The sequence below is a fragment of the Streptomyces sp. NPDC052079 genome (genome assembly GCF_040680275.1).
Taxonomy (GTDB): Bacteria; Actinomycetota; Actinomycetes; order Streptomycetales; family Streptomycetaceae; genus Streptomyces.
Genome location: NZ_JBFAWL010000009.1, coordinates 1 through 57,671, shown reverse-complemented (window position 1 = coordinate 57,671; position 57,671 = coordinate 1). Strand labels below are relative to the sequence as shown.

Below are 57,671 nucleotides of genomic sequence, written 5' to 3'. Positions count from 1 at the left end.
GGCAGGCGGACGGGATCAGGTAGTCCTCGCGGGTGCCGTAGGTGCGTACGCAGGAGCCGGGGTCGGCGAGGACCGCGATCTCCGGGTCGAAGCCGGTGACCCCCTGGGTCTTCTCGAACTCCTGGATCGCCTGGGCGAGTTCGCGGGTGATGGCGCCCTTGCCGGTCCAGCCGTCGACGAACACGACATCCCGGGGGTCGTGGTGGGCGGCCAGCCAGCGCAACGCGTTGGCGTCGATGCCCCGGCCGCGGACGATGGAGACGGCGTAGTGCGGCAGGTCGAGCCGGTGACGGTACTGGGCCCAGCGGCGCATCAGGATGCCGACGGGGGTGCCCGCGCGGGCCAGGGAGACCAGTACCGGGCGGGGGGACCGTTCGGCGAGGACGGTCTCGGTGACCACGCCCACCGCGTGGGCCAGCCGGTCCGCCGACTCCTTGAGGGCCGCGTGGAAGAGCTCCTGGTACTGCTCGCTGGGCTGGTACTCCACGGGCAGCGACTCGGCGTAGTGGGCGCCGCCGCTCTGGATGGCCTCCTCGCGCTCCTCGGTCGGCGCCTCCAGCGTCACGTCCGAGAGGTCCTGGAGCAGCCAGCCGACCTCCTCGGGAGCGTACGAGGAGAAGGCGGGGCCTCTGAGGGGCTCGGGCAGCATGGTGGCGGGCCTTTCGGGGGCGTCCTGGGCCGCGGGTATGTAGGACGGTACGACCGCGAGGAGGACCTGGGGGGTGTGCGCGGCCAGCCGTGCGAGCAGGCCGTCGGGTGCGTGCAGTGCGGGGGTGTCGGCGGCCGAGTCGACGACGGCGACGACGGCGTCGAAACCGCCGCCCGCGACGTTGTAGGCGTAGCGCTCGCCGGGGCCGTCGGCGGGGTCGTCGTGGGCGGGGAAGACCAGGCGGGTGCGTATCGCGTAGCCGGGGTCGTCGACGGCGAGGACGGGTGAGCGGGTGGTGGTGGAGAAGCGCACGTCGGTGCCGGTGGTCCGCTCCAGCTCGGTGGCGAGGCGGAGCGGGGCGTACATCAGCTCCTCGAAGCCGAGGACGAGGACGCGGTGGGCCGTGGCGGGGAGTGCGCGTGCGAGGCGGGCCGCCATGGCGGGGAGTGCGTGTTCGAGGCGGGCTCGGTGGGCGGGGGTGAAGCCGTGGCGTCCGCCGTCGGGGAGGCCGGTGGGCCAGCGCAGGTCCACGCGGGTGACGTGCGTCGGCCTGTCGTCCGGGTGCGGGCCGTCGGTGGCTGGTCGCGCAGTTCCCCGCGCCCCTGAAGGATGCCGATGCTCCCCGGCACTTCCAGGCCGACGCTCGGACGACCCACCCAGGGGCGCGGGGAACTGCGCGACCGCCCCCGACGCACCCGCAGTCGCCCCGCCACCGTCCGTGGCACCCCCATCCGCGGCACCGGCCTCCCCCTCCAGGGGCGCGGGGAACTGCGCGACCGCCCCATCCCCGGCGCTTCCAGGCCGACGCACGTCACCCGCGGGGAACTGCGCGACCAACCCCGACACACCCGCAGCCGCCTCGCCACCGTCCGTGGCACTCTCGTAGCGCGCCACCAGCTCCATGCCCTTCTCCAGGACCCCGTCCGGCAGCCGCACCGTGCCCGACGCCGTCGTCACCAGGTCGATGCGCGCCCCGATCTCACGGGCGAACGCCTCCAGCCGCCCCGCGTCCGCGGGCGAGCGCATGTCGACGAGGGCGACCACGACATACCAGGTCCGCGGATACCGCGTATGAAGATCGCGCACGGTGTTCAGCACCGTGTTGCCCGTGGAGAACTCGTCGTCGACCAGGACCAGCGGCCCGTCCCCGGCAAGCAGGAGCGGGTCCTGAGGGAGCAGGAGGTGCGAGGTGGCGTGGGAGTGGGACTCCTCGAAGCCCCCGGCCATGGCCGTCCCCGCGACCGGGCGGCGCGTGGAGTGCAGGTACGGCGCCGCGCCCAGACCGTCGGCGACACAGTGCCCCAGCCCGGTGGCGGTCTCGGCGTAGCCGAGGACGACCGCGTCGGCCGCCGCGTCGCCCAGCAGCTCCCGCACCCTGCGGCCGAGCGCGACACCGTGGCCGTACACGACGGACGGCGACTGGGGTACGTGCTTGCCGAGGACGTTGGACACCAGCAGGTGCGCCCGCTTGGGGTTGCGGCGCAGCGCCAGTCCCAGCAGGTCGGGCAGGCTCTCGTCGCCGGTCAGCTCGACCCCGAGCCGCCGCGTGACCCAGCTGCCGGACCATGTGTTCACTGCCTTCTCCATCCCGGTCAGTCACCCAGCCCCGCCGCGAGCAGCTCCACGAAGCCCGTGTCCTCGTTGGCCACTCCGAAGACCTCGGCCCGCAGCAGGGTCCGCTCGGCCCAGGCGCGGTGCGGCTTCACCTCGTTCATCTTGTTCGTGTACGCCGATCTGAGTACACCCCCGCCGTCGCGTTCCGGACGCAGAATGTCCTGGGCGTCGCTGTACTCCTCGTGGCTGACCACGGACAGCGCGTGCACCGGCAGCACGTGGGAGGGGTGGATGACGGTCTTGCCGAGCAGGCCGTTGGCCCGGTCGAGGGAGATCTCGCGGAGGAGGCCGTCCATGGCGTGCTCGATCAGCTTCTCGCGCAGCGCGACGGCCTGGACCCCGTGAAAGGGGCTCTGCCGCAGCAGCGGCTTGAACATGCGCTCCTGGACCCGGAAGTACTCCCAGACCGGCCCGGTCACGGTGAACCCGGTGCCGTCGGCCCGGCCCAGCATGTTCACCACGTCGGAGATGACGGAGGCGACGACCTGTATGTCGTACGCCGTGATGTCCGGGCCCCTGCGCAGCCCGTAGGAGGAGCAGAAGTCGGTGACGCCGAGGCGCAGGGCGAGGACGCGGTCGCGGTACTTGTCGACGGCGCGGAAGATGCCCTCCAGCGTCTCCACGCGGGACTCGCGGTAGAGCAGCTCGGGGGACTCCAGGACCGGCATGGCGAACAGCCGGTGGCCGGTTTCGGCCTCGGCGGTGGTGAGCGCCTCGAGGAAGGGCAGGCCGCTTTCGGCGGTGAACTTCGGCAGTACGAATCCGGACAGCAGCCGGACGGCGGGGCCGAGCCGCCGGGCGAGGTCGGGGATCTGCTCCGGGACCCGGACGCGGACGAACAGCAGCGGCAGGTCGGCCCCGGGCCCGGCGGCGAGCTCGGCGAACTGGCGTACGAGGTTCTCCTCGCCGGCGATGACGTCGGCGTCGCTGATGGAGTCCTCCAGGCACAGCACCATCGAGACCACTCCGCGTCCGCCCTGCTTGACGACGTCCTCGGCGAGCCGGGGCCTGGTCGCGGGGCTGTAGAGCGTGGCACCGAGGGCGGCGGAGAGCAGCCGGGCCGGGGAGTCCTGCGTGAACTCCCCAGGCTCCCGATAGAAGAGACGTTTCCGCACAACAGAGGCGATGTGCCCGAAATGACGCATTGAACTCCCCCGTGGCCTCAGTGGAATGTGTCGGAAGGTGGCCGGTAATAGTACGTAGAGATCCATGTCGGCGGTTCCCCGCCGGGGATGAACTTCAGGTAACCGGCTGTGTCGGCTCCAACCCCCGCATTGTCGTGACCAGGACGGAGAAGGCAGGATGACCACATGACGCACGCGATGCTGAAGGGGTCGAACGTCCCTCTCGAGGCCACCACCGTACGTGCCGTGCTGCGCTGGTCGCCCGGGCAGGGGGTGCCCGACGTCGACGCCTCCGCCCTGCTCCTCGGCCTCGACGACCGTGTGCGCTCCGACGAGGACTTCGTCTTCTACAACCAGCCCCGGCACCCCTCCGGGAAGGTGTGGCGGCTGGGCAAGAAGCGGGTCGCCGACGGCCTGACCGACACGATCCAGACGGACCTCGCCGGGGTCGAGTCCGGTGTCGGCCGGATTCTGCTGGTGGCGTCGGCGGACGGCGTCGCCTTCGACCGCGTACGCGGTCTCTGCATCCTGCTGTACGACGCGCAGGCGGCCGACGGGGAGGCGCTGGCCTCCTTCGACATCAAGCCGGAGACCGGCCAGGAGACGGCGCTGATCTGCGGTGAGCTGTACCGGCGCGGGGACGGCTGGAAGTTCCGCGCGCTCGGTGAGGGCTATTCGAACGGACTGGTGGGCCTGGCGACCGACTTCGGCATCTCGGTGGAGGAGGCGCAGGAGCCCGACGCGGCCGACGCCACCCAGCAGGCGCCCGCCACGACGGGGACCCAGGAGCAGGCCGACGCGTCCTCCCCCGAGGCCCTGACCCAGCCGCAGGCCCCGCTGGTGCCGCCGGCCCCCGAGGTGTCCCGGCCGCTGCCGCCCGAGCAGCCGGCGGGGGTGCCGGCCCAGCCCGCGTACGGCTATCCGACGCAGCAGCCCCCAGCCACTCAGCCGGCCTACGGCTATCCGCAGCCGACGAGCCGGCCCGCCTACGGCTACCCGCCCGTGCCCGCCACGGCCGCCGCCGCGGGGGACCCGTCGGGCTACGGTTTCCCGCCGCCGGCGCCCGCGTCCCCCGACCCGGACTTCCGGCTTCCGCCGCAGGGGCCGCAGTTCATCGGGCGTTGACGGACACCGGCACCCTGAACCAAGGCCCGCTCAGCGCTCGGCCTTGCTCTTGAAGCCCCTGCCCCACTGCAGTCCCCACCCGTACAGCCGGTCCAGCTCCGCCTGGAAGCCGTACACGAACTTCACCTCGCGGCGGACGACGATCTCGTTCTTGACGTTCTCGATCATCACCACCGCGCAGGAGCGGGCCTGTGGATGGCGCTCGTCGAGGCCGATCACGATCCGCGGGCCGTTGCTCGGGAACAGCGTGACAACGGCGTGCGTCCGGTCGAACGCGGGCGTCTGGTCGTAGATGTACGCGAAGACCAGCAGGCGTTTGATCTGTTCGCGGTGGTCGAGATTGACGTAGATCGTCTCTCCGGAGGCCGAGCCGAACCGGTCGTCGCCGCTGAGCTTGACGTACGGCGGCGCGTTGACGTCGCCGAGGAAGCCGCCGAGGGGCTGGACCACGCCCTTGGTGCCGTCCTGGAGCTCGTAGAGACAGCCGAGGTCGAGGTCGACGTTGACCATGGACTGGCTGTGCCCGACGACCTCCGGGGGCTTGAGCGCCTTCAGGGGGTGGCGCAGCAGGCTCTCCCGCTGGGGGCCGCCGAAGTCGGAGGTGCGCATCCGCCAGCTCAGATTGATCCGCAGATGGCCGGTGGCCGCCCCTTGCTTGGTCAGTGACACCTGAGCGTGCCGTTTGGTCAGCTCGATCGCGTTGGTGGACGCGTTGCCCGAGTCGAAGGCGCTCTCGCTGCCGCGCCGCAGTCCGTCCAGGAAACCCATTCCCGCCCCAAGTCCGCTTGTCGGCCCCCGCCCCGGCCGCCGGGCACTGCCTGTGCCGCGCACGGCCGACGGGGCGGCCCCGAGGAGTGGTCCTCGGTGGCCGCCCCGTCGAGAGCGTTCCTCACCCGGAGGGCTGTCACACCCCGGAGGAGACCTCAGTCTTCTCGTCCGCTTTTCCCTCCGCCGCCGCGAGCGCCCGGTTGCGGCGCACGGAGGACCAGAAGGAGGCGCCGATCAGGACGACGCCGACCAGGCCGGTGATGATCTCGTTGATCTCGTACTGGATCGTGACGAGCAGGATGATCGCCAGGGCGCCGATCGCGTAGTGCGCGCCGTGCTCCAGGTACACGTAGTCGTCCAGGGTGCCCTGGCGGACCAGGTAGACCGTGAGCGAACGGACGTACATGGCGCCGATGCCGAGGCCGAGCGCCATCAGGACGATGTCGTTGGTGATGGCGAAGGCACCGATCACACCGTCGAAGGAGAAGGACGCGTCCAGGACCTCCAGGTAGAGGAACATGAAGAACGCGGCTTTGCCGGCGAGGGCGACCGCCGAGCGTGGCTTGCCTTCGCGCTCGGCCTTCTCCTCCTCCTCGTGTTCGCGTTCCTCCTCCTCTTCGAGCTTGTCCTCGAAGTATCCGGAGAGGCCGCCCACGATCATGTAGGTGATCAGACCGGCGATACCGGAGAGCAGGACCGTGCTCGACTTGTCCACGTGCGCGCCGCCGTGCTGGTGGGCCTCGGTGGCGAAGGTGATGGCCGAGATCAGCAGGATGATGAGCGCGATGCAGACCGACAGCATGTCGATCCTGCCGAGCTTGGCCAGCGGGCGCTCCAGCCAGCCGAGCCACTTGATCTCCCGGTCCTCGAAGATGAAGTCCAGGAAGATCATGAGCAGGAACATGCCACCGAACGCGGCGATCGCCGGGTGGGCGTCGGTGACGAGCTCCTGGTAACGGTCCTTGTCGCTGAGCGCGAGGTCGACCGCCTCGATCGGACCGAGCTGTGCGCTGACGGCGACGATGACGACGGGGAAGACCAGCCGCATACCGAAGACGGCGATCAGAATGCCGATGGTGAGGAAGATCTTCTGCCAGAAGGCATTCATCTTCTTCAGGATGCCGGCGTTGACGACCGCGTTGTCGAAGGACAGCGAGATCTCGAGGATCGAGAGGATCGCCACGATTCCGAAGGCGGTCCACCCCCCGAAGAGGATCGCTGCGACCAGGCCGAGCGCGGTGACCGCGAACGACCAGCCGAAGGTTTTCAGAACCACTGGCTACCCCAGGTGTGTTAACGGGTCTCCCCCGCTGCCGTGATCGGCTTTACGAAACGTTGACTCCGAAGTCTAGAGCGATGCCCCGTAGCCCCGACGCGTACCCCTGTCCCACTGCACGGAACTTCCACTCCCCCTGATAGCGATAGAGCTCGCCGAAGATCATCGCGGTCTCGGTGGAGGCGTCCTCGCTCAGGTCGTAGCGGGCGAGTTCCTGGCCGTCCGCCTGGTTCACCACGCGGATGAAGGCGTTGCTGACCTGGCCGAACGTCTGGCCCCGCTCGTCGGCCAGGTGGATGGAGACCGGGAAGACGATCTTGTCGCACTGCTGCGGCACCTTGGGCAGGTCGACCAGCAGGGACTCGTCGTCGCCCTCGCCCTCACCGGTGAGGTTGTCCCCGGTGTGCTCCACCGAGCCGTCGGGGCTCTTGAGCTGGTTGTAGAAGATGAACCACTCGTCGCCCATGACCCGGCCGCCGGTGCACATCAGCGCGCTGGCGTCGAGGTCGAAGTCCGCTCCGGTGGTGGAGCGCGCGTCCCAGCCCAGACCGATCATCACCTGTGTGAGGTTGGGTGCGGCCTTGGACAGGGAGACGTTTCCCCCCTTGGCAAGCGTGACGCCCATGATGCTGGTCCCCCTCCGGTTGGTGTTCTTCAGGTGGTCCTGCACTCCCCCAGAGGGGGCGCCCCCGGACGCCGCACGTCAACCGTGCGGCGCCGGGCGGTGTGGCCGCGGTGGGCGGCCCGGGTCGGGCGTCGCCGCCCGCGTGGCCGTCTCAGACGTTCACGCCGAAGTCCTGCGCGATGCCGCGCAGGCCCGACGCGTAGCCCTGGCCGATGGCGCGGAACTTCCACTCCGCACCGTGCCGGTACAGCTCGCCGAAGACCATGGCCGTCTCGGTGGAGGCGTCCTCCGAGAGGTCGTAACGGGCGATCTCGGCGCCACCGGCCTGGTTGACGACGCGGATGAAGGCGTTGCGCACCTGGCCGAAGGACTGCTGGCGGTTCTCGGCGTCATAGATGGAGACCGGGAAGACGATCTTCTCTACGTCCGCCGGGACACCGGCCAGGTTGACCTTGATCTGCTCGTCGTCGCCCTCGCCCTCACCGGTGAGGTTGTCGCCGGTGTGTTCGACGGAGCCGTCCGGGCTCTTGAGGTTGTTGAAGAAGACGAAGTTGGCATCGCTGCCGACCTTGCCCGAGTTGTTCAGCAGCATGGCGCTGGCGTCCAGGTCGAAGTCGGTGCCGGTCGTCGTACGGACGTCCCACCCCAGTCCGATGATGACCGCGGTCAGGCCCGGCGCCTCCTTGCTCAGCGATACGTTGCCGCCCTTGCTGAGGCTGACTCCCACGAGTCCTCCATTGTGTTCAGGGGCGGGGTGCCCCGTAGTGCGTTGGATGTCGGATCAACGAGTAGATCCTAGTGAGGGGTTCCCGGAGCTCGCAGGCCCTGGAAACGAACAATCACAGGGCGTCGAGCGCCTTGACGTACTCGTTGAGGTCACGGGCGTCCGGCAGACCGTTGACGACGGTCCAGCGCACGACGCCCTCCTTGTCGATGACGAAGGTCCCGCGCACGGCACATCCCTTGTCCTCGTCGAAGACGCCGTAGGCGCGGGAGACGTTGCCGTGCGGCCAGAAGTCGCTGAGCAGCGGGTACTCCAGACGCTCCTGCTCACCGAAGACGCGCAGGGTGTGGATGGAGTCGTTGGACACCGCCAGCACCTCGGTGTCGCGGTCGGAGAACCGCGGCAGCTGGTCGCGGACCTCGCACAGCTCGCCCGTGCACACGCCGGTGAAGGCGAACGGGTAGAAGAGCAGCACCACGTTCTTGCGGCCGCGGTAGTCGGAGAGCCGCACGGTGGCGCCGTGGTTGTCCATGAGTTCGAAGTCCGGGGCCTTGTCGCCTGCCTGGATCGCCATCGTCGTGTTCATCCCTTCGGGTTGGTTCGCTCCGACCACCCTATGCAGGGAGCACGACAGGCCGACGAACGGGCCGACGCCTGGGGGCTGCCGACCCGTCCGGGGTGATTCACCGCTTGGACTTGGCCGCCTTCGGGGTCGCCAGCCGGCTGCCGCTCCAGTCCTTGCCGACGCTGACGCTCTTGGACGCCGTCAGACCCGCCGTGGTGGCGGCCTCCGAGATGTCGCTCGGCTCGACGTAGCCCGAACGGCCGGTCTTCGGCGTGAGGAGCAGGATCGCGCCACCCTCTTCGATGTACGTGCCGGCATCCACCAGCGCATCCGTCAGGTCGCCGTCGTCGTCGCGGAACCACAGCACAACGGCGTCAGCCACGTCGTCGTAGTCCTCGTCGACCAGGTCACTCTCGATGACGCCCTCGATGGCCTCGCGGAGCTCCTGGTCGACGTCGTCGTCGTAGCCGATCTCCTGGACCACCTGCCCGGGCTGGAACCCCAGCCTGGCGGCAGGGTTCGTCCGCTCCTCCGCGTGGTCCGCGGTCGCGCTCACGGGTTGCCTCCTGATCATGTCTTGGGAAATAACTCAGCCACGCGCGTGCGCGAAGCATTGGCCGTAGTCCACACGGGCGGGACCGATCGCGCAAGTACCCGGCCGTGCTGACCGCCGAAACGGTGACGATCCTGGCCGGGTCACCGCAACTCCAGGCACACCATCATGGCCCGCAGTGACGCACACCACACCTTTGTGCCCCGTTTGACCCTTTGAGAACCGTCCATGTGTACGAAGACTCGAATGGTCGAGCCCTGTGCACACCGTACTGGTCGCGCCCGCGGATTACCTCCCGGTAGAGATGACGTCGGCGGCCCCGAGGTGGACCATGGGGAGCGGCGCAAACCGGGCCGTAGCAGCGACACGGCGGCCCTTTCACGGCCCTCTGACAGGTAAGGAACAGCGTGGCTTCCGCATCCGATCGCAACCCGATCATCATTGGCGGCCTTCCGAGTCAGGTTCCTGACTTCGATCCCGAGGAAACGCAGGAGTGGCTCGAGTCCCTCGACGCCGTGGTCGACGAGCGCGGCCGGGAGCGGGCCCGCTATCTGATGCTGCGACTGATCGAACGGGCCCGCGCCAAGCGCGTGGCCGTCCCCGAGATGCGCAGCACGGACTACGTCAACACGATCCCGACCCGGGCCGAGCCGTTCTTCCCGGGCAACGAGGAGATCGAACGCAAGATCCTCAACGCGACCCGCTGGAACGCCGCCGTGATGGTCTCGCGCGCGCAGCGGCCGGGCATCGGGGTCGGCGGCCACATCGCCACCTTCGCGTCGTCCGCGTCGCTGTACGACGTGGGGTTCAACCACTTCTTCCGCGGCAAGGACGAGGGCGACGGCGGCGACCAGGTCTTCTTCCAGGGCCACGCCTCGCCCGGCATCTACGCCCGCGCGTATCTGCTGGACCGGCTGAGCGAGCAGCACCTGGACGGGTTCCGGCAGGAGAAGTCCAAGGCGCCGTACGCGCTGTCGTCGTACCCTCACCCGCGGCTGATGCCGGACTTCTGGGAGTTCCCGACCGTGTCGATGGGGCTGGGCCCGATCGGCGCGATCTACCAGGCCCGGATGAACCGCTACATGCAGGCGCGCGGCATCGCCAACACGTCGAAGTCGCACGTGTGGGCGTTCCTCGGCGACGGCGAGATGGACGAGCCGGAGTCGCTGGGCCAGCTGACCCTCGCCGCGCGCGAGGCGCTGGACAACCTCACCTTCGTGGTCAACTGCAACCTGCAGCGGCTCGACGGGCCGGTGCGCGGCAACGGCAAGATCATCCAGGAGCTGGAGTCGGTCTTCCGGGGCGCCGGCTGGAACGTGATCAAGCTGGTGTGGGACCGCACCTGGGACCCGCTCCTCGCCCAGGACCGCGACGGTGTGCTGGTCAACAAGATGAACACCACGCCGGACGGGCAGTTCCAGACGTACGCCACCGAGTCCGGCGCGTACATCCGCGAGCACTTCTTCGGCGACGACCACCGGCTGCGCGCGATGGTCGAGCACATGACCGACGACCAGATCCTGCACCTGGGGCGCGGCGGTCACGACCACCGCAAGATCTACGCGGCGTACAAGGCGGCCCTCGAGCACAAGGGCCAGCCGACGGTGATCCTCGCCAAGACGATCAAGGGTTGGACGCTGGGTCCGAACTTCGAGGGCCGCAACGCCACGCACCAGATGAAGAAGCTGACGGTCGACGACCTGAAGCACTTCCGGGACCGGCTGCATCTGCCGATCCCCGACAAGGACCTCGAGTCCGGTCTGCCGCCCTACTACCACCCGGGCCCGGACACGGAGGAGATGCAGTACATGCACGACCGCCGCAGGTCCCTGGGCGGTTATGTGCCGACCCGGGTGGTGCGGTCGAAGCCGCTGCGGCTGCCCGAGGACAAGACGTACGCGACCGTGAAGAAGGGCTCCGGTCAGCAGTCCATCGCGACCACCATGGCCTTCGTCCGGCTGCTGAAGGACCTCATGCGGGACAAGGAGATCGGCAGGCGGTTCGTGCTGATCGCGCCGGACGAGTACCGCACGTTCGGCATGGACTCGTTCTTCCCGAGCGCGAAGATCTACAACCCGCTCGGACAGAAGTACGAGTCGGTGGACCGGGATCTGCTGCTCGCCTACAAGGAGGCGCCCAACGGGCAGATGCTCCACGACGGCATCTCCGAGGCCGGCTGCACGGCCTCGCTGATCGCCGCCGGATCGGCGTACGCCACGCACGGCGAGCCGCTCATCCCGGTGTACGTCTTCTACTCGATGTTCGGTTTCCAGCGCACCGGTGACCAGTTCTGGCAGATGGCCGACCAGATGGCCCGCGGTTTTGTCCTCGGTGCCACCGCGGGGCGTACGACGCTGACCGGTGAGGGGCTCCAGCACGCGGACGGCCACTCGCAGCTGCTGGCGTCCACGAACCCGGCCTGTGTCGCGTACGACCCTGCCTTCGCCTACGAGATCGCGCACATCGTGCAGGACGGGCTGCGCCGGATGTACGGCGGGGACGAGGAGCATCCGCACGGCGAGGACGTCTTCTACTACCTCACCGTGTACAACGAGCCGATCCAGCACCCCGCGGAACCCGAGAACGTGGACGCGGAGGGCATCGTCAAGGGCCTCTACCGCTTCAGCGAGGGCACGACGGGTTCGCTCCCGGCGCAGATCCTGGCGTCCGGGGTCGCGGTGCCGTGGGCGATCGAGGCGCAGCGGATCCTCGCCGAGGAGTGGAACGTCAGGGCGGACGTCTGGTCGGCGACCTCCTGGAACGAACTGCGGCGCGAGGCGGTGGACTGCGAGCGGCACAACCTGCTGCACCCGGAGGAGGAGCAGCGGACGCCGTATGTGACGCGGAAGCTGGCGGCGGCGCAGGGGCCGGTGGTGGCGGTGTCCGACTGGATGCGGTCGGTGCCGGATCAGATCGCGCGGTGGGTGCCGGGGACGTATCAGTCGCTGGGCGCGGACGGGTTCGGCTTCGCGGATACGCGGGGGGCGGCTCGGCGGTTCTTCCATATCGACGCGGAGTCGATTGTGGTGGCGGTGCTGACGGAACTCGCCCGCGAGGGGCACATTGACCGTTCGGTGCTGAAGCAGGCGATTGATCGGTATCAGCTGCTGGATGTCGCGGCGGCGGATCCGGGGGTCGTGGGGGGCGACGCGTAACGCCTGCGGCGGGCGCGGGGGGTTTTGCCGGGGCTGGTGGGCGACTGCCGGTGTGTCGACTGCGGGTGCGTCGGGGCTGGTCGCGCAGTTCCCCGCGCCCCTGGGTGGGCTGTTCGGCCGTCCGGCCCAGAGTGCGCGGAGTGCCCGGAGTGCCGGGGGCGTCAGCGTGTGCCGCGTGGGGTGGTGGGGCGGCTGCGGGTGCGTTGGGGTTGCTCGCGCAGTTCCCCGCGCCCCTGGGTGGGTTGTCCGGGCGTCCGGCTCGGAGTGCCCGGAGTGCCCGGGGCGCCGGGGGCGTGAGAGTGTGCCGCGTGGGGTGGTGGGGCGGCTGCGGGTGTGTGGTGGTTGCTCGCGCAGTTCCCCGCGCCCCTGGGTGGGTTGTCCGGCCGCACACCTGCAGGCGCCGGGAGTCGTCCCGCCAGCCCCGGTGTGGCACTTTCCTCCGGGAGCGGTGGGTGGCAGGGGTGAGGGGGCCTTCGGCTGGTTGTCGGAGGCCCCCTCTGTGGGGTGGTGCTGGGCGGTGGGTTACCACATGCCGTAGCCCGCGCCGGTTGCTCCGGATAGGAGGAGTAGGGCCAGGAGCGTGTCTATGGCGCCCAGGATGAGGGCTACCAGGGCCGGTGCTGAGCGGGAGCCCGCCCAGCTGCGGCCCATGGCGAGCCACCCGCAGATCATCGCCACCGGGCCGAGGACGATCCCCAGTACGAAGAAGCCCGCGACCGCGCAGATGGCTCCGATGATCCCGAGTGTCGCGCGATCCGGCCCGGACCGTGACCACGTCCGGCCACGTGTGCGGGGGTGCCTGCGCGTTCCGTGTCCGAAGCTCGCCATCATCAACTCCCTGAAGGGTTGGTTGACATGGCGGGTACCCCCGTATCCGCGGTGAATTCACGCCCCGCGCACGGCGGGTGGGCCACCGCATGCGCGCTGCCCCCCTCCAGCAGCGCGCCGCAGCCGGCATCCTCCATGCCCTGCGGAGGACCTGACCCACTGTGACCTGCAGCGCCCGGCGAGGGGCGGGATCACCGCATCGGTTCACCCTGATGAGCGAAACCGACGTACGACGGACCGTCAGATGTGGCCGACGCCCGCGCCGGCCTCCGCGTTCTCACCGCGCTTGGTGAGGAACGCGACCAGCACGGCCACCGCGGCGACTCCGGCGGCGACCAGGGACGCCAGGCTCATGCCGGAGAGGAACGTGTCGTGGGCGACGTCGGTGATCTTCGCGGCGATCTGGGCCGGGGTGCCCTCGGGCACCGGAGCGACGCCCTTCTGGACGGCCTCCTCCGCCAGTTCCAGCTGCTCCGGGGAGAGCGGCGGCAGGCCCGCGTCCGCCCAGTTGGCCGGGAGGTCACTGTCGACCTTGGAGGCCATGACGGCACCCAGCACCGCCGTGCCCAGGCTGCCGCCGATCTGCATCGCGGACTGCTGGAGACCACCGGCGACACCGGACAGGTCCAGCGGCGCGTTGCCCACGATGACCTCGGTGGCACCGACCATGACGGGGGCGAGGCCGAGGCCCAGCAGGGCGAACCACAGCGACATCACGGCGCTGCCGGTGCCCTTGTCCAGCGTCGACATGCCGTACATGGCGAGGGCGGTGAGGACCATGCCGCCGGCCAACGGGATGCGCGGACCGGCCTTGGTGATCATCACACCGGCGAGCGGTGAGCCGACGATCATCATGCCGGTGAGCGGCAGCAGGTGGAGGCCCGCCTCGACCGGGCTCAGACCGTGCACGCTCTGCAGGTAGAACGTGACGAAGAACAGGCCTCCCATGAAGGCGATGGCCATCAGGACCATCAGCACGACTCCCGCCGACAACGGGACCGAACGGAACAGCCCGAGCGGAATCAGCGGCTCCTTGACCTTCGTCTCCCAGAAGGCGAAGCCCGCGAAGAGGACCAGCGAGCCGGCGATGAACGACCAGGTCCGGACGTCGCCCCAGCCCCACTCGGGAGCCTTGATCACAGCCCAGACGAGGCAGAACATCGCGGCGGACAGCAGCGCGATGCCCAGCAGGTCGAACGAGCGCGGCGCGTTCTCCGCGCGGTGGTCGAGCAGGATCCACACGCCGAGCGCGACGGCGAGGATGCCGACCGGCACGTTGATGAAGAACACCGACTGCCAGTTGACGTGCTCGACGAGCACACCGCCGAGGATCGGGCCGCCCGCGGTGGAGGCACCGATGACCATGCCCCAGATGCCGATCGCCATGTTGAGCTTCTCGGCCGGGAACGTGGCCCGCAGCAGGCCGAGCGCGGCCGGCATGAGCAGGGCGCCGAACAGGCCCTGGAAGACACGGAAGACGACGACCATCGTGATGCCGTCGGACAGTCCGATGGCGGCCGAGGAGGCGGCGAAGCCCGCCACGCCTATGAGGAAGGTCTGGCGGTGGCCGAAGCGGTCACCGAGCTTGCCGGCGGTGACCAGGGAGACGGCCAGGGCCAGGAAGTAGGCGTTGGTGATCCACTGGAGATCGGACCAACTCGCGTCCAGGTCGTCACCGATGGCCGGGTTCGCGATGGCCACGATGGTGCCGTCCAGGGCCACCATCATGACCCCCACGGCGACGGTCACGAGGGTGAACCAGGGGTGTCCGCGCAGCCCCTTGCCCGGCGTCGCGCCCGAGGTGCCGGCCGGCGGCCCGTCGCCCGGCCCCGCCTTGTCGATGGTCTGACTAGTCATGCGTTGAGGCTAATGTCAGCCACTGACAGTTGACAAACCAAATCACTAGTCGGTAACTGACACGACACCCCCGTATAGCCTGAACCGGCCAGACGCGGTTCGAGGAGGAGCACATGGAGACGGCCGGGACCGCCGTGGGCGCGCTGTCGCGGCCGGGCCTGCGGGAGCGCAAGAAGCAGCGCACCCGGGACGCGCTGGTCAGGGCCGCGCTGGAGCTGATCGCCACGCGCGGGTACGAGGGGACGACCGTCGACGACATCGCCGCGGCCGTCGACGTCTCGCAGCGCACCTTCTTCCGCTACTTCGCCAGCAAGGAGGACGTGGCCTTCTTCGTCCCCCGGCTGGCGGAGACGCACGTCGTCGACGCGGTGCGCGCCCGCCCGCCCGGCGAGGCGCCGCTGGACGTGCTGCGCCGGGCCGTGCTCGACAGCTGGGACAGCATCAACGAGGCCGTGGAGCAGCTGGTCCCGCTGGAACTGCACATGCGGGTCTACCGGGTCATCGAGTCGACGCCCGCCCTGCTCGCCGCCCATCTGCGCCGCGCGACCGAACTGGAGGAGGAACTGGCGCGGATCATCGCCGAGCGCGAAGGGATCGACGTCGACGCCGATCCCCGGCCGCGCGTCCTGGTGGCCGCGTTCGGCGGCGTGGTCCGCGTGGCGGAGCGGCGCTGGTCCGCCGGTGACGACCTCAGCGTCGCGGCCATGCGGGAGCTGATGACGACCTGCCTGGACCATGTGGGCCCGGCCCTGGCGGGGAACTGGCGTACGAAGTGATCCCCGAAGCGGCTCGCCGAAACGTGATACCGGTCACTTGATTCCCGCGAGACACTCTCGTTCTCCTAGTGTGTCCTAGCAGTGACTTCCTTCGACACCTCCCCGCAGCTCAACGTCTGGCGTGCGCTGCTCGCGCTCGCCGTCGTTTTCGTGATGCTGGCGACCACCGGCTGGACGGTGTCGCGCCACGACCGCGACCCCGCCCCGCTCCAGGCATCGCTCAGCGCATGGGAGGAGGGCCGCGTAGCCGGTCACCGGCTCCCGGACCCCCAGTCGGCGCCCCCGCGGCTGGCCGGTTTCTTCGCCTCCCTCACCGAGGCACAGCGCGCCGATCTCGCGCACCGCTATCCGCTGGCGGTCGGCAACATGAACGGCGCGCCCGTCGAGCTGCGCTACCACGCCAACCGCATCGCGCTGGATCAGGCCCGCAAGGTCGAGCTCAAACGGGTGCACGACGACCGGCTCACCCCCTCCGGCCAGCAGTACGCCGCCCGCAGGCTGGACCGCTTCGAGGCGCTGATGAGCCCCGGCCGGCACATCCTCGCCTTCGATCCGACGGGCCCGGGCCGGGTCGCCGAGGTCTTCGGCGATCTGCGGGACGCCGAGCGGGTCTCGGTGATCGTGCCGGGTGCCGACACCGAGCTGCTCACCTTCCAGCGCACGCACCGCACGCACTCGGCCCCCGTCGGCATGGCGAAGTCCCTGTACGCGGCCGAACGCGACGCCGATCCCGCCACCCGTACCGCCGTGATCGCCTGGGCGGACTACACCGCCCCCAGCGGGCTCGGCATGGACGCGGCCACGGCGATGCGCGCCGAGGACGGCGCCCAGCGGCTGGACGCGCTGGTGCGCGCACTGCCCGGGACGGCACCGGTCTCGCTGTTCTGCCACAGCTACGGCTCCGTGGTCTGCGGGATCGCCGCGCCGTCGCTGCCGGACCGGGTGGCCGACATCGCGGTGGCCGGCAGCCCCGGCATGCGGGTCGAGAAGGCCTCCCAACTGCACACGAGCGCGCGGGTGTGGGCGATGCGCGACGCCGACGACTGGATCCAGGACGTGCCGTACCTGGAGCTCGGCGGACTCGGCCACGGGGCAGACCCGGTGGCCGACGGCTTCGGGGCGCGGGTGCTGTCGGCGCGGGAGGCGAAGGGTCACGCCGGGTACTTCGTGCCGGGCACGGACAGTCTGCGGAACTTCGCCGAGATCGGCGTTGGCGCGTACCGCGCGGTGTCCTGTGCCGGAGAAGGCGACGTCTGCCGGGCGGGTTTGTCCGGTACGGCCACTACCGGACGCGCGTAGAGGCGGAGATACTGCGGTATGCGCGGGGAGGGGACGGAGAAGCTCGTGCCGCATACGATGAGCCGCATGGGTGACGTACTGGCCGGATTTCATGCCGCCTGGGAGTTCGAGTCCGACTCCGTGCTCATCCGTTACGAACGGGGGATTCGAACACCCAAGCTGTTTCAGGCACTCGGGGAGCGCCGAGTGCCGCTGGAGGCGATCGAAGGGGTGACCCTCGCGCCGGGGAAGCGCGGCACGGTGGTGCTGCGTGCCGAGCTCCGGCCCGGCGCGGATCCGCTGATGGAGGCGGCCGCCGGGCAGTTGAAGGAGAGCAGCGACCCCTACCGCCTGGTGCTGCCCGCCGAGCGCGAGACGCTCGCCGAGTACTACGCCGACGAACTGCGCGGCCGGCTCACCGAGTCCGGCCCCGCCGAACGCCATCTGGTGGCCGCGCCCAAGGTGCCGCTGCAGTTCAAGGCGTACGACGCGAAGGCCGCGTTCGACGGTACGGCGGTGTCCTTCCGTTGGTTCTGGACGGGCGCGTCGTCGGCCAAGTGGAAGGCCGGGGACCAGCGGTTCGCCGTCGGTGAACTGAGCGGGGTGGAGTGGCGGTCGCCCGAGGTGTTCGAAGGGCATCTGCGGCTGTTGCGGCGGGACACGGTGGCTCCGCCGGCACAGGCCGACCAGGATCCGGCGGCGGTGGTGTTCGGGCTGGGGTACGGACCCGTGCACGAGTCACTGCCGTTCGCGGCGGCCGTGCTGGCGGCGGTGCGCAGCTGTGCGCCGGTGCCGGCGATACCCACGGCGCGTGCGCGCCGTGACCCGGCGGATATCGCCGAGCGGATCCGGCACTTGGGGGAGCTTCATCAGGCGGGGCTGGTGACGGACGAGGAGTTCTCCTCCAAGAAGGCGGAGTTGCTGGCGGAGCTTTAACGGGGTTCTGCTACTCCCGGCCTGCGGACGTGAACGCCATGTCCGGATAGCGGGGGCCCGCCACCTGCGCGGCGATGGGGTCGAGGAGTGCGAGCTCCTGTCCCGTCAGGGTGATGTGGGCCGCCGACGTGTTCTCCTCCACGCGGCCCGGCTTGCGGGTGCCCGGGATGGGGACCACCTGGAGGCCGTGGACGGCCGTCTGCTGGTGGACCCAGGCCAGGGCGATCTGGCCGGGCGTGGCGTCGTGGGCCTCGGCCACCGTGCGGAGGGGGTCCAGCAGGGCGGCGTTGGCCGCCGCGTTGTCGCCGGTGAAGCGGGGCATCCGGCGGCGGAAGTCGTCGGACGTCAGATCCTGGTCGGCGTCGGCGAAGGAGCCGGTGAGGAAGCCCCGGCCGAGCGGGGAGTACGGGACGAGGGTCACGCCCAGTTCGTGTGCGGCCGGTACGACCTTCGCCTCGATGTCCCGGCTGAACAGCGACCATTCCGACTGCACGGCGGCGATCGGGTGCACCCCGTGGGCGGCGCGCAGTTCGTCGGCCGTGACCTCGCTCAGGCCCAGCTGCTTGACCTTGCCCTCGCGCACCAGTTCCGCCATGACACCGACGGTCTCCTCGATCGGCACGTTCAGATCGCGCCGGTGCATGTAGTAGAGGTCGATGACATCGACGTCCAGGCGCTTCAGGCTCGCCTCGACACAGCGGCGGATGTACGGCGGGTCGTTGCGGATGATCCGCCGGGTCGGGTCGTCCGGCGGGATGGACAGGGCGAACTTGGTGGCGATGACCACCTCGTCCCGGTGGGCCTTGAAGAACGGGGCCAGGAACCGCTCGTTGTCGCCCGCGCCGTACGAGTCCGCCGTGTCGTAGAGCGTGACGCCCAGTTCGAGGGCGCGCTCCAGGGTCGCCCGGGAGGCCTCCGCGTCCACCGGGCCGTACGCGAAGCTCATGCCCATGCAGCCAAGGCCCTGTACGCCCACCTCGGGGCCGCCGTCGCCCAGTGCCGCCGTGCCGATCCTGTCGTTCGTCATCGTGTCCTCTCGGACGCCGGGGCCCGCCCAGCGTCCCCGTAGAAGCTGATCTTGCGGTCGAGCACGGCGAGCGTGCCCTGGAGCTCGGCGATCCGGGACAGCACGTCCTCGCGGGTCTCCTTGAGCAGCTCGAAGCGCTCGGCGTACGTGTGGTCGCCCGCGCGGACCAGTTCCGCGTACCGCACCATGTCCGCGACCGGCATTCCGGTCAGGCGGAGCTTGCCGACGAGGGCGAGCCAGTCGAGGTCGCGGTTGGTGTAGCGACGCTGCCCGGTGTGCGAACGGTCGATGTGCGGCATCAGTCCGATGCGCTCGTACCAGCGCAGGGTGTGCGCCGTCAGCCCGGTGAGGGCGGCGACCTCGCTGATCGTGTACCTGTCCGCGCCGTCCGGCCGCCGGTTCCCCTGCGGGGGCCCGGCGCAGATGTCGGCACTGGTGTCCGTGGTCTGCGTCACCGTCATGGCCCCACGCTAGAACGCTGGAGTGCACTCCAGGCAAGCGGCGCAGGCGGGAAACCGGCCGGGGCGGGGCCCCCGGGACAGTGCCCGTGCCGCGACGCTTAGGCTCGACGGCATGTCGCTGAAGAGCCTCGCGCTGATCGAGAACTGGCCGGTTCCCACCGCCGCGGCGGGTGTGGTACGGGCGGACGGCACCGTCCTGGGCACCCACGGACCGGCGACCCACCGCTTCCCGCTGGCCTCGGTCACCAAGCCGCTCGCCGCGTACGCCGTGCTGGTGGCGTACGAGGAGGGCGCGATCGAGCTGGACGAACCGGCGGGCCCGGAGGGCTCCACGGTCCGGCACCTGCTCGCGCACACCTCGGGGCTGGCGTTCGACGAGCACCGGGTGACCTCGGCGCCCGGGGAGCGGCGGCTGTACTCCAACGCCGGCTTCGAGCAGCTCGGCGACCACGTCGCGAAGGCGACGGAGATCCCGTTCGCGGAGTATCTGCGGCAGGCGGTGCTGGAGCCGCTGGGGATGACGGCGACCTCGCTGGACGGCTCCCCTGCCAAGGACGGCGTGTCCTCGGTCGACGACCTGCTGCGGTTCGCCGCCGAGGTGCAGGCCCCGCGGCTGCTGGACCCGCGCACGGTCGCGGAGGCGATAACCGTGCAGTACCCGGGGACCAAGGGCGTACTGCCGGGCTACGGCCACCAGAACCCCAACGACTGGGGCCTCGGCTTCGAGATCCGCGACGCCAAGTCCCCGCACTGGACGGGCACCTCATCCTCCCCGCGCACCGTCGGCCACTTCGGCCAGTCGGGCACGTTCCTGTGGATCGACCCGGACGCGGGCGCGGCATGCGCCGCCCTCACCGACCGCCCCTTCGGCCCCTGGGCAACCGAGGCGTGGCCACCGTTCACGGACGCGGTACTGGCGGAGCTGCGCGGCTGACCCCGCTCCCCGGACGCTTCCCGCCGGGTCCGGGTCACGGGGTCACGCGTCCCGCATCTCCCACAGCAGCAGTTCCGCCGGTGTGTTCATGGCCACTGCCTCGATGTCCTTGGCGTTCGTGATGCGGGCCGCGTCGCCCGGGGAGAGGGGCTCGCCGTTCAGGGTTACCTCGCCGCGTACGACGTGGGCGTAGACGTATGCCGCGTCCGGTACCGCCGTGCGCTCCCCCGGGGACAGGCGGCGGACGTGGAGCATCGCGCCGGCCTCGGGGAGGGCGTACGGGGTGGAGTCGGCGATGCCGCGGACGACCTCGTAGAAGGGGTCGCCGCCGGGTTCGAGGGGGGCCAGCCACATCTGGAGGAAGGTGAGGGAAGCCGGGCCGGCGTTGCGCTCCACGTGGCGGACGCCGGACGCGGCGCTCAGGCGCTGGACGTCGCCGGGGCGGATCACCGTCTCGTGGCCCGTGGAGTCACGGTGGGTCAGCTCGCCCTCCACCACCCATGTGACGATCTCGGTGTGGCTGTGCGGATGCTCGTCGAAGCCCGCGCCGGGGGCGAGGCGCTCCTCGTTGCAGGCGATCACCGCCCCGAAGCGGAGGTTGCCGGGATCGTAGTGGGGGCCGAAGGAGAAGGCGTGGCGGGTCTCGATTCCGGCCGCCGGATCACCGCCCTGATAGCGCTCGCGAGCGCGCCGTACGTCCATCACATGGACCACGGTAGGCCCTGGGGCACGCCCTCCCGTCCGGATAAGGCAGTCTTGTCCCCGTGCCCGAACCCGAAACCAGCACCAACGAAGCCTCCGCACGCCCCGCCCATCCGCATGACGCGACGCTGAAGCGGCTGGAGCGGTCGTCCGGCAGCCTCGCCGCGCAGGCGATCGCGCGGATGGACGAGACGCTGCCCTGGTACCGGGCCATGCCCCCGGAGAACCGTTCCTGGATCGGCCTGGTCGCCCAGGCGGGCATCGCCGCCTTCACCGAGTGGTTCCGGCGTCCCGACGCCCCGCAGGCCATTTCCACCGACGTCTTCGGCACCGCGCCGCGTGAACTGACCCGGGCGATCACGCTGCGGCAGACCGTGGAGATGGTGCGCACCACCATCGAGGTGATGGAGTCCGCCATCGACGAGGTGGCGGCGCCCGGCGACGAGAACGTGCTGCGTGAGGCGCTGCTGGTGTACGCGCGGGAGATCGCCTTCGCCACGGCCCAGGTGTACGCGCAGGCCGCCGAGGCACGGGGTGCCTGGGACGCGCGGCTGGAGTCCCTGGTGGTGAACGCCGTGCTCAGCGGTGAGGCCGATGAGGGGGCCGTGTCGCGGGCCGCCGCGCTGGGGTGGAACTCGCCCGAGCATGTGTGCGTGGTGCTGGGAACCGCCCCCGACGGTGACTCGGAACTCACCGTGGAGGCGATCCGGCGGGCGGCCCGGCACGCCAAGCTTCAGGTGCTGACCGGGGTGCTGGGGGACCGGCTCGTGGTGATCGCGGGCGGCAGCGACAATCCGCTGGGAGTCGCGAAGTCGCTGATCGGACCGTATGCGGCGGGGCCGGTGGTGGCCGGTCCGGTGGTGCCGGACCTGCTGGCCGCGACCCGGTCCGCGCAGGCCGCCGCCGCGGGCCTCAAGGCGTGTTCCGCATGGCAGGACGCCCCCCGCCCGGTACTGGCGGACGATCTGCTCCCGGAGCGGGCGATCGCCGGAGACCCGTCCGCGCGCGAGCAGTTGGTGGAGGAGATCTACAGACCGCTGGAGGAGGCCGGGGCCGCGCTGCTGGAGACGCTCAGTGTGTATCTGGAACAGGCGAGCAGCCTCGAGGGCGCGGCACGCATGCTGTTCGTGCATCCCAACACCGTTCGTTACCGGCTTCGACGTGTGACAGACGTCACCGGATGGTCACCCTCCGATGTACGCTCTGCCTTCACGCTGCGGATCGCGCTGATCCTGGGGCGTCTGGTCGATGGCGATCTCCAGCTCTAACCTTTTGTCGAGGCCCCACAAAACCCCCCTCCGTTCTTCGTCCTTGTCCTCACGGGCGGCCGTGGCCGTCCCCAAGAGAGAGTGTGAGAGTGCTCGTACTCGTCGCTCCCGGCCAGGGCGCCCAGACGCCCGGCTTCCTGACTGAATGGCTCGAACTCCCCGGTGCCGCGGACCGCGTCGCCGCGTGGTCCGACGTCATCGGACTCGACCTCGTCCACTACGGCACCAAGGCCGACGCGGACGCGATCCGTGACACGGCCGTGGCCCAGCCGCTGCTGGTCGCGGCCGGGCTGCTGTCCGCCTCGGCACTCGGTGCCCCGACGGATGTCGCGCCCGGGGCGGTCGCCGGTCACAGCGTCGGCGAGATCACCGCCGCCGCCTTCGCGGGCGTCCTCGACGACACCGCCGCCCTGTCCCTGGTCCGCAAGCGGGGTCTGGCCATGGCCGACGCCGCCGCGATCACGGAGACCGGCATGGCGGCGCTGCTCGGCGGCGACCCCGAGACGACCGTGGCGCACCTGGAGAAGCTGGGCCTGACCCCGGCGAACATCAACGGCGCGGGCCAGATCGTCGCGGCCGGCACCAAGGAGCAGCTCGCCGCGCTGGAGGGGGACAAGCCCGAGGGCGTACGCCGGGTGGTCATGCTCCAGGTCGCCGGTGCCTTCCACACCCACCACATGGGCCCGGCGGTCGACACGCTGGCGACGGCCGCCGAGGCGCTGACGCCCGGCGACCCCAAGGTCACCTATGTGTCGAACAAGGACGGCCAGGCCGTCGCCTCCGGAGCCGAGGTGCTGCAGCGCCTGGTCGGCCAGGTGGCCAACCCGGTCCGCTGGGACCTGTGCATGGAGACCTTCAAGGAGCTCGGCGTCACCGCCCTGCTCGAGGTCTGCCCCGGCGGCACCCTGACCGGCCTCGCCAAGCGCGCCCTGCCCGGCGTCAGGACGCTGGCCCTGAAGACCCCCGCCGACCTCGACGCGGCCCGCGAGCTCATCGCCGAGCACGCCGCCTGACCGCCCTAAGGAGCCGACCCGCATGGCGAAGATCAAGCCCAGCAAGGGCGCCCCGTACGCGCGCATCCTCGGCGTGGGCGGCTACCGGCCCACCCGGATCGTGCCGAACGAGGTGATCCTGGAGACGATCGACTCGTCCGACGAGTGGATCCGTTCCCGCTCCGGCATCGAGACCCGGCACTGGGCCTCGCCCGAGGAGACGGTCGCGGCGATGTCCGTCGAGGCGTCCGGCAAGGCGATCGCGGACGCCGGGATCGACGCCTCGCAGATCGGCGCCGTCGTCGTCTCGACGGTCTCGCACTTCAGCCAGACCCCCGCCGTCGCTACGGAGATCGCCGACAAGCTGGGCACGGACAAGGCCGCCGCCTTCGACATCTCGGCCGGCTGCGCGGGCTTCGGCTACGGGCTCACGCTGGCCAAGGGCATGGTGGTCGAGGGGTCGGCGGAGTACGTCCTGGTCATCGGCGTGGAGCGGCTGAGCGACCTGACCGACCTGGAGGACCGGGCCACCGCCTTCCTGTTCGGTGACGGCGCGGGCGCGGTGGTCGTCGGCCCGTCCCAGGAACCCGCGATCGGCCCGACCGTGTGGGGCTCGGAGGGCGACAAGTCCGAGACCATCAAGCAGACGGTGCCGTGGACGGACTACCGCGACGGGACCGTCGAGAAGTTCCCCGCGATCACGCAGGAGGGCCAGGCGGTGTTCCGCTGGGCCGTGTTCGAGATGGCGAAGGTCGCCCAGCAGGCGCTGGACGCGGCCGGGATCACCGCGGACGACCTGGACGTCTTCATCCCGCACCAGGCCAACGTGCGGATCATCGACTCGATGGTGAAGACCCTGAAACTGCCGGAGCACGTCATGGTCGCCCGTGACATCCGCACCACCGGCAACACCTCGGCCGCCTCGATCCCGCTCGCGATGGAGCGGCTCCTGGCGACCGGCGAGGCGAAGAGCGGCGACACCGCGCTCGTCATCGGCTTCGGGGCGGGTCTGGTTTACGCCGCAACGGTCGTTACCCTCCCCTAGGCACTCCGTGCCGGATGATCGGATCCGGCACGGGCACCGCAGAACCCGCCGCCCCCGCGGCACGCATCACAACCGCTGGAATCACAACGAAGGAGCGCCACCATGGCCGCCACTCAGGAAGAGATCGTCGACGGTCTCGCGGAGATCGTGAACGAGATCGCCGGCATCCCGGTTGAGGACGTCCAGCTGGACAAGTCCTTCACAGACGACCTGGACGTCGACTCGCTGTCCATGGTCGAGGTCGTCGTCGCCGCCGAAGAGCGCTTCGACGTCAAGATCCCCGACGACGACGTCAAGAACCTCAAGACGGTCGGCGACGCGACCGAGTACATCCTCAAGCACCAGGCCTGAGCCCTGCCGGGCCTTCCGTCCGTACGGGAGGCCCGGGGGCCGGGCACCCCGGCCCCGCCACCCGGCGGTGGCGCCGTACGAATCCTCGTAGATCCGTTGGAGAGAGCATTCCGATGAGCCCGACCAATCGCACCGTGGTCGTCACCGGTATCGGCGCAACCACACCGCTGGGTGGCGACGCGGCCTCTACCTGGGAGGGACTGGTCGCCGGGCGTTCCGGCGTGAAGTCCCTGGAGCAGGAGTGGGCCGCCGAGCAGGCGGTCCGCATCGCGGCACCGGTGGCCGTGGAACCCACCGAGGTCATCCCCCGGCCGCAGGCCCGCCGCCTGGACCGCTCGGCGCAGTTCGCGCTGGTCGCGGCCAAGGAAGCCTGGGCCGACGCCGGTTTCGAAGCCAAGGCCGGCGAGGACCCGAACATCGACCCGAACCGGCTGGGCGCGGTCATCGCCTCCGGCATCGGCGGCGTGACGACCCTGCTGGACCAGTACGACGTGCTGAAGGAGAAGGGCGTACGCCGCGTCTCCCCGCACACCGTCCCCATGCTGATGCCGAACGGCCCCTCGGCGAACGTGGGCCTGGCCGTGGGCGCCCGGGCGGGCGTGCACACCCCGGTCTCGGCCTGCGCGTCCGGCGCGGAGGCCATCGGCTACGCGATCGAGATGATCCGCACCGGCCGCGCCGACGTCGTCGTCGCCGGTGGCACCGAGGCGGCGATCCACCCGCTGCCCATCGCCGCGTTCGGCAACATGATGGCGATGTCCAAGAACAACGACGACCCGCAGGGCGCCTCGCGTCCCTACGACGTCGCCCGGGACGGCTTCGTCATGGGCGAGGGCGCGGGCGTGATCGTCCTGGAGTCCGCCGAGCACGCCGCGGCGCGCGGCGCCCGCGTCTACGCGGAGGCGGTCGGCCAGGGCATCTCCGCCGACTCCCACGACATCGTGCAGCCGGAGCCGGAGGGGCGCGGCATCTCGCACGCCCTGCACAACCTGATGGACCGGACCGATCTGGACCCGGCCGAGATCGTCCACGTCAACGCGCATGCGACGTCCACTCCGGCGGGTGACATCGCCGAACTGAAGGCGCTGCGGAAGGTGTTCGGGGATGACGCGGACCACTTCGCGGTCTCCGCGACCAAGTCGATGACGGGTCATCTGCTCGGTGGGGCGGGTGGTGTGGAGTCGGTGGCGACGGTGCTGGCGCTGTACCACCGGGTGGCTCCGCCGACGATCAATGTCGACAACCTTGATCCTGAGGCGGAGGCGAATGCGGATGTTGTTCGGGGCGAGGCGCGGAAGTTGCCCGTGGACGGGCGGATCGCTGCGTTGAACGACTCGTTCGGGTTTGGTGGGCACAACGTGGTGCTGGCGTTTCGGTCTGTGTGACCGTTTCGTCCGAGTGTGAGGGAAAGGCCTCCGCCCCTTGGGGTGGGGGTTCTTTCTTGTGCGGTGCGAGGTTGCGGGTGCGGGTGGGTTCGGGGTGTGCTCAGGGTTTTTTCGCCCCCGCCGCCCCTTCCCGTCCCGTCACTGGGGGGCTTCGCCCCCCAGACCCCCTTTTGCGCCCACGCGGCGTAGCCGCATGTCGATACAGCCCCGCGCCCCTGATTTTCCTGCGCTTGTTCACACCACTTGGTGGAGCCAGCGGACCGGGGCGCCTTCTCCTGCGTATCTGAAGGGTTCTAGTTCGTCGTCCCAGGGTTTGCCGAGGAGTTTGGCGATTTCGGCTTCCAGGTTGGTCTCTTCGGTCTGGGAGCGGACCAGGGCAGCGCGCAGGCGGTCCTCGGGGATGAGGATGTCGCCGTGGATGCCGGTGACGGCGTGGAAGATGCCGAGGTCGGGGGTGCAGCTGTAGCGCTCGCCCTCGACGGTGGCGCCGGGCTCGGCGGTGACCTCGAAGCGGAGCATCTGCCAGCCGCGCAGCGCGGAGGCGAGTTTGGATGCGGTGCCCGGCCGGCCCTGCCAGGAGAACTCCGAGCGCCAGGTGCCGGGGGCGGCCGGCTGGCGGATCCAGTCCAGGCTGACGCGCGTGCCGAGCACTCCGGCGACGGCCCACTCGACGTGCGGGCACAGCGCGCGGGGCGCGGAGTGCACGTACAGAACTCCACGAGTCGTCACCGGAACCTCCGGGCTGAGCGGGTCGTCTTGAGGGCGAGGCTACCGTGCGACGGGGCAAGGAGTGTGACGTACCGTCCGTCCCGGTGAGGGGAAACTCCGCCATTCACCCGGCAGGACGCCTGTGCGGGTGCGGGACGTTGCCGCGGACGGGCGGGAACCCCCGTGCGTTGCTAAAGGTTGGGGGGGTACCGCCACACGACCGACACGCGGGGAGACGACGGATGGAGCAGGCGACGCGGAGGGGGACGCGCCGTTCACGGGCCGTGCTCGCCTTGGTGACGGCCGCCGCGCTGGGCGTGGCGGGCTGCGACGCCCTCGGCGGCGACTCCCCCGCCCCGTCCGGTACGGAGGCGAAGCACGGGCGGCCGTCCCCGAAGCCCACCCCCGTGTGGGACACCTCCCCCGACTCGGTCGCCGCGGTGGGCGACTCCATCACGCGGGGCTTCGACGCCTGCTCGGTGCTGTCGGACTGTCCCGAGGTGTCGTGGGCGACGGGCGGCAGCGAGCAGGTCGACAGTCTCGCCGTACGGCTGCTGGGACGGGCGGGGGCGGCCGAGCGGAGCTGGAACCTCGCGGTGACCGGGGCCCGGATGGCGGATCTGCCGGGCCAGATGGCGCGGGCGGTGCAGCGCTCCCCGGAGCTGGTGGCGGTGATGGCCGGGGCGAACGACGCCTGCCGGGAGACCACGTCGGCGATGACGCCGGTGGCCGACTTCCGGGCCGATTTCCGGGCGGCGCTGCGCACGCTGCGCCAGGCGCTGCCCAAGGCGCAGGTGTATGTGGCGAGTGTGCCGGACCTGAAGCGGCTGTGGTCGCAGGGGCGGACCAACGCGCTGGGCAAGCAGGTGTGGAAGCTGGGCATCTGCCCGTCGATGCTCGGCGACGCGGACGCGCTCGACGCGGCGGCGACGCAGCGGCGCGAGACGGTGCAGGACCGGGTGGAGGACTACAACAAGGTGCTGGAAGAGGTGTGCGCCGAGGACCGCCGCTGCCGCTTCGACGGCGGCGCCGTGCACGCGTACCGCTTCGGCACCGAGCAGCTGAGCCGCTGGGACTGGTTCCATCCCAGCGTCGACGGACAGGCCAGGCTGGCCGAGATCGCCTACCGGACGGTCACGGCGCCGACGTGGTGACCTATCGTTTCGCACATGAACGAACTCTTCGGCACACTTCCCAACGGCACGGCGGTGCACCGTTGGACCCTGCGGCGGGCCGGCGTACGGGTGAGGATCCTGTCGTACGGCGGGATCGTCCAGGACGTCGAGGTGCCGGACCGGGACGGGCGGACCGGGAACGTGGTGCTGGGGTTCTCCGACCTGGACGGCTACCTCGCGCATCCGGAACCCTTCCTGGGCGCGCTCATCGGCCGGTACGCCAACCGGATCGCCGGCGCCCGCTTCCCGCTCGACGGGGTCACCCACGCCCTAAAACCGAACGACGGCCCGAACTCGCTGCACGGCGGTGCGCGCGGCTTCGACAAGCGCGTGTGGACCGCCGTCCCGGTGGAGCACGGGCTGCGCCTCACCCTGGCCGCCGAGGACGGCGAGGAGGGCTTCCCGGGGAGGCTGGAGGTGTCGGTGACGTACACGCTCGACGAGCGGGGCGCGCTGGGGATCGTCTACGAGGCGGTGACGGACGCTCCGACGCATGTGAACCTGACGAACCACTCGTACTGGAACCTGGCGGGCTCCGGCAGCGCGTCCGGGCACGAACTGCGGCTCGCGGCCTCCCGCTACACCCCGTCCGACGCGGAGCTGATCCCCACCGGTGAGCTCGCCGACGTCTCCGGCACCCGCTTCGACTTCCGCGAGGCCCGCAAGACGGGCACCGGGTACGACGACAACTTCGCGCTCGACAAGGGGGTCACGGCGACGCCCGTGGAGGTGGCCGAGCTGCACGACCCGGCGACCGGCCGCGTGCTGACGGTGGCGACCACGGAGCCCGGGATGCAGCTCTACACCGCGGACCACATCGGGGAGCCCTTCGTCCCCGGGGCGGGCATCGCGCTGGAGACGCAGCACTTCCCCGACTCACCGAATTGGCCCGAGTTCCCGAGCACGGTGCTGCGGCCGGGTGAGGTGTTCCGTTCCGAGACGGTGTACGGATTCTCTGTGCGGTAGCTCACCGGCCGCCGCACACATGAGCCCCGGTCCGGGGTCAGGGTCCCGGGCCGGGGCTGCTCATGTGGGCACTGCCCGAACCCGACGGTAATCGCTTCCGCAGGCCCGCGGCCCCTGATCAAGCTGCCCGCTTGAATCCCGTACGAACCCTTCACATCTGTTCCTTTTCCATCCGATCCAAGACGCGCCCACCGCCGACGCGGTCTGTGCCCACACGCCCTGTCGGCCTTCCCGGCCGCCGTCCGCACGTCCGCGTGATGCGCGAGGGGGACTCACCCCCGCCCTGCTGGACCGGCTGGCCCAGGACCGACTCGACCTCGCGGTGGTGCCGACCCCGGGCCGCGCACCGCGCGGCGTACACGCTCCACCACGTCCTCGACGAACCCCTGGACGTCGCCTTCCCCGCCGGGCACCCGCTGGCCGGGACGGACCGGTACCGCTCGACCTCTTCGCCCCGACGCCGACTGGATCTCCGGCGGTGCACGGCCCGAGGGCACCCTGCTCGACGCCGCCCTGCGGCAGGGGTTCCGTCCGCGGGTCGCGCATGTCGTCGCCGAGTGGGCCGCGAAGCAGGGGTACGTGGCGGCCGGTCTCGGCGTCGCCCTGGTCCCGGCGCTGGCCGCCGGGTCCGTGCGCCCGGACATCGCCGTGCTGCGAGTGCTCGACGGTGTACGCGGCGACCGTGCGCGGGCGGCCCCTGACACCGGCCGCCGAGGGCTTCCTCCACGCGCTGCGGGAAGCGGCGGCGCTCATGCCCATCTGAGCCCCGCCCCATGGCGTGGACCACTCCTGTCACGCGATACTGCGGCCTCCGGCATCCCGTACCCCTACCCCCACGACGACGGAAGGCCCCAACCCCCTTGACCTCGCTACGTGTTCGCATCGGTGTCGTCGGCATGGCCCTGCTGACCGGCCTCGCCGCCCCCACCACCACGGCGACCGCGGCCGACCCGGCCCCGGCCCCCACCGTCGAGGAACGCCGTCTCGACGGGGCCGCCCCGCAGGAGATACTCCGCCGCTCCGGATTCGCCGACGCGGCACCGGAGTTGACCACCGCCCTGGACCGCGCGCGCTCTTACGCTCAGGCCCGGCGCGCCGTCGTACGGGAGGGAACGGAGCTGTGGCGCAGAGCCGTCGACCGGGCGCAGGGGCGTGGCCCGGCGGGCGGTGACCTCAGCCGGGACGACGACCGCCCGCTGTACTGGGCGCGGCTCGGCATGACCCGTGAACTGCGCACCTGGCAGCCGGACTTCGGGCTGGACGACCAGCAGCGGGCGCGGCTGCTCGACGCGCTGGAGCGGACCTCGCGCGGGCAGACCGCCGTCCACTACCCCCACGGCGACAAGACGAAGCGGATCCTCGTGACCGGCTTCGACCCCTTCACCCTGGACCGTGACATCCGCATCTCCAACCCGTCCGGTGCGGTCGCGCTCGCCCTCGACGGCACGGTGATCGAAACCGCGTCCGGCCCCGCTCGCATCGAGACGGCCGTGTTCCCGGTGCGCTGGCGAGACTTCACCGAGGGCACGGTGGAGCGGGCCCTGCGGCCGCACCTGCCGAAGGTCGACCTGTTCACCACCGTGAGCCAGGGCCGGGTGGGCCGCTTCGACATCGAGCGGACCAACGGGGCCTGGCGGGGCGGCTTCGGGGACAACGAGAACATCGGCCGCAGGGAGACGGTCCCGGTCGCCGACCCGGCCACGCAGCCGCAGTGGACGTCGACCACGCTGCCGTACGCGGAGATCGTCGCCGCGGACACCGGGCGCTTCCCGGTGTACGACAACACGAGCGTGACCGAGATCCCGGCGGGCGGCACCGAGGCGGTCGTCCGTCCCGACGGGCCGACGCCCGGCTCCACCGCCCGGGCCGGGGGCGGCGGGGACTACCTCTCCAACGAGATCGCCTACCGGGCGACCCTGCTGCGGGACCGGCTCGGCCTGCACGAGGAACTGCCGGGCGGCCATGTACACACACCCGTCCTGCGGTTCGGCTCCGGCAACACCACGGAGATCACCGACCCCGAGTTCGTACGGAACCGGCTCGACATCATCGGCCAGGTGCGGTCGATCGTGACCGTCGCGATCAGTGCGACGGAGCGAACGCGAGACTGACGCCGAGGCCGGCCAGGGCGGATCCGATCACCTTGTTGAGGACCTTCTGGCCGCGCAGCATCAGGCCGCGCATCCGATCCTGCGAGAAGAACACCGCGACCACGCCGAACCACAGCAGGTGGGCCAGCGACATGAACAGGCCGTAGCCCACCTGCTGTGGCACCGGGGTGCCGGGGCTGACGACCTGGGCGAAGGTCGAGACGACGAAGAGGGTCGTCTTCGGGTTGAGGACATTGGTCAGAAAGCCGGTGCGCAGCGCCGCGAAGGGTGTCAGGCCGGTCCTGTTCTCCAGGTCGACGGTGACCTCGCCCCGAGCGCGGAAGGTGCGCACGCCGATGTACACGAGGTAGGCCGCGCCGGCGAGCTTGATGACGGTGAAGAGAAAGGCGGAGGAGGCGATCAGCAGTCCCACGCCGAGCATGGTGTACGTGACGTGCACCAGGACACCGGCGGCGACCCCGAGCGCGCCGAGGAGTCCGGTGCGGCGGCCGTACAGGTAACTGTTGCGCACGACCATGGCGAAGTCGGCGCCCGGGGCGATCACGGCCAGGACGGTGATGACGGCGACGGCGAGGACCTCGGTCACGAGGTGACGCCCTCGGTCTCCTCGGAGCCGTCCCCGGCCGTCTCCTCACCCACCAGGTCGCGCGCCATCAGCGTGGCCCCGGCGACCGCGCCCGGCATCAGGAACACGGCGACGAACGGAATGACGAACGCCACCGCCAGGGGTGTGCCGAAGCCCCAGACGAGGGCCTTGCGGGAGCGCAGCAGTGCTAGCCGCTCGCGCGCCTCGACCCTGCGCCGCTGGAGGGCGACGGAGGTGAGCTCCTCGGTGAGGAAGAACCCGGTGACGAGGAAGCCGACCACGGGTACGACGGTCTGCCCCACCACCGGGACGAACCCGAGGGCGAACAGCAACACACCCCAGACCAGAGCACGCACAACAATACGGAGGCTGTCGCGGGCGGAGATCCACAGCTCGCGCATCAGCGGCAGACCGGACGCGGGCGCGGTGCCGTCGGGCGAGACGTCGCGGTCGACCTTCTCGGAGAGGTTCTCGTAGAACGGCTGGCCCACAAGGAGGGTCACCGCGGTGAACGTGACGACGGACAGAAGGAGTCCGAGGGCGAACAGCACGGCGGTGAGAAAGCCGCGGAACAGGCCGGCCCAGGGGCTGGACCAGTCGTCCGCGAAGGGGGTCGCCCAGGCGACGAAGTCCGCGCCCCACAGGGCCAGTGCGACCAGTGCGGCCGCGTAAAGCACCAGGGTGATCAGCCCGGGGAGCAGCCCGAACCCGAACTGCTTCCCGTGCCGGCCGACCCACTGCTGGCCCTTCACGAGATACCGAAAACCCGCCCCAAGATCGTGCATGGGGTGCACCCTACCGGGGCGGGCGTGAACAGCCGCCGACGGCGGGGAGGGGACGGGGCGGGGGTGCCCGCCCGCAGCGACTGGCGCGTCCGCGCCCTTGGCCTCTTCAGCCGACACAGTCGCGCCAGTCCGAGGACGGACACCCCCGACCCGGCCCCGCACCACCCACCACCCGTAGGCGCTACGCGCACCCCCACCGGAGGGACAGCTGCGCCGCAGGCATACGACCACCAGGCCGCAGCCGACGGACAAGGGCCGCACCCCACGGGCCGTCAGAGCTTGACGATCATCTTTCCGATGTTGTCGCCGCGCAGCACCCCGAGGAACGCCTCGAGGTTGTTCTCGATGCCTTCCACGACGGTCTCCCGGTACTTCAGCTCGCCCGAGCGCACCCAGGGCCCGACCTCCTGCACGAACTGCGGCTGGAGGTCGTAGTGGTCGCTGACGAGGAAGCCCTCGATGCGGCCCCGGGTCTGGATCAGCCGGGCGAGGTTGCGCGGGCCGGGGGCGGGCTCGGTGTCGTTGTACACCGAGATCATGCCGCAGATCGCGATACGGCCGTCCCGGTTGAGGCTGCCGATGGCCGCCTCCAGGTGGTCGCCGCCGACGTTGTCGAAGTAGACGTCGATCCCGTCCGGGGCGGCGGCGCGCAGCTGCTCGCTCACGGGGCCGTTCTTGTAGTTGAACGCGGCGTCGAAGCCGTACTCCTCGACGAGGAGCTTGACCTTCTCGTCGGAGCCGGCGGAGCCGATCACCCGGGAGGCGCCCTTGAGCCTGGCGAGCTGGCCGACCTGGCTGCCGACGGCGCCCGCGGCACCGGACACGAAGACGGAGTCGCCCTCCTTGAAGGAGGCGGTGCGCAGCAGCCCCGCATAGGCGGTGAGGCCGGTCATGCCCAGCACGCCCAGGTACGCCGGGAGGGGCGCGGCCTCGGGGTCGACCTTGACGGCGTTCTTCGCGTCCACGACGGCGTACTCACGCCAGCCGAAGAAGTGCAGGACGTGGTCGCCGACGGAGATCCCCTCGGCGTTCGAGGCGATCACCTCGCCGACGGCACCGCCCTGCATGACCTTGCCCAGCTCGAACGGGGCGACGTAGGACTTGGCGGAACTCATCCTGCCGCGCATATACGGGTCGACGGAGAGGTACGCGTTCCGTACGAGCACCTGCCCCTCGGCCGGGGCGGGGATCTCCGTCTCCACGAGGGCGAAGTCCTCGGGCTTCGGCCAGCCGACGGGCCGGCTCATCAGATGCCACTCGCGGCCGGTGGTGGGGGGCGTGGGGGCGTCGGACATGACCTGGCACCTTTCCTGGGAATACTTCAGTACCTGAAACAACCATGCGGCTGAACATTTCAGGATGTCAAGCAAGTGGGTACGCTGGAGAGCATGGCCACACCACCGCGTACCGCATCCAGCCGTCCCGACGCGCTCACCCTTGAGGTCGTCGAGCTCATCGGCGCGGTGGTGGCGCGGTATCACGAGGAGTACGAGGAAGCGGCGGCCGGTCATGCGCTGACGGGTGCCCAGGCGAGGCTGCTGAGCCTGCTGTCGCTGGAGCCGCTGCCCATGCGGAAGCTGGCGCAGCGGTTGAAGTGCGAGCCGTCGAACGTGACCGGCATCGTCGACCGGCTGGAGTCGCGGGGGCTGGCGGAACGGCGGCCGGACCCTGCGGACCGGCGCGTGAAGCTGGCGGCGGCGACGGCTGAGGGGCGGCGGGTGGCGAGGAGCCTGCAGGAGTCCCTGCGGTTCGCCCGCGAGCCGCTTGCGGGGCTGTCGGAGGGGGAGCGGGTGGCACTGCGGGACGCGTTGCGCCGCATGCTGGAAGTCGACTGAATGCCTGCGGCGCAGCTTTCCCTCCGGTGGGGGTGCGCGTAGCGCCCACGGCGGGTGGGTGGTGCGGGGTCGGGTCGGGGATGTCCGTCCTCGGACTGGCGCGACTGTGCCTGCTGGTAGAGCTGAACGGCGCGGACGCGCCAGCCACTGCGGGCGAACACGCCCGCCCCGCCCCCTCCCCGCCGTCGGCGACTACCCCGCGCCCACCGCCATCCCCGCCTCCTGCCGCACGCGACTGCGGCCAGCCACTCCCGCAAGCCGCGCGCAGCCACGCCACCGCTCCCGCGATCCGCGGGCAGTGGTGCCACCGTTCCCGCGGTCCGCGGGCAGTGGTGCCACCGCTCCCGCCATCCGCGCGCAGTCGCGCCGCCGCTGCCGCGATCCGCGGGCAGCCGCCCGCCGCTCCCGCGTCCCGCCGCCGCGATCCGCGGCCGACTGCCGCCCTCCGCGGGCAGTCGTGCCTCCCCCAGTGCCTTAAGGGCCTGGGAGGTGCCCCCAGGGCGATGGGGGTCCCCCCGCTCGAGCGAAGTCGAGAGTGGGGGAGGGTGGGCGCGACGGCACCCCGCCTGCGCCGGGCTGCGCAGACACCCCCCGGTCCACACCGACGGGGGGCAGCGACAGGCGCCGGGATGTCCGAAGGCCCCCGGCCGGCACCCACGCGGGCCGGCGTTCACGCACCGGGCGCGCTGCACACGCACCCGCGCCGCAGGCTTACGTGCACCACCACAGGAACCGGTCGCACGTCTCCGTCGGCTCAGGCTCCGGCTCGGGCTTCTTCGTCGTCGGGTCCGCCTCCGGCGTCTCCGGTTCCGACGGAGGCTCCGCAGGAGCAGGCGTCGTCGGCGCGTCAGGCGACGGCACGTTCGCGGGCGCGCTCGTAGCGTCCTCCCCCGTCGACTCCTCCGGCTCCTCCGACTCCTCCCCCGACGGCGACGCGGAAGCCGACGAAGAGTCGGACGCACTGACACTGGGCGACACCGCCGGCGTCTCCCCGGACGCTGCACCGCTCGCCGCCCCCGACGGCTCCACCTTCGTCGAGCCGCCGTCCGGCGACTCCCCGGCCGCCGCCGGCTCCGGCGTCGACCCGGGCGCGTCCAGCCCGAGTTCCGCGAGACTCAGTCCGCCCGCGGCGAGAACGAAGCCCGCCACGATGAGCAGGGTGCGATTGCGCCGACGCCGGTGCGCCGCGGCCTTGCGGTCGCGGCGGCTCTGCCCCGCGGAGGAGTCCTCGTCCCCCGCCCTGCCCCCACGGCGCCGTGCGGCCCGCCGTCCACGCGGCGGCGCTTCCTCCGACTCCTCGTCAGGCTCGCCATGCCGCTCGGCGCTTTCCTCGGCCTGGGCCGGACCCGCGGCAGGTTCCTGCGGCCGAGGGGCGCTGGGCGTCTCGACGGGCGTGCCGCAGCCGGGGCAGGCCAGGGCGCCATTCAGGTGCCGTTGGCACGGGTGGCAAAAGTCCATGACGCGGGAAGGTTAGGTTCCGCTCGGGTCCGGTTCATAGGCCTTGCTGTGAAGGTTTGGTGCGGACCCTTGCGCATAGGTTTCGAAACTGCCGAAACCGTTGTGCGCGCGACCCATTGACACCCCCATCACCCCGTCCTTACTGTCACGCCAGCATCTCGAACGCGTGCCGAAATATCGAACAGGCGAGAGGCGAACTGCCGTGCGCATCACCGGAATCAGCACACACGTGGTCGGGACGCCATGGCGCAACCTGACGTACGTACAGGTGCACACCGACGAGGGGATCACCGGAGTCGGCGAGACCCGGATGCTGGGCCGCACCGACGCCCTGCTGGGCTACCTGAAGGAAGCCGCGGTCAACCACGTTGTCGGCTCGGACCCGTTCGCCGTCGAGGATCTCGTCCGCCGGATGAAGTACGGCGACTACGGCCGCGCCGGCGAGATCGTGATGTCCGGTGTCGCCGTGGTCGAGATGGCCTGCTGGGACATCAAGGGCAAGGCTCTCGGGGTTCCGGTGTGGCAGCTGCTCGGCGGCAAGGTCACCGACAAGGTCAAGGCGTACGCCAACGGCTGGTACACCACCGAGCGCACCCCGGAGGCGTACCACAAGGCCGCGCGGGCGGTCATGGAGCGCGGGTACCGGGCGCTGAAGATCGACCCGTTCGGCACCGGGCACTTCGAGCTGGACCACCGGCAGACGCTGTACGCCGTCTCGCTGATCGAGGCCGTGCGGGACGCGATCGGTCCCGACGCCGAGCTGATGCTGGAGATGCACGGCCGCTTCTCCCCCGCCACCGCCGTCCGTCTCGCCCGGGAGCTCGCGCCGTTCCAGCCCGCTTGGCTGGAGGAGCCGGTGCCGCCGGAGAACCTCAAGGCGCTGGAGAAGGTCGCCGCGAAGGTCGACATGCCGGTCGCCACGGGTGAACGCATCCATGACCGCATCGAGTTCCGGGAGCTGTTCGAGAGCCAGGCGGCCGACATCCTCCAGCCGGACGTCGGTCATATCGGCGGCATCTGGGAGACCCGCAAGCTCGCGGCGACGGCGGAAACGCACTACATGCTGGTCGCCCCGCACAACGTCGGCGGCCCGGTGCTCACCGCCGCGTCCCTGCAAGTCGGCTTCACTTCCCCGAACTTCAAGGTCCTGGAACACTTCAACGACTTCGCCGACGCGGAGATCAAGAAGGTCGTCAAGGGCGCGCCGCAGGTGAACCCGGAGGACGGCTGCTTCCACGTCTCCGACGCGCCCGGTCTGGGCGTGGAGCTGGACGTCGACGCGGCGGCCGAGTTCCCGCAGCAGCAGGCCCGGTTCGACCTGTGGGCCGAGGGCTGGGAGCGGCGCAAGCCCAAGGGGGCGCAGTGAGCACCGCCGTCGTCGTCGAGGGACCCGGCGAGCACCGGCTGGTCCCGCACGAGCCGCGCGATCCCGCACCGGGCGAGGCGCTCGTCCGCGTCCACGCCGCCGGTATCTGCGGCAGCGACCGCGAGGTGTACCAGGGCAACCGGCCCCAGGGATACGTGCGTTATCCGCTGACGCCGGGTCATGAGTGGTCCGGCATCGTGCGGCGGGTGGGCGCGGGCGTGCCGGAGACGCTCGTCGGCCGCAAGGTGGTCGGGGAGGGGTTCCGCAACTGCCAGGTCTGCGACCGCTGTCACGCCGGTGAGACGACGCTGTGCACGGCGGGGTACGAGGAGACCGGCTTCACCCAGCCGGGCGCCATGGCGGCCACGCTGACCCTGCCGGCCCGGCTGCTGCACGTCCTCCCGGACGACGCCGACCTGAGCGCCGCCGCGCTGCTCGAGCCGGCCGCCTGTGTCGCGGCCGCCGCACTGAAGGCGAACGCCGTTCCGGGTGAGCGGGTCGCGGTGGTCGGGACCGGCACGCTCGGCATGTTCGCCGTGCAGTTCCTGCGGGCCAACTCCCCGTCCGAGTTGCTGGTCGTCGGCACCCGGGGCGGCCGGGAGGCGCTGGCACGGCGGTACGGGGCCACCGGCTTCCGTACGAAGGACCGGCCGCTCCCTGACGACTTCGACATGGTGATCGAGACCGCCGGGTCCGCGGACGCGGCCCGCACGGCCGCCTCGCTGCTGCGGCGCGGCGGACGGCTGGTGCTGACCGGTATTCCCGCGCCGGGCGCCGATGGGCTGGACCCGACGGATCTGGTCGTACGGCAGCTGGAGGTGCACACCGTCTTCGGCGCGCCGCCGAACGCCTGGGCGCACACCGTGCGGGTGTTCGCCGCCGGCCTGCTCGATCCGCTGCCGCTGGTCACCCACGAGCTGCCGCTCGCTGAATTCCCGGAAGCCGTCGCGCTGGTGGGGTCCGGCGATCCGAGGGTCGGCAAGGTCCTGCTGCGTCCCTAGAGCGTGGGCCGGTAGGGGGCGGTCTGTCGGTTCCCGTATCAGCCCGTACGAACTTTGTCCGGTATATCGAACACAAAGGACAACCCGTGACCGACGCTTCCGCCCAGGCGCCCCGCCGGCCCGGTGAGCAGGCGCTCACCGCGCTGGGACTGGGCGCACCCGCCCTCGACCCCGCCGATGCCTCGCCCCACACCTTTCCCGGCGGCGGCCGCTGGCGCACCGAGATTCCCTCGTGCGAGGGGCCCGAGGCACTGGCGGTGGTACTGAAGGAGGCCTCGCGCCTCGATGTGCCGATCCACCGGATCAGCCAAGGCAGCGGCGTGTGGATGCTGACCGACGCCGAGATCACCGAGATGGTCGAGGCCACCGAGGGGCGGGACATCGAGCTCTGCCTGTTCACCGGTCCGCGCGGCACCTGGGACATCGGCGGCTCCGTCCGCACCGACTCGCACGGTGCCGGGCTGCGCGCCCGCGGCCATGACGCGGTGGCCGGCTGTGTCGAGGACGCGGTGCGGGCCACGGAGCTGGGCGTGAGGTGTCTGCTCGTCGCCGACGAGGGCGTGCTGTGGACGCTGCACCGCGCACGGGCGGCCGGCATCCTGCCGTACGACACCACCCTGAAGGTCTCGGCGCTCGTCGGGCCGGTCAACCCGGCCTCGTTCGCGGTCCACGAGCGGCTCGGCGCCGACTCCATCAACGTGCCGAGCGATCTGGCGCTCGCTCACCTGACCGAGATTCGACGGGTTTCGGCCGCACCTTTGGACATGTACATCGAGGCGCCGGACGACCTGGGCGGCTATGTGCGGATGTACGAGGTCGCCGAACTCATCCGGCGCGGCGCCCCGCTGTATCTGAAGTTCGGGCTGGCGAAGGCGCCGGGGATCTATCCGTACGGACATCAGCTGCGCGAGCTGACCCTGGCGACCGCCAAGGAGCGGGTGCGGCGCGGGCGGCTGGCGCTGGATCTGCTGGCCCGGCATGGCGCGGACGGTGACATGGCGCCGCTCGGGTCGCGATTGCCGGGGGATCTGAGCCGGTTCGACGGTCCGTCATAACGTTCCGGAAACTCGGCTTCACAGAAGTAGACACAGCCGCGCACAATCCCACGCATTCGTTCCCGGTCTTCTGGTCCCCATCCCCGGAAAGCGTCCCGCTCGTCCGGACCTACACCGCCCACCGATCAAGGATGATGATCATGCGTAACCGCAGAGCCGTCCTCGCCGCCATAGCCGGAGCCGCCTCCCTCGCCCTCACTCTGTCCGCCTGCGGCCAGAACAGTGAGGGCGGCAGCGAGGAGGACAAGGGGAGCTCAAAGGGAGCCACCATCGGCATCGCCATGCCGACCAAGTCCTCCGAGCGCTGGATCGCCGACGGCAACAACGTCAAGAAGCTCCTGGAGGACAAGGGCTACAAGACGAAGCTGGCCTACGGCGAGGACGACCCCGACCAGCAGGTCGCCCAGATCGAGAACATGATCACGCAGGGCGTGAAGGCCCTGATCGTCGCCGCCATCGACAACAAGTCGATGAACAACGTCCTGCAGCAGGCCAAGGACGCCGACATCCCGGTGATCTCCTACGACCGCCTGATCCTCGGCACCGAGAACGTCGACTACTACGCCTCGTTCGACAACGAGAAGGTCGGCGAGCTCCAGGGCACCTACATCGTCGAGAAGCTCGGACTGAAGGACGGCAGCAAGAAGGGCCCCTTCAACATCGAGCTGTTCGCCGGCTCCAACGACGACAACAATACCCGCTACTTCTTCCAGGGCGCCATGAACGTGCTGAAGCCCTACATCGACAAGAAGCAGCTCGTCGTCAAGTCCAAGCAGAGCGAGCTGAACCAGGTCACCACCCTGCGCTGGGACGGCGGCACCGCCCAGAAGCGCATGGACGACATCCTGACGTCGGCCTACCGCAGCGACCGGGTGGACGCGGTGCTCTCGCCGTACGACGGCATCTCCATCGGCATCCTGTCCGCCCTCAAGTCGGACGGCTACGGCAGCAAGGACAAGCCGCTGCCGGTCGTCACCGGTCAGGACGCCGAGGTCGCCTCGGTGAAGTCGATCATCGCCGACCAGCAGTCGATGACCGTCTACAAGGACACCCGCGAACTCGCCAAGGTGGCGACCGGCATGGTCGACGCGCTGCTCAACGACAAGAAGCCCGAGACCAACGACACCACGACCTACGACAACGGCGCGAAGGTCGTTCCCGCCTATCTGCTGGAGCCGGTGGCGGTGGACAGGGAGAACTACCGGGAGGCCGTCGTCGACTCCGGCTACATCAAGGAAAGTGATCTCAACTGACCGCCGGCTTACGTGGATTGGAAGGCACGACCATGGCGGGACCCGTCCTGGAAATGCGCTCGATCGTCAAGACCTTTCCCGGCGTCAAGGCGCTGTCGGACGTCAGCCTGACCGTCCAGCGGGGCGAGGTCCACGCCATCTGCGGCGAGAACGGCGCCGGCAAGTCGACCCTGATGAAGGTCCTCTCCGGCGTCCACCCGCACGGCACCTACGAGGGGGAGATCCTCTTCGAGGAGGAGGTCTGCCGGTTCAAGGACATCCGGGCCAGCGAACAGCACGGCATAGTGATCATCCACCAGGAGCTGGCCCTGGTGCCCTACCTCTCCATCGCCGAGAACATCTTCCTCGGCAACGAACACGCCACACGCGGCTTCATCAACTGGAACGAGACCCTCAGGCACGCCACCGAACTGCTGCGCCGGGTCGGGCTCGACGAGCACCCGGAGACCCGCGTCGCCGACATCGGCGTCGGCAAGCAGCAACTGGTGGAGATCGCCAAGGCGCTGTCGAAGAAGGTGAAGCTGCTCATCCTCGACGAGCCAACTGCGGCGCTCAACGACGAGGACAGTGGCAAACTCCTCGACCTGATCCTGCAGTTGAAGGAACAGGGCATCACCGCGATCATCATCTCGCACAAGCTGAACGAGATCCGCAGGGTCGCCGACTCGGTGACGATCCTGCGGGACGGGCGGACCATCGAGACGCTCGACGTGAAGGCCCCGGAGACCAGCGAGGACCGGATCATCAGCGGGATGGTCGGCCGGGACCTGGAGCACCGCTTCCCGGAGCGCAGCCCGCACCATCCGGAGGAGGGCACCGCCCCGGCCCTGGAGATCCGCAACTGGACCGTGCACCACCCCATCGACCAGCAGCGCAAGGTCGTCGACGATGTGTCGCTGACCGTCCGGCGCGGCGAGATCGTCGGGATCGCCGGACTGATGGGCGCGGGGCGCACCGAGCTCGCGATGAGCGTCTTCGGCCGCACCTACGGCCGGCACGCGGGCGGCACCGTCCTCAAGGACGGCAAGGAGATCCGTACCAGGACCGTCCCCGACGCGGTGGGACACGGCATCGCCTATGTCACCGAGGACCGCAAGCACTACGGCCTGAACCTCATCGACACCATCAACCGCAACATCTCGCTCAGCGCCCTCGGCAAGGTCGCCAGGCGGGGTGTCGTGGACGAGCACCAGGAGCGTCAGGTCGCCGAGGGCTTCCGTACGTCCATGAACATCAAGGCGCCGACGGTGTTCGAGCCGGTGGGCAAGCTGTCCGGCGGCAACCAGCAGAAGGTCGTGCTCAGCAAGTGGATCTTCGCCGGTCCCGACGTGCTGATCCTGGACGAACCGACGCGCGGCATCGACGTCGGCGCCAAGTACGAGATCTACACGGTCATCGACCGGCTGGCCGCCGAGGGCAAGGCGGTCGTCTTCATCTCCTCCGAACTGCCCGAGTTGCTCGGCATGTGCGACCGCATCTACACGATGGCCGCAGGAAGGCTGACCGGTGAGTTCTCGCGGGCCGAGGCCTCCCAGGAATCGCTGATGCGTCAGATGACGAAGGACAAAGAGGTGTCCCGATGAGCACAGTCACCGACAAGACCCCGGCCGCCGCGCCGCCGGGCCGGAACGGGACGGGCAGCGGTGACGGCCTGCTCCGGCTGATGCTGGACGGCATGCGCCGCAACATGCGGCAGTACGGCATGCTGATCGCGCTCGGTCTGATCGTGGTGCTGTTCGCGGTGTGGACCGAAGGCGACCTGCTGCTGCCGCGCAACGTCTCCAACCTGGTGCTGCAGAACAGCTACATCCTGATCCTCGCGATCGGCATGATGCTGGTCATCATCGCCGGCCACATCGACCTGTCGGTCGGCTCGCTGACGGCGTTCGTCGGCTCCATGGCCGCGGTGTTCATGGTCAGGAACGATCTGCCCTGGCCGGTCGCGGTGGTGCTGTGTCTGGCCGTGGGCGCCATCGCGGGCGCTGTACAGGGGTGGTTCATCGCGTACGGCGGCATACCGTCGTTCATCGTGACCCTCGCGGGCATGCTGACCTTCCGCGGTCTCACCGAGATCTTCCTGGAGGGCCAGACCCTCGGCCCGTTCCCCAGGGGTCTGCAGAAGGTCGCCAACGGCTTCGTGCCCGAGGTGGGGCCGGAGACCAACTATCACAACCTCACCCTGCTGCTCGGCCTCGCGCTGATCGCCCTCGTCGTCCTCCAGGAGGTGCGCGACCGCAGGCGGCAGAAGGAGTTCGACCTCGACGTCCTGCCCGCCAAGCTGTTCGTGCTGAAGCTGGTCGCGCTCGCCGCGGCCGTCCTCGTGGTGACGCTGCTGCTGGCCAGCTACAAGGGCGCCCCGATCGTGCTGCTGATCCTCGGTGTGCTGCTGGTCGGGTTCGGCTACGTGATGCGCAACGCCGTCATCGGCCGTCATATCTACGCCATCGGCGGCAACCTGCCCGCGGCCAAGCTGTCGGGCGTGCGGGACAGGAAGGTCACCTTCCTGGTCTTCCTCAACATGGGCATGCTCGCGGCCCTGGCGGGTCTGGTGTTCGCCGCCCGCTTCAACGCGGCCTCTCCCAAGGCCGGCCTCAACTTCGAACTGGAGGCGATCGCCGCCGCGTTCATCGGCGGAGCGTCGATGGCCGGCGGTGTCGGCACCGTACTCGGCGCCATCATCGGCGGTCTGGTCCTGGGCGTGCTGAACAACGGGATGAACCTCGTCGGCGTCGGCACCGACTGGCAGCAGGTCATCAAGGGCCTGGTGCTGCTGGCGGCGGTCGGCTTCGACGTATGGAACAAGCGCAAGGTCGGTTCGTGAGTCGGTCCACTCGTTCGGCACCTGAGTCCCGACGCGAACGTCAGGCCCGCCGGCCCGGGCGGTCACATGTTCCTCACATGAGCTGAACGGCCGCGAGCCCGGCTGCGTATCCCTGGGTGGCCCGTGCTTCCTCGCGCGGGCCACCCAGGCATGACGGGTCCGTTTCGTCCCCCGGCGGACCCGCCGTACACGGAGGTTCCATGGCCGACAACGTCACCTCGTTGTTCCGCAGCACCGCGGCGCACAGTCCGTCGATGGCGGCGTTGACCCGGGAGAGCGACGGGGCCGGTCCGGTGGACTTCTGCATCCCCTGCAATCCGTACTTCCCCACCCCGGCCATGTTCGAGGAGATGGCCGGCCGGCTGCGCGACATCATCACGTACTACCCGAGCAGCGCCGACACCATCACGGCCGAGCTGTGCAGCCTGCTTCAACTGCCGCCGCAGTGCGTGGCGATGGGCAACGGCTCCACGGAGCTCATCACCTGGATCGACCATCTCCTGGTCCGTGAGTCCCTCGCCATCCCCGTCCCCACCTTCGGCCGCTGGACCGACCAGCCCATGGAGACCGGAAAGCGGGTCGACATGTTCCCGCTCCAGGAGTCCAGCGGTTTCGCCCTGGACCTGGCGCAGTACGCGGAGTTCATCCGTGCGCGCGGCACCCGGGTCGCCGTCATCTGCAACCCGAACAACCCCGACGGCGGGTTCCTGCACAAGCACGCGATCGTGCAGTTCATGGACGCCATGGCGGATCTGGACCTGGTCGTGATCGACGAGTCGTTCCTGGAGTTCGCCGACGCGGAGAACGAACCGAGCGTGGTGCAGGAGGCGATGCTGCGGCCCAACGTCATCGTGCTGCGCAGCCTCGGCAAGAACTTCGGCCTGCACGGCATCCGCTTCGGCTATCTGGTCGCCAACCCGGCGCTCGCCGGGCGGGTCCGCTCCATGCTGCCCAAGTGGAACCTCAACTCCTTTGCCGAGCACGTGGTGTTCATGCTGAAGGAGCACGGCGCCGAGTACGCCCAGAGCCTCCACCAGGTCCGCCGCGACCGGATGGACATGTCCGGCCAGCTCTCCTCGTTGCCCGGGCTGACGGTCTACCCGTCCCAGGGCAACTTCCTCTTCGTACGCCTTCCCGTGGGCGCCGAAGGGACCGTGGTCCGGGACCGGATGCTCACCGAGCACCGGATCCTGGTCCGTGAATGCGGCAACAAGATCGGCTCGTCCAGCCGCTTCCTGCGTCTCGTGGTACGCCCCCAGGTGGACGTGCGTCGCCTGGTGTCCGGCCTGGAACAGGTGCTCTACGGGACGTCCAGGAGGGGAGCCGCCGTGCCCGAGCAGGCTACCGGGACCAGCTACAGCTCGGGCACGGCGGCGGTGGACCGCCTGGTGAGCGAGACCAACGGGTCGGGCATGCGGGGGCTCGCCGCTCAGACCGCCGGTGCCGGCGCCCCGGGGCTCGCCGCCGCTCCGTCCGCCGGCACCGGCATGCCGCTCCCCGCCGCCGCGTCCACCGTGATGGCGGACCCGGCCGGCGGGATGCCGGTGCCGGCCGTGGCTTCGGCGGGGGTGCAGCAGGGTATGCCGCAGCCCGTTCCCCAGACGTTCGCCCAGCCCGCGCCTCAGCCGGCGCCCTCTCCGGCTCCGCAGCCGGTGCCGGTTCCCCTTCCGGAACCGGTCCCGCAGCCCGCCCCGATGCCGGCCGCCGCCCAGCAGCCGCTCGCCCCGGCGGCGTACTCCGCGCAGGTGCCGTCCCAGATGCCGCCCCCCACCGGCCCCACCCCGCCCGGTGTCCCGGCCCGCGGAGGCCTGACGGCCGCCCAGGTCAGGGGCACCAACGGCCTCTCCACGGCCCCGGCTACGGGCTGGCCGGGCCCCCAGGCCGCCTGGCCCGAGGCGGCGGGGATGGGCCAGGTGGGCTGAGCGACGCAGGTGGGCGGGCGATGTTGGGGCCTCGGAGTCAAAGCGGGCGGGCCCGCGCTCCCCGCGTCGGGCCCGCCCGCTCCTCAGGGAGGGGTCAGTTCTTCGGGCACTCCTTCCAGGCGAGGTGGTACACCGTGCTGATGTCTCCGTCCGTGGAGTCCATCGTCATGAAACTGACCTCATCGGACGAGGTCCCCGCGCTCACCCGCAGCTCGGTGTTGATGTTGAAGCTGCGCTGGACCCCGCAGGGTGCGTACACCAGCTGGGCCCAGTCGGTCTCGTCCGTGGCCTGCCAGTTGTCGTCGTACGGGCCCGCGAAGGGGTGGGTGCGGTACTCCGTGTTCGGGGAGCCCTGGAAGTAGTACGACGCTCTCTGCGTACCTCTCGCGCCCGGCTGGAGCGAGGCGAAGCCGCGGTAGTCCGCGCTGGCGATGGCGTAGGTGAAGCCCTGGGGTACATGGACGAGCAGGCTGAGCTGGCAGTTCTTGCGGAACGCCGTGGGGTCGGAGTTGCCGCCGGCCTGGGCGAGATAGTCGCTGTACGTCACGGTGAACGCGGTGTTGTCGGCCGAGACGGCGACGGCCGCCGTGCCCTTGGGGCATCCGGATCCGTTCACTGTGGCGACCTTGATGACGATCTTGTCCGGCGGCGGGTCGTCGAAGCCGGTCGACGGGTTGTGCGTGGGTAACGCGGCGGTGAGGAGCGCTGCGACCGCGGCGCCCATGAACAGGCCACCAGCCATGGTTCTCCGTCCTTCCGTGGGGGGTTGGTCAGAATGCGTCATGTACATGGCGATTGCGCAGGCACATGAGCCCCGGCTTCGTGAAGGAGGAATGGAGGTGCGGTGAAGGCCGGGAGCGCTCGCATCGTATGGAGCGCCGCGACCGCCGGACAGAGCGAACTCCAGCCATTCACACCCGCCATGACCCGACGGGACACAAGGGGCGTACCGGGACCGTCCTGTGAACGACACGGTTTCGGTTCGTAGAACAATGGCCCACCAGCATGGCGTACGGCACCACAACAGGAGGCGCTCCCTTGGAGCTCAGCAGGCGTACCTTCACCGGCCTGGCCGGCACGGCGGCGCTCGGTCTCGCGCTGGCCGGCAGCGGCGGGGCGGCGACCGGCACGCATGGACCGCGAAGCGTGCCGACCGGCCCGCCACCGCCTCCGCCGCGCGCGGACGGAAGGCGGCACCGGATCGGCTTCGACGGGTACTCGCTGCTGGTGGACGGCCGGCGGCTGGTGCTCTGGTCCGCCGAGATGCACCCCTTCCGGCTGCCCAGCCCCTCCCTGTGGCGGGACGTCCTGCAGAAGCTGCGCGCCCACGGGCACAACGCGGTGACCGTCCCCGTGCCGTGGAACGTCCACTCCCCCGCGCCCGGCAGACACGACTTCACCGGGGTACGGGATCTAAATTTGTTTCTAGACATGGCCGCCGAGGAGCGGCTGTACGTCATCCTGCGCCCGGGTCCGTACCTCGGCGCCGATGTGGACGCCGGAGGTCTCCCCGCGTGGCTGACGGCCGTCGACGGCACCGCGCGGACCGACGACCCGGAGTATCTGCGGCATGCCGACGCCTGGCTGACCGCCGTCAACTCCATCGCCGTACGGCACCTGTTCACCGCGGGCGGCGGCACGGTGCTGCTGTACCAGCTCGAGGACGGGGACGGGATCCCGGCCGACGATCCGGCCCGGCGCGCCCACCTGGCGCGCCTGTACGCCAAGGTGCGCGCCGACCGCATCGACGTACCGGTGTTCCACGGGGACGGGCGGTTCGGCGGTCGCGCGGGCGGTCCGCGGACGCCGGGTTTCCGCTCCGACGCCGGGTACGACCGGAGCGGTCACCTCACCGACCTCGCCCGGGGGATCACCGCGTACAGCGTCCGTACGGTGTTCGGCGGTACGTCGTGGGGCTGGCTGCCCGGGGCGGGTCTGCCCGCCTCGTACGGCTCCGGGGCACCGATCGACGAGGGCCGCCGGCCCACCCCGGACATGGCCCCGCTCCAGCAGTTCGGGCATCTGGTGCGGACGGTGCCCGACCTGGCCCGGTTGGATCGGGTGGGCGGGACTCGGGCCGCCGACGAGCGGTTGAGGGTCCGCCACCTCACCAACCCCGACACCGGCGCCCAGGTGTACGTCGTGCGCAACGACTCCGACGAGGAGGTCCGGTCGATGCTGCCGGACACCGGCGTCGAGGTCCCGGTCACCGTGGCGCCGCGCGACGCCAAGCTGCTCGTCTCCGGGCTGCGGCTGGGCCGGCGGAAGCTGGCGTACACCACCGCGCAGCCCCTGCTGAGCATGGCCGCCGGACGGCTGGAGGTCGCCGTGTTCACCGGCCGCAGCGGTGAGACGGCACAGCTCGCGCTGGACTGCGACACCCAGCCTGAAGTCCTGCGCGCGGACACCGAACCCGCGTGGTCCTACGACCGGGGCCGGCTGAACGTCGTCGCGCCGCTCGGCGTCGGTGGGCTGGGCAGGATCCTCGTCAAGGGCGGGGACTCGGACGTCCCCCTCGTGCTGCTGTTCGCCGACGACGCGACCGCGCTGCGCCTGTGGCCGTACGAGACCCCGTCCGGCTCCCTGCTGGTCTACGGCCCGGCGCTGCTGCGCTCGGCCGAGCTGCGCGGCTCCACCGTCCACCTGACCGGCGACGTCGTGATCGAGACCGGTGTGGAGGTGTGGGCGCCGCGCGGGATCACCTCCGTGACCTGGAACGGGCAGCCGGTGCCCACGTACCTCGGCCGGGCCGGGAGCCTGGTGATGGAGGGGATGATGCCGGACGTGCCCGCGGTGACACTGCCCGAGCTGGGCGGCTGGCGGCGGCGGGGCGGCAGCCCGGAGTCCGAACCGGACTTCGACGACTCGGCGTGGACGGTGGCCGACCGCACGTCGTCCCACAGCACCACGCCCGTGCCCGGGGACGGCCCCGTCCTCTTCGCGGACGACTACGGCTTCCACTACGGCGACGTCTGGTACCGGGGGCGGCTGACGGACACGCGCGGCATCACCTCGGTGTCGCTGTCGTACAGCACCGGGACGAACGGGCTGCTGATGGCCTGGCTGGACGGGCGGCCCCTGGGCGCCCACCGCATGCCGGAGCCGGACGGGGAGACGGCGGGGCGGGGCACCTGGACGGCCACGGCCGTCTTCGACGTCCCGCAGGCGCTGCGCACGGAGGGGCGGCATGTGCTGTCCGTGCTCGTACGGCCCATGCACCACGACGGGGACGAGGGCGCGCGGAACCCGCACAAGGCCGCGCGCGGGCTCACGGCCGTCGGCTTCGGGGGCGGATCGCGGGAGGTCAAGTGGCGGATCCAGGGGGCGGTGGCCCCGGACCCGGTGCGCGGACCGCTCAACAACGGGGGGCTGCACGGGGAGCGGCACGGCTGGCATCTGCCGGGGCACGACGACCGGGACTGGCGGGCCGTGGATTTCCCGCGCGCGGAGCGGCGGCAGGGGGTGGCCTGGTACCGGACCGAGTTCCGTCTCGACGTGGATCCGGACGTCGACGCGTCGGTCGGGCTCACACTCGAGGACGACCCCGGGCGCGCCTACCGGGTGCAGGTCTTCCTCAACGGCTGGAACATGGGCCAGTACCTCAACGAGGCGCGCCCGCGGCAGACCTTCGTCCTGCCGAACGGGATCCTGCGCACCCGGGGCAGCAACACACTGGCCCTGGCCGTGCTGTCCGACAGGACCACGCTCTCGGGGCCGGGCGATGTCCGGCTGACGCTGCTCGGCGCGGCGCGGGGCGGGGTCCCGGTGCGGACGGTGGACTCGCCGGGGAAGTGAGTCCACCGCGGGTGCGGCGCACACCGGCCGGATCACGTCGGCCGGATCACACCGGTCCACTTCGCCCACGGTGAACTTCCCTCTCGTACCCGTCCTCGCATGACGCGGACACATCCGTCCGCGTAGGCTCGAACGGCCTTGACCACGGCGGCCGATGAGAGCGGAGGGCGCGATGGGGTTCGCGGACGCGGCCATGGGCCCGGCCTCGCTCCTCAGCGAGCTCTACACGTCCTTCTGGTGGGTCCCGGCCGGCGTGCTCGCCGCCGCCCTGGCCATCAAACTGCCGACGATCATCAGGCTCTGGAACGACCCCCTGCTGCGCGCGGTCGGCGGTCTGCTGCTGCTCGCCTGCGCGGTGTTCGTGTTCGTCGCGCCCTCGACGATCGTCTGGCTGAACCGGGTCACCGGCGTGCCCAACATCTCGGCGCCCTGGGTGTACTCCCTGCTCACCGCGTTCTGCGGTTCCTGTCTGGTGCTGATCATCGCCTGGCGCGACGGCCCCTCCGAGCGCTCCGCCACCACCCGCAGGGCCACCCGCCGGGTCCTCTACGCCTACGGAGGCGTGATCGCCCTGCTGTGGGTGCTGTTCGCCCTCGCGGACGTGCCCGTGGAGCGGACCCGGGACCTGGACACCTACTACGCCACGACGCCGTTCATGCGTGAGGAGATCCTGCTGTATCTCCTCGCGCACACCGCCGCCGGCCTCATCACCTCGAAGCTGATCTGGAACTGGATCCGCACCGATGGACTCGACGCCTGGCTGCGCTGGGGACTGAAGTTCCTGGGCATCGGCTACGCCCTCAACCTTGCCTTCGACGCCGCCAAGCTCACGGCCGTGGGGGCCCGCTGGACCGGGAACGACCTGGACCGGCTCAGCCTCGACGTGGCGCCCGCGCTGGCCTGTCTGTCGGCCGTGTCGATCGCGGTCGGCTTCATCCTGCCGCACGCCGGACAGTACCTGCACGAGCGCTGGCGGATCCGCCGCGCCCACCGGCGGCTGCGGCCCCTGTACCTGCTGATGCGGACCGTGCACGGCTCCGGCCTGCCGTTCGTGCTGCGCGCCGGCCCCGAACTGCGCCTGACCCGGCGGGAGACGTTCATCCGGGACGTGCTGCTGCCGCTGGCCCGGCGCACCGACGAGCGGCTGCGCGAGCGGTCGTACGCCGCCGCCCTCGGTCTGGGGTTCGCGCCGCAGCGGGCGAGGGCGCTCGCGGCGGCCGTCGTGATCCTCGACGCGGTCGAGGCCACGGCGCGCGACGGCGGCGGTGACGGTGACGGCGGATGCGACCCCGACACCACGGAGCTGCTCCACGAGATCGGGGCCGTCTCACACGCCCTGCGCCACCCCGAGGTGATCCGGGAGGTCCGGGCCCGCGCGGTGGCACCCGGGGACACCGTGGCGGTCACCGAGTGACCGTCGCTCACGAGGAACTGGCCGGGACGGCACCCCCCTTGGCATATTGCACAGGTGACCGAGCGACGCCCAGGGGAACGGGGAGACAGCGGTGCGTACCAGGAAGGAGATGCGTCGTCTCGCTGACGCCCTCATCGACCCCATCCGGGTGGAAGTGCCGGCGGATCCCGAGGTGCTGTTCGATGCGCTCGTCGACTCCGTCAGCGCCTGGCGGGGACGTGAAGTGCTCGTGCACCGCGCGGCGTTCCCTCCGCACACCGCCAGCGGGCTGTGGCTGGAGCGCGAGGGCCACGACGACGTGGTGGTGGACGAGCGGGCCGCCGTATGGCACCAGATCGTCATCTTCTGCCACGAGGTGTGGCACATGAGCCGCCGGGAAACGGACGCGGCGAGCACCGGCCGGCCCCTTCCCGTCGCCGCACGCACCGACTTCAGCCTGGCGGAGGAGCAGGAGGCGGACCGCTTCGGCATGCTGATGGGCCGTCGGCTCCGCGCCTGGCTGGAGACTCCCGCAGACGCGGTGTATGCCCCGGAGGGCGGCGCCGGGCCCGCGGACCCGCAGGACCTGGCCGGCCGCATCGGGGCCGCGCTCAACTACCGCGGGGCGAAGAGATGAACGGCCTCATCAACTATGTGAGCTGCGGGGCGCTGTGGCTCGGTCTGCTGGTGAAGGCGCCCGATCTGCTGCGGCACCGGCGCGATCCGTATCTGCGGGCGATCTGCGCGGTGCTGGGCTCCGCGGGGCTGTGCTTCTTCCTCGGGGCGCCGCCGACGGTGGGCGCCGTCAACCGGTTCGGCGGGGTGCCGAACCTGGCGGCGCCGGTCACCTATGTGGCGATCACCGGGTACTGCGCCGCCTCGCAGGTGCTCATCGTGCACTGGCGAGGCGGGCCCCGGGTGCGTCGCACCGCCCGCCGCTGGCTGCTCGCCTACGCCGCCGTCGTCCTCGGCATCGCGGTGACGTTCGCCCTCGGTGACGCGCCCGTGGAGCGCCGGACCGATCTGGACACGTACTACGCGACGACCCCGTACATCGCCGAGATGATCGTGCTGTATCTGCTCGCGCATCTCATCACCGTGACGGTCACCGCGGTGTCGTCGCTGCGCTGGGCGCGCCGGGTACGGGGCGGGCTGCGCACGGGGCTGGTCCTGCTCGGGACCGGTTCGCTGTGCGGGGCCGGCTACAGCGTGGCCAAGCTGGTCGCGGTGGGGGGCCGCTGGTCCGGGCGGGACTGGTCGGCGCTGGGCACCACCGTCTCCCCGGCCGCCGCCGGGCTCGGTGCGCTGCTGACGGTCGTCGGCGTGCTGGTGCCGCTGGTGGCGCCCCGGGTCGGCGAGTGGCGGCGGGCCCGCCGGACGTACGCCCGGCTCGTGCCGCTGGAGCGGGCGCTGGACGATCTCCTCACCCGCCGGACGCTGCGGCTGCCCCGGCCCAGGTTCGCCTCCCCCATCACCCGGCTGATGTGGCGCCAGACCAGCATCCACAACGCGCTGAGCCATCTGGACGCCTACTTCGACCGGGACCTGTACGACCGCACCCGGGAGGGCGTGCTGGCGACGACGGGCGACCCGGAGCGCTCCGAGGCCGCCGCGTGGGCCGCGGTGATCACCGCGGCGGTACGGCAGGAGGCGGACCCGGGACGGCCGGCCCCGCCGCCCGGCGCGGACGGCGGGCTCCTCGGCCGGGTGCCCGGTCCCGCCGTACTCGCCCGGATCGCCGACGCCCTGGCCGGCACCGGCCCGGTGCCCGCGGCCCCCGCCGTGCCGAGCGGTACGACGACGGCGGGCACGGCGTGAACCAGGGTCCGGACGTGAGGAGTTGGCCGGCGTGAGCCTCGTCGTCTATCTGGCGGCCTTCGTCTTCGGGATGACCTCCGTCCTGCTGTTCCGCCGCCCGCGCAAAGCCATGCGGAACCCGCTGACGGTCTCCACCTGCGCGGCGATCGTCCTCGGGGCGCTGGTCTTCGTGTGCGCCGCCCCGGCCACCCTGGCCACCGTCAACGAGCTCACCGGCGTCCCCAACTTCGGGGCGCCGCTGACCTACGGCATGCTCTCCGCGTACAGCTGCGCGGTACTGGTGCTGCTCATCAACTGGCGGGGCGGTTCCCGTGAGCGGGTGCGGCGCAGCGTCCTGCGCACCGTCGCCGCCTACGGTCTGCTGGTGGTGACGATCGTCGTGCTCTTCGTGCTCGCCGAGGCGGACACCGAGCGGCTGCGGGACCTCGACACGTACTACGCGGGCACGCCGTTCATGCGGGAGATGATCCTGCTGTACCTGGTCGGGCACAGCGCGGCGATGCTGGTGATGTGCGCCGTCTGCCTCAAGTGGGCGCGCGAGGTCGGCGGTCCGCTGCGGACCGGGCTGCGGCTGATCCTGGTGGGCGCGCTGCTGGACGTACTGGGGTTCCAGTTGTCCAAGTACACGGCGATCGTGGCCCGTTGGACGGGCCACGACCTCGACTTCCTGTCCACCACGGTCGCCCCGCCGATGGCCTCGCTGGCCGCGCTGCTGTGTTCGGCGGGGTACCTGCTGCCGTCCGCGGTCGCCCAATGGCGGGCGCTGGGCGACCACCGGCGGCTGGCCCCGCTGTGGTCCCTCGTGAAATCGGCGTCCACTGCTCCCAAGCCGCCGACCGACTGGTGGCAGCTGCCGCTGGCGCGGCTGCAGTGGCGTGAGGTGTCGATCCACGACGCGCTGCTGGCGCTGGCACCGTACTTCGACCACCGGGTGCGCAAGCGGGTGCGGGACTCCGCCCTGCGCGCGGGCCGCTCGCCCCACGAGTCGCGGCTCGCGGCGGAGGCCGCCATGCTCGCCGACGCGGCGCGGCGGGCCGCCGCCCGCGAGGAACCACCCGAGAGCGGCGGCACGTACCGGCTGCACGCCACCGAGGTCTCCGGCACCGGCGGACTGGTGGAGCTGGCCGAGGCGCTGCACCGGCCGCTCGGCGCGGGCGCCGCGTACGACGGTGTGGCGCCGTCTTCCCTGACCGGATCCGCCGGATCCGCCGGATCCAGGACCGAACCCGAGGAGCCCCATGTCGCATAGAGCTGTCGTCATCGGTGCCGGTCTGGCCGGCATACTGGCCGCGGCCGTCCTGTCCGCCGCGGGGGCGGACGAGGTGATCGTGCTGGACCGGGACGAGCTGCCCGAGGGACCCGAGCACCGCAAGGGGCTGCCGCAGGGGCGGCACGCGCATCTGCTCATGGCGGGCGGCATGGACGCCATGGAGGAGCTGCTGCCGGCCGCGGAGCTGCGCAAGCGGCTGCTCGCCGCCGGAGCGCACGAGATACCGCTCAGCTCGGGCATGCTCGCCCTCACGCCCGACGGCTGGCTGCGGCGCTGGCGGCGCGAGGGCCCGGCCATGCTGACGTGCAGCCGCGCGCTGGTGGACTGGGTGGTGCGGGAGGCCGTACGGGAACAGACGCGGGTGCAGGTCCGCAAGGTGGCCGTGGTCGGGCTGACGGGTTCCGCGGAGCGGGTGCGCGGGGTGCGCGTCGCGACGCCCGGCGGGGACACGGACATCGAGGCGGACCTGGTCGTCGACGCGAGCGGGCGCGGCACACGGGTTGTCAGCTGGCTGGGCGGGCTCGGGCTGACGGGGGTGCGGGAGCGGGCGGTGGACTCGGGGCTGGTCAACGCCTCCCGGATCTACCGGGTGCCGGAAGGGGCGGAACGGTTCCCGCTGACGGTGGTGCAGGCCAACCCGTATGTGTCCCGGCCCGCCCGGAGCGCGATGGTCATGCCGATCGAGGGCGGCCGCTGGCTGGTGAGCTGCGGCGGGTCACGCGGTGGTGAGCCGCCGGCCGACCCGGAGGGGTTCCTGCGGTACGCGCTGGACCTGCCCGATCCGATCGTCGGCCGGCTGATCTCCGGGGCGGAGCCGCTCGGAGATGTCCATCTGAGCCGGTCGACCAGCAATGTGCGGCGGTATCTGGAGAAGCTGCCGCGCTGGCCGGAGGGGTTGGTGGTGCTGGGGGACGCGCTGGCCACGTTCAACCCGGCGTACGGGCACGGGATGTCGGTGGCCGCGTTCGGGGCGCGGGTGCTCGGCCGTGAGCTGGGCCGGTCGTCCGGCGGTCCCGGCACGCCGGGGCTGGCGCGGCGGGTGGTGCGGGGGGCTGCGCGGGCGGCGGACGCGGCGTGGTCCATGGCCGTCAGCCAGGACGTCCGGTATCCGGGGGTGCGGGGTGGGCGGCCGACTGTGGGGGAGCGGGTGGTGACGGCGTACTCGCGCCGCATGATGAAGGCGGCGACGGGGTCGTACGCCGCGGCGTCGGTGATCTGGGACGTGACGAGCCTGCGGTCGGCCCCGACGCGGATGTTCCGACCGAGGGCAGTCCTGGCGGCTGTCGCCGGTTCGCCGCTGCCACGGTCGGCTGAGCCGCCGTTGACGGAGGGAGAACGGGCGGTACTGCAGTCGCTGGACCGCTCGGGGGTGTGACCCGGGGGTTTTTCGCCCCCGCCGCCCCTTCCCTTCCCGTCCCCGGGGGCGCTGCCCCCGGACCCCCGGCTCCTCAAACGCCGGAGGGGCTGGTGGGTGCCGGAGGGGCTGGTGGGTGCGGGAGGGGCTGATGGGTGCCGGACTGGCTGAAACCGGCGCCCGGCTGCGGCAGTATGCGGCCGCATCGACCCCCGTCACGGAGGGTTCATCCATTGCCCGCCCGAGCGCACTCGGACTAGCCTGTGTTCGTCACGCCGATCGCCTGTTGATATTTCGAACGCACGCAGGCGCCTGAGACACGTAGGAGGGGCCGGTCGTGGGACGCCTCGTACCAGCCGTGACCCGGGCTCTCGACATACTCGAGCTCTTCCTCGACGGGGACGGGACGCTCTCCGCCCCCGACATCGTGCGCAAGCTCCAGCTGCCGCGCACCACCGTCCACGAACTGGTGACCACGCTCGCCGCCCGCAAGTACATCGTCCCGGTGGCCGGCCAGCCCGGACGCTACCGGCTCGGCGTACGCCCGTACCAGCTCGGCGCCCGCTACGCCGAGCACCTCGACCTCGCCGCCGAGGGTCAGCAGGTCGCCCGGTCCGTCGCCGAGACCTGTGACGAGACGGTGCACGTGGCGATCCTGGAGGACACCGACGTCATCTACATCGCCAAGGTCGACTCCACCCACGCGGTGCGGATGGTGTCGGCGGCCGGGCGCAGGCTGCCCGCCCACTGCACTTCCGTCGGCAAGATGCTGCTGGCCTCCCTCCCCGATCAGGAGTTGACCGCGCGCTTCCCCGACGGCGCGGAGCTGGTCGCGATGACCCCCAACAGCATCACCGACCCGGCCACCCTGCGCGAGACCCTCGCGGAGATCCGTGCCCGGGGCGTCGCCGTGGAGAGCCGCGAGTCCAACCCGGACGTCTCCTGCGTCGCCGCACCGGTGCGCGACCGCACCGGGGAGGTGGTCGCCGCGCTGTCCATTTCCGTACCGATGATCCGCTGGAGCGACGAACGCCTGGGCGAACTGGAGCAGCTCGCCGTGAAGGGCGCCGCCGAGCTGTCCGAGCGCCTGGGCCACCGGAGTGCCGTATGACGAACGCGTTCGAGATCGCCGTCCGCGCGGAGGCGACCCTGGGGGAGGGCCCCACCTGGGACCCGGCGACGGGCCGGCTGCTGTGGGTCGACATCCTCGGCTCCCGCGTCCACACCTACGACCCCGCCACCGGCCGGCGCAGCGTGCGCCGCACCGAGCAGCACGTGGGCGCCGCCACGCCCCGCGCGGGCGGCGGCCTCGTCCTCAACCTGCGGGACGGCATCGGCCTGCTCGACCCCGACGACACCTTCCGCTGGCTGCACCGCGAACCCGTCCCCGGTCGCCGCGGCAACGACGCCGCGGTCGCCCCCGACGGCAGCCTCTTCGCGGGCACCATGCGCTACGACCAGGCGCCCTGCGGCGGCACGCTGTCCCACGTCACCGGCGACGGCACGGTCAAGGTCCTCCTCGACGACGTAACGGTGAGCAACGGCATCGGCTGGAGCCCCGACGGGCGGCTGATGTACTACATCGACTCGCCGACCCGCCGCGTCGACGTCTTCGACGTCGGTCAGGCGGACGGCCGTATCTCCAACCGCCGTTCGGTCGCGGCGATCGAGGACGGCGCGGGCTTCCCGGACGGACTGTGCGTCGACGCCGACGGCTGCGTCTGGGTGGCCCTCTGGGACGGCGCGGCGGTACGCCGCTACACGCCCTCCGGCGACCTGGACCGCGAAATCCGCCTCCCCGTCCCACGCGTCACGGCCTGCACGTTCGGCGGCCCCGACCTGACAGACCTGTACATCACCACGGCCCGGGTGGGCCTGCCGTCCCCCCACCCTCTGGCGGGCTCGCTCCTGGTCGTCCCGGGAGCGGGCAAGGGTGTCCCGCAACCTCCCTTCCGAGGCTGACCCACCCGCCAGCGCACGCAGGGACCGGCCTTGCTGTCATCCTGCAGAACATGGCGGAATTGAACGGGCTACCCGTTACCCCCGATGCCCTGCTGACTCTGGCGCTGACCAACTACGGCCATTTCACCTCGATGCGCGTCGACAACCAACGCGTACGCGGCCTTGGCCTGCACATGGAGCGCCTGGTGAGGGACTGCCGTGCAGTGATGGGTGCGGAACTGGATCCGGAGAGAGTCCTCGGCTATGTCCGCCAGGCCACCTGCGACCTGACGGGCTCGTTCGTCGTACGAGTCACCATTTTCGATCCCGCCGTGACGTTGGGGCGTCCCGACAAGGCGGACGACCCCCATGTCCTCGTGACCGTTCGGCCGGCCGCAGATTTGCCGATGCCGCCACTGCGGGTTAATTCGGTCCGCTACGAGCGGGATGCGCCCATGGTCAAGCACGTCGGCCTTTTCGGCGCCCTGCATGCACGTCGTACCGCACTCCTCGACGGTGCTGACGATGCGCTGTTCATCGGGCCGGACGACCGTGTGTCGGAGGGCGGGACCTGGAACGTCGGCTTCATCAGTGAGAACGGCGTCGTGTGGCCCAAGGCCGACGTCCTGCCCGGCGTCACGATGGCCCTCCTGCAACAGTCGGGGCACCACAGCACGGCGCCGGTCACCCTCGCCGAGGCGCAGGGGATGCAGGCCGCTTTCGCCACCAACACGACGATCGGCGTGCGGGCATTGTCCGGCATTGATGACGTGCCGATGGCCACGGAAAACCCCCTGCTCGTCCAGCTCCGGGACAGCTACCTCGCCATCCCGGGCGAGCGGCTGTAGGCGGCGCACCGCGGCACAACGGCCGCCGTCCGGTTGGGCTACCGGGAGTATTCGCAGTGCACCGGGCTTCAGCCCGGTGGTGAAGCGAATCTGAGAACTGCTCTGACCTCAGCTGTGTGCACGGATTCGCACTGTTCACCTCAACCCGGGTCAGAGCGGCCGGTTCTGCTGCTCGATGTACTGCTTCACGAT

The 57,671-nt window shown here is 70.8% G+C and carries 50 protein-coding genes (1 of these 50 running past the window's edge); 31 read left to right on the top strand and 19 right to left on the bottom strand.

Annotated features, from left to right (window positions below):
* On the bottom strand, positions 1-2,236 hold the 5' portion of the coding sequence (locus tag AB0L56_RS16475) for a phosphoribosyltransferase (RefSeq protein WP_365423904.1). Its footprint begins 509 nt before the window's first position; only the first 2,236 of its 2,745 coding nucleotides appear in the window; its start codon is at positions 2,234-2,236; its stop codon lies off the left edge, out of view.
* A 5-nt stretch (positions 2,237-2,241) separates the two neighbouring features.
* The gene (locus AB0L56_RS16470; protein ID WP_365423901.1) at positions 2,242-3,408 is read right to left on the bottom strand and encodes an HpcH/HpaI aldolase/citrate lyase family protein; all 1,167 of its coding nucleotides are present in this window, start codon (positions 3,406-3,408) and stop codon (positions 2,242-2,244) included.
* A 165-nt stretch (positions 3,409-3,573) separates the two neighbouring features.
* On the opposite strand from AB0L56_RS16470, the gene AB0L56_RS16465 reads away from it, so the two are divergent.
* On the top strand, positions 3,574-4,512 hold the full coding sequence (locus tag AB0L56_RS16465; RefSeq protein ID WP_365423898.1) for a TerD family protein: 939 nt from the start codon (positions 3,574-3,576) through the stop codon (positions 4,510-4,512).
* 30 nt (positions 4,513-4,542) lie between these two features.
* Here the strand turns inward: AB0L56_RS16465 and AB0L56_RS16460 are convergent, their stop codons facing one another.
* The 6 genes from AB0L56_RS16460 to AB0L56_RS16435 form a co-directional block, all read right to left on the bottom strand.
* Entirely contained in the window at positions 4,543-5,280 is a 738-nt protein-coding gene (locus tag AB0L56_RS16460; protein ID WP_361022625.1) for a Tellurium resistance, read from the bottom strand.
* Positions 5,281-5,416: 136 nt separating this feature from the next.
* Complete coding sequence (locus AB0L56_RS16455; RefSeq protein ID WP_365423894.1) at positions 5,417-6,556, bottom strand: DUF475 domain-containing protein; 1,140 nt, start codon at positions 6,554-6,556, stop codon at positions 5,417-5,419.
* Between the two features lie 49 nt (positions 6,557-6,605).
* Complete coding sequence (locus tag AB0L56_RS16450; protein WP_361022631.1) at positions 6,606-7,181, bottom strand: TerD family protein; 576 nt, start codon at positions 7,179-7,181, stop codon at positions 6,606-6,608.
* Between the two features lie 151 nt (positions 7,182-7,332).
* A complete protein-coding gene (locus AB0L56_RS16445; protein ID WP_361022634.1) occupies positions 7,333-7,908 on the bottom strand; it encodes a TerD family protein in 576 nt (191 codons plus the stop codon).
* Positions 7,909-8,020: 112 nt separating this feature from the next.
* The gene (locus AB0L56_RS16440; protein WP_365423891.1) at positions 8,021-8,479 is read right to left on the bottom strand and encodes a peroxiredoxin; all 459 of its coding nucleotides are present in this window, start codon (positions 8,477-8,479) and stop codon (positions 8,021-8,023) included.
* 109 nt (positions 8,480-8,588) lie between these two features.
* Positions 8,589-9,026, bottom strand: coding sequence for a DUF3052 domain-containing protein (locus tag AB0L56_RS16435; RefSeq protein ID WP_037937378.1), 438 nt, complete (start codon positions 9,024-9,026; stop codon positions 8,589-8,591).
* A gap of 404 nt (positions 9,027-9,430) precedes the next feature.
* Between AB0L56_RS16435 and aceE the strand changes: the two genes are divergently transcribed.
* Positions 9,431-12,178 (top strand): pyruvate dehydrogenase (acetyl-transferring), homodimeric type, encoded by a 2,748-nt coding sequence (gene aceE / locus AB0L56_RS16430; protein ID WP_365423887.1) that lies wholly within the window; start codon positions 9,431-9,433, stop codon positions 12,176-12,178.
* A gap of 522 nt (positions 12,179-12,700) precedes the next feature.
* On the opposite strand, the gene AB0L56_RS16425 is transcribed toward aceE, so the two are convergent.
* Both AB0L56_RS16425 and AB0L56_RS16420 read right to left on the bottom strand, forming a co-directional pair.
* Entirely contained in the window at positions 12,701-13,009 is a 309-nt protein-coding gene (locus tag AB0L56_RS16425; protein ID WP_365423884.1) for a small hydrophobic protein, read from the bottom strand.
* A 237-nt stretch (positions 13,010-13,246) separates the two neighbouring features.
* Positions 13,247-14,863, bottom strand: coding sequence for an MFS transporter (locus AB0L56_RS16420; RefSeq protein WP_365423881.1), 1,617 nt, complete (start codon positions 14,861-14,863; stop codon positions 13,247-13,249).
* A gap of 113 nt (positions 14,864-14,976) precedes the next feature.
* Between AB0L56_RS16420 and AB0L56_RS16415 the strand changes: the two genes are divergently transcribed.
* From AB0L56_RS16415 to AB0L56_RS16405, 3 genes are all read left to right on the top strand, one after another.
* Entirely contained in the window at positions 14,977-15,639 is a 663-nt protein-coding gene (locus AB0L56_RS16415) for a TetR family transcriptional regulator (protein WP_365423878.1), read from the top strand.
* 81 nt (positions 15,640-15,720) lie between these two features.
* Positions 15,721-16,938, top strand: coding sequence for an alpha/beta hydrolase (locus tag AB0L56_RS16410; RefSeq protein WP_365423875.1), 1,218 nt, complete (start codon positions 15,721-15,723; stop codon positions 16,936-16,938).
* Between the two features lie 66 nt (positions 16,939-17,004).
* Positions 17,005-17,853, top strand: a complete 849-nt coding sequence (locus tag AB0L56_RS16405; protein WP_365423872.1) for a DUF4429 domain-containing protein — start codon at positions 17,005-17,007, stop codon at positions 17,851-17,853.
* Between the two features lie 10 nt (positions 17,854-17,863).
* Here the strand turns inward: AB0L56_RS16405 and AB0L56_RS16400 are convergent, their stop codons facing one another.
* Both AB0L56_RS16400 and AB0L56_RS16395 read right to left on the bottom strand, forming a co-directional pair.
* Positions 17,864-18,880 carry an aldo/keto reductase gene (locus AB0L56_RS16400; protein WP_365423870.1) on the bottom strand — a complete coding sequence of 339 codons (1,017 nt, stop codon included), beginning with the start codon at positions 18,878-18,880 and terminating at the stop codon, positions 17,864-17,866.
* Positions 18,877-19,341 carry a MerR family transcriptional regulator gene (locus tag AB0L56_RS16395; RefSeq protein ID WP_361022658.1) on the bottom strand — a complete coding sequence of 155 codons (465 nt, stop codon included), beginning with the start codon at positions 19,339-19,341 and terminating at the stop codon, positions 18,877-18,879. Before AB0L56_RS16395 ends, AB0L56_RS16400 begins: the two co-directional genes overlap by 4 nt.
* A gap of 112 nt (positions 19,342-19,453) precedes the next feature.
* Here AB0L56_RS16395 and AB0L56_RS16390 point away from each other — a divergent pair, with 112 nt between their 5' ends.
* Positions 19,454-20,275 (top strand): serine hydrolase domain-containing protein, encoded by an 822-nt coding sequence (locus AB0L56_RS16390; protein WP_365423867.1) that lies wholly within the window; start codon positions 19,454-19,456, stop codon positions 20,273-20,275.
* A gap of 42 nt (positions 20,276-20,317) precedes the next feature.
* Here AB0L56_RS16390 and AB0L56_RS16385 read toward each other — a convergent pair whose 3' ends face one another.
* A complete protein-coding gene (locus AB0L56_RS16385) occupies positions 20,318-20,977 on the bottom strand; it encodes a pirin family protein (RefSeq protein WP_365423864.1) in 660 nt (219 codons plus the stop codon).
* A gap of 62 nt (positions 20,978-21,039) precedes the next feature.
* Here AB0L56_RS16385 and fasR point away from each other — a divergent pair, with 62 nt between their 5' ends.
* The 5 genes from fasR (at position 21,040) to AB0L56_RS16360 (ending at position 26,018) form a co-directional block, all read left to right on the top strand.
* Complete coding sequence (gene fasR, locus AB0L56_RS16380; protein ID WP_361022667.1) at positions 21,040-22,245, top strand: fatty acid biosynthesis transcriptional regulator FasR; 1,206 nt, start codon at positions 21,040-21,042, stop codon at positions 22,243-22,245.
* Positions 22,246-22,334: 89 nt separating this feature from the next.
* On the top strand, positions 22,335-23,258 hold the full coding sequence (locus AB0L56_RS16375; RefSeq protein ID WP_365423861.1) for an ACP S-malonyltransferase: 924 nt from the start codon (positions 22,335-22,337) through the stop codon (positions 23,256-23,258).
* Between the two features lie 22 nt (positions 23,259-23,280).
* Positions 23,281-24,282, top strand: a complete 1,002-nt coding sequence (locus AB0L56_RS16370; RefSeq protein ID WP_365423858.1) for a ketoacyl-ACP synthase III — start codon at positions 23,281-23,283, stop codon at positions 24,280-24,282.
* Between the two features lie 102 nt (positions 24,283-24,384).
* Positions 24,385-24,633, top strand: coding sequence for an acyl carrier protein (locus AB0L56_RS16365; RefSeq protein WP_361022676.1), 249 nt, complete (start codon positions 24,385-24,387; stop codon positions 24,631-24,633).
* 113 nt (positions 24,634-24,746) lie between these two features.
* The gene (locus tag AB0L56_RS16360; protein ID WP_365423855.1) at positions 24,747-26,018 is read left to right on the top strand and encodes a beta-ketoacyl-[acyl-carrier-protein] synthase family protein; all 1,272 of its coding nucleotides are present in this window, start codon (positions 24,747-24,749) and stop codon (positions 26,016-26,018) included.
* A gap of 234 nt (positions 26,019-26,252) precedes the next feature.
* On the opposite strand, the gene AB0L56_RS16355 is transcribed toward AB0L56_RS16360, so the two are convergent.
* Entirely contained in the window at positions 26,253-26,747 is a 495-nt protein-coding gene (locus AB0L56_RS16355; RefSeq protein WP_361022682.1) for a DUF3145 domain-containing protein, read from the bottom strand.
* A 221-nt stretch (positions 26,748-26,968) separates the two neighbouring features.
* On the opposite strand from AB0L56_RS16355, the gene AB0L56_RS16350 reads away from it, so the two are divergent.
* The 3 genes from AB0L56_RS16350 (at position 26,969) to AB0L56_RS16340 (ending at position 30,978) form a co-directional block, all read left to right on the top strand.
* Entirely contained in the window at positions 26,969-27,880 is a 912-nt protein-coding gene (locus AB0L56_RS16350; RefSeq protein ID WP_365423851.1) for an SGNH/GDSL hydrolase family protein, read from the top strand.
* Positions 27,881-27,895: 15 nt separating this feature from the next.
* Positions 27,896-28,867, top strand: a complete 972-nt coding sequence (locus AB0L56_RS16345; protein ID WP_365423848.1) for an aldose epimerase family protein — start codon at positions 27,896-27,898, stop codon at positions 28,865-28,867.
* An 860-nt stretch (positions 28,868-29,727) separates the two neighbouring features.
* Positions 29,728-30,978, top strand: coding sequence for a pyroglutamyl peptidase (locus AB0L56_RS16340; protein WP_365423845.1), 1,251 nt, complete (start codon positions 29,728-29,730; stop codon positions 30,976-30,978).
* Here the strand turns inward: AB0L56_RS16340 and AB0L56_RS16335 are convergent.
* From AB0L56_RS16335 to AB0L56_RS16325, 3 genes are all read right to left on the bottom strand, one after another.
* Positions 30,950-31,564 (bottom strand): LysE family transporter, encoded by a 615-nt coding sequence (locus tag AB0L56_RS16335; protein WP_365423842.1) that lies wholly within the window; start codon positions 31,562-31,564, stop codon positions 30,950-30,952. The genes AB0L56_RS16340 and AB0L56_RS16335 overlap by 29 nt on opposite strands.
* Entirely contained in the window at positions 31,561-32,349 is a 789-nt protein-coding gene (locus tag AB0L56_RS16330; RefSeq protein ID WP_365423839.1) for an EI24 domain-containing protein, read from the bottom strand. Before AB0L56_RS16330 ends, AB0L56_RS16335 begins: the two co-directional genes overlap by 4 nt.
* A gap of 272 nt (positions 32,350-32,621) precedes the next feature.
* Positions 32,622-33,644, bottom strand: coding sequence for an NADP-dependent oxidoreductase (locus AB0L56_RS16325; RefSeq protein ID WP_361022700.1), 1,023 nt, complete (start codon positions 33,642-33,644; stop codon positions 32,622-32,624).
* Positions 33,645-33,737: 93 nt separating this feature from the next.
* On the opposite strand from AB0L56_RS16325, the gene AB0L56_RS16320 reads away from it, so the two are divergent.
* The gene (locus tag AB0L56_RS16320) at positions 33,738-34,184 is read left to right on the top strand and encodes a MarR family transcriptional regulator (protein ID WP_361022703.1); all 447 of its coding nucleotides are present in this window, start codon (positions 33,738-33,740) and stop codon (positions 34,182-34,184) included.
* 711 nt (positions 34,185-34,895) lie between these two features.
* Here the strand turns inward: AB0L56_RS16320 and AB0L56_RS16315 are convergent.
* Entirely contained in the window at positions 34,896-35,642 is a 747-nt protein-coding gene (locus tag AB0L56_RS16315; protein ID WP_365423836.1) for a hypothetical protein, read from the bottom strand.
* 202 nt (positions 35,643-35,844) lie between these two features.
* Here AB0L56_RS16315 and AB0L56_RS16310 point away from each other — a divergent pair, with 202 nt between their 5' ends.
* From AB0L56_RS16310 to AB0L56_RS16280, 7 genes are all read left to right on the top strand, one after another.
* On the top strand, positions 35,845-37,008 hold the full coding sequence (locus AB0L56_RS16310; protein WP_365423833.1) for a mandelate racemase/muconate lactonizing enzyme family protein: 1,164 nt from the start codon (positions 35,845-35,847) through the stop codon (positions 37,006-37,008).
* Positions 37,005-38,009, top strand: coding sequence for an alcohol dehydrogenase catalytic domain-containing protein (locus AB0L56_RS16305; protein WP_361022712.1), 1,005 nt, complete (start codon positions 37,005-37,007; stop codon positions 38,007-38,009). The genes AB0L56_RS16310 and AB0L56_RS16305 overlap by 4 nt, the downstream gene beginning before the upstream one ends.
* Positions 38,010-38,095: 86 nt before the next feature.
* Positions 38,096-39,064 carry a hypothetical protein gene (locus AB0L56_RS16300; protein ID WP_365423830.1) on the top strand — a complete coding sequence of 323 codons (969 nt, stop codon included), beginning with the start codon at positions 38,096-38,098 and terminating at the stop codon, positions 39,062-39,064.
* A gap of 140 nt (positions 39,065-39,204) precedes the next feature.
* The gene (gene chvE / locus AB0L56_RS16295) at positions 39,205-40,317 is read left to right on the top strand and encodes a multiple monosaccharide ABC transporter substrate-binding protein (RefSeq protein WP_365423827.1); all 1,113 of its coding nucleotides are present in this window, start codon (positions 39,205-39,207) and stop codon (positions 40,315-40,317) included.
* Between the two features lie 32 nt (positions 40,318-40,349).
* Positions 40,350-41,900, top strand: coding sequence for a multiple monosaccharide ABC transporter ATP-binding protein (gene mmsA, locus AB0L56_RS16290; RefSeq protein ID WP_365423824.1), 1,551 nt, complete (start codon positions 40,350-40,352; stop codon positions 41,898-41,900).
* Complete coding sequence (mmsB, locus tag AB0L56_RS16285; protein ID WP_365423817.1) at positions 41,897-43,138, top strand: multiple monosaccharide ABC transporter permease; 1,242 nt, start codon at positions 41,897-41,899, stop codon at positions 43,136-43,138. The genes mmsA and mmsB overlap by 4 nt, the downstream gene beginning before the upstream one ends.
* A gap of 200 nt (positions 43,139-43,338) precedes the next feature.
* Complete coding sequence (locus AB0L56_RS16280; RefSeq protein WP_365423814.1) at positions 43,339-45,060, top strand: histidinol-phosphate transaminase; 1,722 nt, start codon at positions 43,339-43,341, stop codon at positions 45,058-45,060.
* A gap of 94 nt (positions 45,061-45,154) precedes the next feature.
* Here AB0L56_RS16280 and AB0L56_RS16275 read toward each other — a convergent pair whose 3' ends face one another.
* A complete protein-coding gene (locus AB0L56_RS16275; RefSeq protein ID WP_365423811.1) occupies positions 45,155-45,802 on the bottom strand; it encodes a DUF4360 domain-containing protein in 648 nt (215 codons plus the stop codon).
* Between the two features lie 296 nt (positions 45,803-46,098).
* Here AB0L56_RS16275 and AB0L56_RS16270 point away from each other — a divergent pair, with 296 nt between their 5' ends.
* From AB0L56_RS16270 to AB0L56_RS16230, 9 genes are all read left to right on the top strand, one after another.
* A complete protein-coding gene (locus tag AB0L56_RS16270; RefSeq protein WP_365423808.1) occupies positions 46,099-48,855 on the top strand; it encodes a beta-galactosidase in 2,757 nt (918 codons plus the stop codon).
* A 172-nt stretch (positions 48,856-49,027) separates the two neighbouring features.
* Positions 49,028-50,269, top strand: a complete 1,242-nt coding sequence (locus AB0L56_RS16265; protein ID WP_361022735.1) for an MAB_1171c family putative transporter — start codon at positions 49,028-49,030, stop codon at positions 50,267-50,269.
* A gap of 91 nt (positions 50,270-50,360) precedes the next feature.
* Positions 50,361-50,885 carry a toxin gene (locus tag AB0L56_RS16260; RefSeq protein WP_365423805.1) on the top strand — a complete coding sequence of 175 codons (525 nt, stop codon included), beginning with the start codon at positions 50,361-50,363 and terminating at the stop codon, positions 50,883-50,885.
* Positions 50,882-52,066 (top strand): MAB_1171c family putative transporter, encoded by a 1,185-nt coding sequence (locus AB0L56_RS16255; protein WP_365423802.1) that lies wholly within the window; start codon positions 50,882-50,884, stop codon positions 52,064-52,066. The genes AB0L56_RS16260 and AB0L56_RS16255 overlap by 4 nt, the downstream gene beginning before the upstream one ends.
* Before the next feature lie 31 nt (positions 52,067-52,097).
* Positions 52,098-53,315 (top strand): MAB_1171c family putative transporter, encoded by a 1,218-nt coding sequence (locus tag AB0L56_RS16250; RefSeq protein WP_365423799.1) that lies wholly within the window; start codon positions 52,098-52,100, stop codon positions 53,313-53,315.
* Positions 53,305-54,711, top strand: a complete 1,407-nt coding sequence (locus AB0L56_RS16245; RefSeq protein ID WP_365423796.1) for an FAD-dependent monooxygenase — start codon at positions 53,305-53,307, stop codon at positions 54,709-54,711. Before AB0L56_RS16250 ends, AB0L56_RS16245 begins: the two co-directional genes overlap by 11 nt.
* A gap of 316 nt (positions 54,712-55,027) precedes the next feature.
* Positions 55,028-55,801 (top strand): IclR family transcriptional regulator, encoded by a 774-nt coding sequence (locus AB0L56_RS16240; RefSeq protein ID WP_365423793.1) that lies wholly within the window; start codon positions 55,028-55,030, stop codon positions 55,799-55,801.
* Complete coding sequence (locus tag AB0L56_RS16235; RefSeq protein ID WP_365423790.1) at positions 55,798-56,652, top strand: SMP-30/gluconolactonase/LRE family protein; 855 nt, start codon at positions 55,798-55,800, stop codon at positions 56,650-56,652. The genes AB0L56_RS16240 and AB0L56_RS16235 overlap by 4 nt, the downstream gene beginning before the upstream one ends.
* Before the next feature lie 50 nt (positions 56,653-56,702).
* The gene (locus tag AB0L56_RS16230) at positions 56,703-57,479 is read left to right on the top strand and encodes an aminotransferase class IV family protein (RefSeq protein ID WP_365423787.1); all 777 of its coding nucleotides are present in this window, start codon (positions 56,703-56,705) and stop codon (positions 57,477-57,479) included.
* The last annotated feature ends 192 nt before the right edge of the window (positions 57,480-57,671 follow it).

What these genes read in the sequence shown, in the direction of transcription:
- AB0L56_RS16470 (WP_365423901.1), bottom strand. Translation starts at nt 3,408, where the DNA reads ATGCGTCATTTCGGGCACATCGCCTCTGTTGTGCGGAAACGTCTCTTC.
- chvE (WP_365423827.1), top strand. Translation starts at nt 39,205, where the DNA reads ATGCGTAACCGCAGAGCCGTCCTCGCCGCCATAGCCGGAGCCGCCTCC.
- AB0L56_RS16325 (WP_361022700.1), bottom strand. Translation starts at nt 33,644, where the DNA reads ATGTCCGACGCCCCCACGCCCCCCACCACCGGCCGCGAGTGGCATCTG.
- AB0L56_RS16425 (WP_365423884.1), bottom strand. Translation starts at nt 13,009, where the DNA reads ATGATGGCGAGCTTCGGACACGGAACGCGCAGGCACCCCCGCACACGT.
- AB0L56_RS16440 (WP_365423891.1), bottom strand. Translation starts at nt 8,479, where the DNA reads ATGGCGATCCAGGCAGGCGACAAGGCCCCGGACTTCGAACTCATGGAC.
- AB0L56_RS16275 (WP_365423811.1), bottom strand. Translation starts at nt 45,802, where the DNA reads ATGGCTGGTGGCCTGTTCATGGGCGCCGCGGTCGCAGCGCTCCTCACC.
- AB0L56_RS16415 (WP_365423878.1), top strand. Translation starts at nt 14,977, where the DNA reads ATGGAGACGGCCGGGACCGCCGTGGGCGCGCTGTCGCGGCCGGGCCTG.
- AB0L56_RS16330 (WP_365423839.1), bottom strand. Translation starts at nt 32,349, where the DNA reads ATGCACGATCTTGGGGCGGGTTTTCGGTATCTCGTGAAGGGCCAGCAG.
- AB0L56_RS16360 (WP_365423855.1), top strand. Translation starts at nt 24,747, where the DNA reads ATGAGCCCGACCAATCGCACCGTGGTCGTCACCGGTATCGGCGCAACC.
- AB0L56_RS16350 (WP_365423851.1), top strand. Translation starts at nt 26,969, where the DNA reads ATGGAGCAGGCGACGCGGAGGGGGACGCGCCGTTCACGGGCCGTGCTC.
- AB0L56_RS16230 (WP_365423787.1), top strand. Translation starts at nt 56,703, where the DNA reads ATGGCGGAATTGAACGGGCTACCCGTTACCCCCGATGCCCTGCTGACT.
- AB0L56_RS16385 (WP_365423864.1), bottom strand. Translation starts at nt 20,977, where the DNA reads ATGGACGTACGGCGCGCTCGCGAGCGCTATCAGGGCGGTGATCCGGCG.
- AB0L56_RS16405 (WP_365423872.1), top strand. Translation starts at nt 17,005, where the DNA reads ATGGGTGACGTACTGGCCGGATTTCATGCCGCCTGGGAGTTCGAGTCC.
- AB0L56_RS16450 (WP_361022631.1), bottom strand. Translation starts at nt 7,181, where the DNA reads ATGGGCGTCACGCTTGCCAAGGGGGGAAACGTCTCCCTGTCCAAGGCC.
- AB0L56_RS16460 (WP_361022625.1), bottom strand. Translation starts at nt 5,280, where the DNA reads ATGGGTTTCCTGGACGGACTGCGGCGCGGCAGCGAGAGCGCCTTCGAC.
- AB0L56_RS16265 (WP_361022735.1), top strand. Translation starts at nt 49,028, where the DNA reads ATGGGGTTCGCGGACGCGGCCATGGGCCCGGCCTCGCTCCTCAGCGAG.
- AB0L56_RS16235 (WP_365423790.1), top strand. Translation starts at nt 55,798, where the DNA reads ATGACGAACGCGTTCGAGATCGCCGTCCGCGCGGAGGCGACCCTGGGG.
- mmsB (WP_365423817.1), top strand. Translation starts at nt 41,897, where the DNA reads ATGAGCACAGTCACCGACAAGACCCCGGCCGCCGCGCCGCCGGGCCGG.
- AB0L56_RS16395 (WP_361022658.1), bottom strand. Translation starts at nt 19,341, where the DNA reads ATGACGGTGACGCAGACCACGGACACCAGTGCCGACATCTGCGCCGGG.
- AB0L56_RS16420 (WP_365423881.1), bottom strand. Translation starts at nt 14,863, where the DNA reads ATGACTAGTCAGACCATCGACAAGGCGGGGCCGGGCGACGGGCCGCCG.
- AB0L56_RS16400 (WP_365423870.1), bottom strand. Translation starts at nt 18,880, where the DNA reads ATGACGAACGACAGGATCGGCACGGCGGCACTGGGCGACGGCGGCCCC.
- AB0L56_RS16280 (WP_365423814.1), top strand. Translation starts at nt 43,339, where the DNA reads ATGGCCGACAACGTCACCTCGTTGTTCCGCAGCACCGCGGCGCACAGT.
- mmsA (WP_365423824.1), top strand. Translation starts at nt 40,350, where the DNA reads ATGGCGGGACCCGTCCTGGAAATGCGCTCGATCGTCAAGACCTTTCCC.
- AB0L56_RS16465 (WP_365423898.1), top strand. Translation starts at nt 3,574, where the DNA reads ATGACGCACGCGATGCTGAAGGGGTCGAACGTCCCTCTCGAGGCCACC.
- AB0L56_RS16315 (WP_365423836.1), bottom strand. Translation starts at nt 35,642, where the DNA reads ATGGACTTTTGCCACCCGTGCCAACGGCACCTGAATGGCGCCCTGGCC.
- AB0L56_RS16370 (WP_365423858.1), top strand. Translation starts at nt 23,281, where the DNA reads ATGGCGAAGATCAAGCCCAGCAAGGGCGCCCCGTACGCGCGCATCCTC.
- AB0L56_RS16345 (WP_365423848.1), top strand. Translation starts at nt 27,896, where the DNA reads ATGAACGAACTCTTCGGCACACTTCCCAACGGCACGGCGGTGCACCGT.
- AB0L56_RS16390 (WP_365423867.1), top strand. Translation starts at nt 19,454, where the DNA reads ATGTCGCTGAAGAGCCTCGCGCTGATCGAGAACTGGCCGGTTCCCACC.
- AB0L56_RS16365 (WP_361022676.1), top strand. Translation starts at nt 24,385, where the DNA reads ATGGCCGCCACTCAGGAAGAGATCGTCGACGGTCTCGCGGAGATCGTG.
- AB0L56_RS16245 (WP_365423796.1), top strand. Translation starts at nt 53,305, where the DNA reads ATGTCGCATAGAGCTGTCGTCATCGGTGCCGGTCTGGCCGGCATACTG.
- AB0L56_RS16320 (WP_361022703.1), top strand. Translation starts at nt 33,738, where the DNA reads ATGGCCACACCACCGCGTACCGCATCCAGCCGTCCCGACGCGCTCACC.
- AB0L56_RS16255 (WP_365423802.1), top strand. Translation starts at nt 50,882, where the DNA reads ATGAACGGCCTCATCAACTATGTGAGCTGCGGGGCGCTGTGGCTCGGT.